General features: G+C 63.8%; 37 protein-coding genes (1 of these 37 cut by a window edge). 22 read left to right on the forward strand and 15 right to left on the reverse strand.

The genetic code is table 11. From position 1 onward, the window contains the following. The 3 genes in view from tssC to tssA are tightly spaced (at most 6 nt apart) and all read right to left on the reverse strand, a layout consistent with a single transcriptional unit that may run on beyond the window. A protein-coding gene (gene tssC, locus FJW07_RS03130) for a type VI secretion system contractile sheath large subunit (protein WP_140643158.1) crosses the window boundary here: on the reverse strand, window positions 1-973 show its 5' portion. The gene continues 533 nt to the left of window position 1, outside the view; the window shows 973 of its 1,506 coding nt (coding positions 1-973); it begins with the start codon at window positions 971-973; its stop codon lies beyond the left edge, outside the window. 3 nt (window positions 974-976) lie between these two features. After that, entirely contained in the window at window positions 977-1,513 is a 537-nt protein-coding gene (tssB, locus tag FJW07_RS03135; RefSeq protein WP_140643156.1) for a type VI secretion system contractile sheath small subunit, read from the reverse strand. A 6-nt stretch (window positions 1,514-1,519) separates the two neighbouring features. Then, complete coding sequence (tssA, locus tag FJW07_RS03140) at window positions 1,520-2,692, reverse strand: type VI secretion system protein TssA (RefSeq protein WP_140854351.1); 1,173 nt, start codon at window positions 2,690-2,692, stop codon at window positions 1,520-1,522. A 335-nt stretch (window positions 2,693-3,027) separates the two neighbouring features. Between tssA and tssH the strand changes: the two genes are divergently transcribed. Further along, window positions 3,028-5,877 (forward strand): type VI secretion system ATPase TssH, encoded by a 2,850-nt coding sequence (tssH, locus tag FJW07_RS03145; protein ID WP_140854353.1) that lies wholly within the window; start codon window positions 3,028-3,030, stop codon window positions 5,875-5,877. 25 nt (window positions 5,878-5,902) lie between these two features. Here the strand turns inward: tssH and FJW07_RS03150 are convergent, their stop codons facing one another. The 3 genes from FJW07_RS03150 to FJW07_RS03160 form a co-directional block, all read right to left on the reverse strand. Continuing rightward, window positions 5,903-6,637, reverse strand: coding sequence for an SDR family oxidoreductase (locus FJW07_RS03150; protein ID WP_140854355.1), 735 nt, complete (start codon window positions 6,635-6,637; stop codon window positions 5,903-5,905). A 25-nt stretch (window positions 6,638-6,662) separates the two neighbouring features. Beyond that, entirely contained in the window at window positions 6,663-7,433 is a 771-nt protein-coding gene (locus tag FJW07_RS03155; RefSeq protein WP_181182542.1) for a fumarylacetoacetate hydrolase family protein, read from the reverse strand. A 163-nt stretch (window positions 7,434-7,596) separates the two neighbouring features. Continuing rightward, entirely contained in the window at window positions 7,597-8,046 is a 450-nt protein-coding gene (locus FJW07_RS03160; protein WP_140674943.1) for an Lrp/AsnC family transcriptional regulator, read from the reverse strand. Between the two features lie 127 nt (window positions 8,047-8,173). On the opposite strand from FJW07_RS03160, the gene FJW07_RS03165 reads away from it, so the two are divergent. From FJW07_RS03165 to FJW07_RS03190, 6 genes are all read left to right on the forward strand, one after another. Then, window positions 8,174-8,494, forward strand: a complete 321-nt coding sequence (locus FJW07_RS03165; RefSeq protein ID WP_181182543.1) for a DUF1330 domain-containing protein — start codon at window positions 8,174-8,176, stop codon at window positions 8,492-8,494. A 669-nt stretch (window positions 8,495-9,163) separates the two neighbouring features. Further along, entirely contained in the window at window positions 9,164-10,417 is a 1,254-nt protein-coding gene (locus tag FJW07_RS03170) for a sarcosine oxidase subunit beta family protein (protein ID WP_140854360.1), read from the forward strand. 13 nt (window positions 10,418-10,430) lie between these two features. Continuing rightward, window positions 10,431-10,700, forward strand: coding sequence for a sarcosine oxidase subunit delta (locus FJW07_RS03175; protein ID WP_140854362.1), 270 nt, complete (start codon window positions 10,431-10,433; stop codon window positions 10,698-10,700). Continuing rightward, window positions 10,697-13,576, forward strand: a complete 2,880-nt coding sequence (locus FJW07_RS03180) for a sarcosine oxidase subunit alpha family protein (RefSeq protein WP_140854364.1) — start codon at window positions 10,697-10,699, stop codon at window positions 13,574-13,576. The genes FJW07_RS03175 and FJW07_RS03180 overlap by 4 nt, the downstream gene beginning before the upstream one ends. Beyond that, on the forward strand, window positions 13,569-14,093 hold the full coding sequence (locus FJW07_RS03185; protein WP_140854366.1) for a hypothetical protein: 525 nt from the start codon (window positions 13,569-13,571) through the stop codon (window positions 14,091-14,093). The genes FJW07_RS03180 and FJW07_RS03185 overlap by 8 nt, the downstream gene beginning before the upstream one ends. Window positions 14,094-14,144: 51 nt before the next feature. After that, a complete protein-coding gene (locus FJW07_RS03190; protein ID WP_140854367.1) occupies window positions 14,145-14,807 on the forward strand; it encodes a TetR/AcrR family transcriptional regulator in 663 nt (220 codons plus the stop codon). Window positions 14,808-14,831: 24 nt separating this feature from the next. Here FJW07_RS03190 and FJW07_RS03195 read toward each other — a convergent pair whose 3' ends face one another. The 7 genes from FJW07_RS03195 to FJW07_RS03225 all read right to left on the reverse strand — a co-directional run bounded on the left by FJW07_RS03195 (window position 14,832) and on the right by FJW07_RS03225 (window position 23,453). After that, a complete protein-coding gene (locus FJW07_RS03195; RefSeq protein ID WP_140854369.1) occupies window positions 14,832-16,859 on the reverse strand; it encodes a CocE/NonD family hydrolase in 2,028 nt (675 codons plus the stop codon). Window positions 16,860-16,873: 14 nt separating this feature from the next. Continuing rightward, complete coding sequence (locus FJW07_RS03200) at window positions 16,874-17,884, reverse strand: ABC transporter ATP-binding protein (RefSeq protein ID WP_140854371.1); 1,011 nt, start codon at window positions 17,882-17,884, stop codon at window positions 16,874-16,876. Further along, the gene (locus FJW07_RS03205) at window positions 17,881-18,861 is read right to left on the reverse strand and encodes an ABC transporter ATP-binding protein (protein WP_140854373.1); all 981 of its coding nucleotides are present in this window, start codon (window positions 18,859-18,861) and stop codon (window positions 17,881-17,883) included. Before FJW07_RS03205 ends, FJW07_RS03200 begins: the two co-directional genes overlap by 4 nt. After that, entirely contained in the window at window positions 18,858-19,685 is an 828-nt protein-coding gene (locus FJW07_RS03210) for an ABC transporter permease (protein WP_226892000.1), read from the reverse strand. Before FJW07_RS03210 ends, FJW07_RS03205 begins: the two co-directional genes overlap by 4 nt. Before the next feature lie 37 nt (window positions 19,686-19,722). Continuing rightward, a complete protein-coding gene (locus tag FJW07_RS03215) occupies window positions 19,723-20,670 on the reverse strand; it encodes an ABC transporter permease (RefSeq protein ID WP_140643122.1) in 948 nt (315 codons plus the stop codon). 47 nt (window positions 20,671-20,717) lie between these two features. Further along, window positions 20,718-22,277, reverse strand: a complete 1,560-nt coding sequence (locus tag FJW07_RS03220; protein ID WP_140854375.1) for an ABC transporter substrate-binding protein — start codon at window positions 22,275-22,277, stop codon at window positions 20,718-20,720. Between the two features lie 183 nt (window positions 22,278-22,460). Beyond that, on the reverse strand, window positions 22,461-23,453 hold the full coding sequence (locus FJW07_RS03225; RefSeq protein ID WP_140854377.1) for a membrane dipeptidase: 993 nt from the start codon (window positions 23,451-23,453) through the stop codon (window positions 22,461-22,463). A 202-nt stretch (window positions 23,454-23,655) separates the two neighbouring features. On the opposite strand from FJW07_RS03225, the gene FJW07_RS03230 reads away from it, so the two are divergent. Together FJW07_RS03230 and FJW07_RS03235 are read left to right on the forward strand one after the other, a co-directional pair. Next, window positions 23,656-25,686 (forward strand): prolyl oligopeptidase family serine peptidase, encoded by a 2,031-nt coding sequence (locus FJW07_RS03230; RefSeq protein WP_140854378.1) that lies wholly within the window; start codon window positions 23,656-23,658, stop codon window positions 25,684-25,686. Between the two features lie 12 nt (window positions 25,687-25,698). Next, a complete protein-coding gene (locus FJW07_RS03235; protein WP_140854380.1) occupies window positions 25,699-26,958 on the forward strand; it encodes an FAD-binding oxidoreductase in 1,260 nt (419 codons plus the stop codon). Between the two features lie 13 nt (window positions 26,959-26,971). Here FJW07_RS03235 and FJW07_RS03240 read toward each other — a convergent pair whose 3' ends face one another. After that, a complete protein-coding gene (locus FJW07_RS03240) occupies window positions 26,972-27,865 on the reverse strand; it encodes a LysR family transcriptional regulator (RefSeq protein ID WP_140854382.1) in 894 nt (297 codons plus the stop codon). A gap of 118 nt (window positions 27,866-27,983) precedes the next feature. Here FJW07_RS03240 and FJW07_RS03245 point away from each other — a divergent pair, with 118 nt between their 5' ends. Both FJW07_RS03245 and FJW07_RS03250 read left to right on the forward strand, forming a co-directional pair. Next, the gene (locus FJW07_RS03245; RefSeq protein ID WP_140854384.1) at window positions 27,984-29,336 is read left to right on the forward strand and encodes an aromatic ring-hydroxylating dioxygenase subunit alpha; all 1,353 of its coding nucleotides are present in this window, start codon (window positions 27,984-27,986) and stop codon (window positions 29,334-29,336) included. A 134-nt stretch (window positions 29,337-29,470) separates the two neighbouring features. Next, window positions 29,471-29,989: a hypothetical protein gene (locus FJW07_RS03250; RefSeq protein WP_140854386.1), complete on the forward strand. Its 519-nt coding sequence runs from the start codon at window positions 29,471-29,473 to the stop codon at window positions 29,987-29,989. Window positions 29,990-30,429: 440 nt separating this feature from the next. Here FJW07_RS03250 and FJW07_RS03255 read toward each other — a convergent pair whose 3' ends face one another. Continuing rightward, window positions 30,430-30,648: a hypothetical protein gene (locus FJW07_RS03255; RefSeq protein WP_140854388.1), complete on the reverse strand. Its 219-nt coding sequence runs from the start codon at window positions 30,646-30,648 to the stop codon at window positions 30,430-30,432. A 213-nt stretch (window positions 30,649-30,861) separates the two neighbouring features. Between FJW07_RS03255 and FJW07_RS03260 the strand changes: the two genes are divergently transcribed. The 11 genes from FJW07_RS03260 (at window position 30,862) to FJW07_RS03310 (ending at window position 42,919) form a co-directional block, all read left to right on the forward strand. Then, a complete protein-coding gene (locus FJW07_RS03260) occupies window positions 30,862-31,206 on the forward strand; it encodes a non-heme iron oxygenase ferredoxin subunit (RefSeq protein WP_210239853.1) in 345 nt (114 codons plus the stop codon). Window positions 31,207-31,262: 56 nt separating this feature from the next. Beyond that, window positions 31,263-32,561, forward strand: a complete 1,299-nt coding sequence (locus FJW07_RS03265; protein WP_181182544.1) for a sugar ABC transporter substrate-binding protein — start codon at window positions 31,263-31,265, stop codon at window positions 32,559-32,561. Between the two features lie 77 nt (window positions 32,562-32,638). Beyond that, on the forward strand, window positions 32,639-33,628 hold the full coding sequence (locus tag FJW07_RS03270) for an ABC transporter permease (protein WP_140854390.1): 990 nt from the start codon (window positions 32,639-32,641) through the stop codon (window positions 33,626-33,628). Then, a complete protein-coding gene (locus FJW07_RS03275; RefSeq protein WP_140854391.1) occupies window positions 33,625-34,644 on the forward strand; it encodes an ABC transporter permease in 1,020 nt (339 codons plus the stop codon). Before FJW07_RS03270 ends, FJW07_RS03275 begins: the two co-directional genes overlap by 4 nt. Window positions 34,645-34,665: 21 nt before the next feature. Continuing rightward, window positions 34,666-36,216, forward strand: coding sequence for an FGGY family carbohydrate kinase (locus FJW07_RS03280; protein ID WP_140854393.1), 1,551 nt, complete (start codon window positions 34,666-34,668; stop codon window positions 36,214-36,216). A 5-nt stretch (window positions 36,217-36,221) separates the two neighbouring features. Beyond that, window positions 36,222-37,706, forward strand: a complete 1,485-nt coding sequence (locus FJW07_RS03285; RefSeq protein WP_140854395.1) for a sugar ABC transporter ATP-binding protein — start codon at window positions 36,222-36,224, stop codon at window positions 37,704-37,706. 97 nt (window positions 37,707-37,803) lie between these two features. Beyond that, window positions 37,804-38,799 carry a fatty acid desaturase gene (locus tag FJW07_RS03290; protein ID WP_140854397.1) on the forward strand — a complete coding sequence of 332 codons (996 nt, stop codon included), beginning with the start codon at window positions 37,804-37,806 and terminating at the stop codon, window positions 38,797-38,799. Between the two features lie 35 nt (window positions 38,800-38,834). Further along, complete coding sequence (locus FJW07_RS03295; RefSeq protein ID WP_181182545.1) at window positions 38,835-40,052, forward strand: FAD-dependent oxidoreductase; 1,218 nt, start codon at window positions 38,835-38,837, stop codon at window positions 40,050-40,052. Then, complete coding sequence (locus FJW07_RS03300; RefSeq protein WP_181182557.1) at window positions 40,052-41,158, forward strand: zinc-binding dehydrogenase; 1,107 nt, start codon at window positions 40,052-40,054, stop codon at window positions 41,156-41,158. Before FJW07_RS03295 ends, FJW07_RS03300 begins: the two co-directional genes overlap by 1 nt. Continuing rightward, the gene (locus tag FJW07_RS03305) at window positions 41,155-42,000 is read left to right on the forward strand and encodes an alpha/beta hydrolase (protein WP_140854402.1); all 846 of its coding nucleotides are present in this window, start codon (window positions 41,155-41,157) and stop codon (window positions 41,998-42,000) included. The genes FJW07_RS03300 and FJW07_RS03305 overlap by 4 nt, the downstream gene beginning before the upstream one ends. Then, window positions 41,987-42,919 carry a LysR substrate-binding domain-containing protein gene (locus tag FJW07_RS03310; RefSeq protein ID WP_181182202.1) on the forward strand — a complete coding sequence of 311 codons (933 nt, stop codon included), beginning with the start codon at window positions 41,987-41,989 and terminating at the stop codon, window positions 42,917-42,919. The genes FJW07_RS03305 and FJW07_RS03310 overlap by 14 nt, the downstream gene beginning before the upstream one ends. The last annotated feature ends 547 nt before the right edge of the window (window positions 42,920-43,466 follow it).

A 43,466-nucleotide genomic window follows, 5' to 3' on the forward strand; every position in this document is an offset into this window, starting at 1 on the left:
CGTCGTCGGTCGGGAAGGCGTGCACCGGCAGATTGAGCACCGTGCCGCCGTTCTCGACGCCGCGGATCTGCGTTCCCCAGCCATAGAGCTTGTGGCTGCGGTTGATGTTCACGCCCATCGGGAAGGCGGCATTCATCCAGACATATTTGTTGTGGTCGCCGCCCACCTCTTCCTCGAAGGTGAAGCCCTTCACCGGAACCGTCTCGGAGCCGTAGGGCAGGCGCGCCAGCACGCGCGGCATGGTAAGGCCGATATAGCGTGCGTCCTCGCTTTCGCGCAGCGATTGCCATGAGGCATAGGCCGGGTTGTTCACGATCATCTGCAGGTCCTGCGGGTTCGGCAGTTCCTGCCAGCTGTCCATGCGGAACAGCCGTGGCGAGGCGGCAGCGATGAACGGGGTGTGCGCCGAGGCGCAGACGCCGGAAATGTTGCGCAGCAGCCCGACGTCGCGCGGATGGTTGGAGAATTCATAGGCGCCGATGATGCAGCCGATCGGCTCGCCGCCCAGCATCGAATACTCGTCCGTGTAGACCTTCTTGAAGATCGGGCTCTGGTCCCACATCTGGCCTTCATAATCTTCGAGCGTGTCGGCCAGCTGCTCCTTGGAGATGTTCATCACCCGGATCTTCAGCTTGGTGTCCGTCTCGGTGTTGTTGATCAGGTACCAGAGGCCGCGCCACGTGCCTTCCATCTCGCGCACTTCCGGCGCGTGCAGGATCTCGTTGACCTGCGTCGTCAGCATCTTGTCGATGCCGGCGATCAGCGACTTGATCGACTTGATCGCATTGGACGAGATGGTCGTGCTCTCGGAGCGCGATTGCGCGGCAAGCGCCAGGTTGCGCACCAATTGCTGCAGCTTCTCGCTGTCGTCCTTCTTGACCTTGAAATCCTTTTCAAGGAGGCCGCTGAATTCGCCAAGATCGATGGCTTCCGCCTCGGCGGTGGCGGCTGCGGTCTTTTGCTGTTCGGCCATGACTTACTCCTCGCCCTTGCCGTCATCCATCGCCTGGCTGGCGATCTTGCTCAGCAGCGGCTCGTTGTTCAGAAGCTGCGCTATGCGCTTTTCCGCGTCGACGCGGCCGTCCATGAAGCCAAGCAACTCCTCGAGCTGACGGCGCATCTTCAGGATTTCGGCCAGTTGCGGGACCTGCTCGGCGACCTTGTCCGGCGCGAAGTCGCCCATCTTGGAGAAGGTGAGATCGACCATGAGCTCTTCGTCCCGCTCCTGGCCCTCGGCCTGTGGCAGGGTGTTCTTCACCCGCGCCTTCACCCGCGGCCCCATCGCTTCCATGAATTTCGGGAAGCGGTTGGCGTCGGTTTCGACGAAGTTGCGGTCAAGCACCGACTTCGACGCTTCCTTGGTCTGCGAAGCGCCCGAAAGGTCGGCCATCACGGCCATGACGAACGGCAGTTCGATCGTCGTCGGGCTGCCGTAGGTTTCAACATCGTAGGCGATCTGCACGCGCGGCGCGCGGTTTCTTTCGATGACCTTCGCTTTGCTCTCTGCTGGCATGCTTTTCTACCTTTCATCCTTCTGGGCCGGCTTCTTGGGATCGGGGACGCCGGCAAGCTGCCGGAACTCCTTCAGCCCCGACGGGGCGAGATCTTCCATCAGTTCCACGAAATCCATGTGCACCATCCGGCGCACGCGCCGGGCGAGATGCGGGATGGGGCTGGACGGTTCGGTGCGGTCGTAGAAGGCGACCACGAGGTCGAGGCATTTGACGACCTCGTCGCGCGAGTTGATCCGGTCCGGCAGACCGGCGCTCGCGTCCACAGGGCTTGCCACACTTGCCATCGTCTCGGCTCCATGACCGTTGCGGGCGGGCATCGCTGATTCCGCCGCCGCCTGCGGAGCGGGCTTCGCGGCGCCGTTCGCCGTGGCGCCGCCACTGGAATTCCGCTCCAGCGTCGTCAGCAAACGCTGCAGGAACTTCTTCAATTCCGGGACGGTGGCGCCATGGCCTTCGATGCGGGCGTTGAGTGCGGTGTCCACCGCCTCGAGCGCGGCGATCGCGGCACGCGCGTCGGCCAGCAGCGACGTCATTACATCCGCTGCTTGATCGATTTGCGCCGCGCATCCGGTGCGCACGCGGTTCAACAGCTGGTTGTGGCCGCTCGTCAGCGCCGCCTTTTCGGCGGTCCCGAGGCCAGAGGCTGCTTCCTGGAGCATGACGCGTTCGTCGAGCGCAGCCTGTTCCAGGTCCCGGCCGCTGATCGGCCCGATCGCGCGCGGGGAGAAGAAGGCCACCTGCCTGAGGTTCGCCAGCAAGCCTTCTTGGCCGTTTTGCAGATCGAGCAGCGCGTTGATGCGGCGTAAGGCAGCTTCGCGTGGCGCGCCCGTCCGCAGCGAAGGGTGCATCGTGTCCCAGTACTGCTCGAAGGCTCGCGCAATCAACGTCAGCCCTTGGGCGAGGCCGGCCAGCCCTTCCTCGTTGGCCAAGGCCCGCGCGACGATGACCAGCAGGCGCAGGTCCCGGCCGCGGGTGCGCAACTCTTCGGCTCTTTCGAGCACCGCCGCCCAGTCGACTGGGCTGGACTGCGACGCGGGCTTGCTGTTGCCGTCATGCACAACTTTGAGCTGAGGCTCGGTCAAGCGCTCCAGCTCATGAAAGGCCGGGTCGTTGCGCAAGTCCTCTCCCGACGGATTCTCACCGTTCAGAGGATTCAGCCAGAGTGCGAGATCAATCACACCAACCCCCAGCCAGCGGCCCTGAGACCCCTATGTGACGCAACGTTATCACCGGCCTCACGCGACGACAATTGAGCACCTGCGCAAAAACTAACGGAAGCTAAACGCGACCGTTCTTTCTTTGGCCAAACCCATTGCGCGATTGTCGGACCCGGTATGTGAAATGGCTCGCATAGCCCGGGCAGCAATCCGGTGTTTGTTGCAGCGAGTTTGCAAGGCTTGTGTAACCGGGCGGTGCCGCCCGGATAGATTCAAAAACCTTATCCGCCACGCGGCTTTGTCAAGCAGCAGCTTATATGGCAGGGTACGGTCGGCAGGTTGCGGGAGCAGGTTCGATGGAACAGCGCCGGTCATCGCAGAGTTTCAAGCGTAAGGAACTGGTTGCCAAGCTCAACGCCACGGGGGTGCGCGCCTTCAAGGCCGCGGCCGACACGGCCAAGCTGCGCGGCAATCCTTATGTCGAGCTTGTCCATTTCATCCAGCAACTGGTGCTGTCCGAGCGCTCGGATGTGCAGATGATCGTCGCCGACGCCGGTATCGATGCCAGCCGGCTGACGGCCGACATGACCCGTGCGATCGACAAGCTGCCCTACGGCGCCACCTCGGTGGAGGAATTCTCCGACCACATCTTCCACGCCATCCAGGAAGGCTGGAACCTGGCGACGCTGGAGTTCGGCGTGGAAGAGGTGCGCAGCGCCCATATCCTGCTTGCCTGCCTGAAGACGCCGGTGCTGGAAGGCCTGGTGTCCAAGATCAGCGCCGAATTCGACAAGATCGACGCCGACGGTGTCGTTTCCCGCTTCGCCGACGTCACCGAAGGCTCTCTCGAAGCCGGCTCACCGCCCGCCGCGGCCGCTACCGAGACGCCGATGAAGCGCGGTCCGGGCGGGGATTCGGCGCTGGCGAAATACGCAACCGACCTCACCCAACGCGCCCGCGACGGCAAGATCGACCCTGTCGTCGGCCGCGATCCGGAGATCAGGCAGATCGTCGATATCCTGATGCGACGCCGGCAAAACAACCCGATCCTGACCGGCGAGGCGGGCGTCGGCAAAACAGCGGCGGTCGAGGGTTTTGCACTGCGCATCGCCCAGGGCGACGTGCCGCCGACATTGCAGTACGTCAGCGTGCGCATGCTCGATGTCGGGCTGATGCAGGCGGGCGCCAGCGTCAAGGGCGAGTTCGAAAAGCGGCTGAAGGCGGTCATCGACGAGGTCCAGGCCTCCGAGGTGCCGATCATCCTGTTCATCGACGAGGCGCACACGCTGATCGGCGCCGGCGGCGCGGCCGGCACCGGCGACGCCGCCAATCTGTTGAAACCGGCATTGGCGCGCGGCGAGCTTCGTACCATCGCCGCCACGACCTGGGCCGAATACAAGCAGCACATCGAGAAGGACCCGGCGCTGACCCGCCGTTTCCAGGTGGTCAAGATCGACGAGCCCTCGGAAGCCGTGGCCGTGCTGATGCTGCGCGGCGTTGCCGGCGTCCTGGAGCAGCACCACAAGGTGCAGATCCTGGACGAGGCGATCGAGGCGGCCGTCTCGCTTTCGCATCGCTATATCCCGGCAAGGCAATTGCCGGACAAGGCGGTCAGCCTGCTCGACACCGCCTGCGCCCGCGTCGCGGTCTCGCAGCATGCGACGCCGGCCGAGGTCGAGGACATCCTGCGCCGCCGCCAGGCGCTCGAGGTCGAGAGCGGCATCATCGGCCGCGAGGCGGCGATCGGCATCGATGTCGCCGACCGGCAGGCTCGTGTCGAAGCCGGACTGGCCGAAACCGAGACCAGTCTGGCCGCTGCCCAGGCGCGCTGGGACCGGGAAAAGGCGTTGGTGAGCGAAATCCTCGACCTGCGCGCCAAGCTGCGCGGCGAGGGCGTGCCGCTCGACGAGGCTGCGGTTGAAGAGGCCGCCGCGGAGACGGGGAGCGCCGAGGGCGCGGCAAAGGCGCCCGAGCAAAAGGCTCCCGAGAGCAAGGCGCCCGAGAGCAAGACTGGCGAGAGCAAGGCCGGCGACGGCAAGGCTGCCGGTTCGAAGAAGGCAAAGTCCTCGAAAGCCAAGGCTGCAAAGGCCGAAACAGCTTCCGCCGAGCCGGCTGATGAAGCCGCCGATCTCGCGCGGCTGCGCGAACTGATGGCCGAGCTTGCCGACGCGCAGGGCGAGACGCCGCTGATCCTGCCGTCGGTCGACCGCAATGCGGTTGCCGCCGTGGTGCAGGATTGGACCGGCATCCCGACCGGACGCATGCTATCCAGCCAGACCGAGAAGGCGCTGAAGCTCGCAGCGACCCTGTCCGAGCGCGTGGTTGGCCAGGACCATGCTATGGAAATGATCGCCAAGCGCGTCCAGACCAGCCGCGCCGGCCTTGGCGCGCCGGAGAAACCGGTCGGCGTGTTCCTGCTTTGCGGCCCCTCCGGCGTCGGCAAGACCGAAACCGCGCTGGCGCTGGCCGAGACGCTTTACGGCGGCGAGCAGAACCTGATCTCGATCAACATGTCCGAATTCCAGGAAGCGCACACCGTCTCGACGCTGAAGGGCGCGCCGCCCGGCTACGTCGGCTACGGCAAGGGCGGCATCCTGACCGAGGCGGTGCGCAGGAAACCCTATTCGGTGATCCTGCTCGACGAGGTCGAGAAGGCGCATCCGGACGTGCACGAGATCTTCTTCCAGGTCTTCGACAAGGGCATGATGGACGACAGCGAGGGCCGGCGCATCGACTTCAAGAACACGCTGATCCTGCTGACCTCGAATGTCGGCTCCGACGTCATCATGGACCGCACCAGGAATGGCACAGTGCGCACCGGCATCGACGATCTCGACACCGCGCTGCGCGCCCCGCTGCTGAAGGTCTTCCCGGCCGCCTTCCTCGGCCGGGTGGTGACCATTCCCTACTATCCGCTCTCGGATGCGATGATCGAGGCGATCGCCAGGCACCAGTTCGGCAAGATCGCCAAGCGCCTCAAGGCAACCAACGATGCCGAGCTGGTCATCGGCGACGGCGTGATGGACTTGGTCAAGGCGCGCTGCACCGAGATCGAATCCGGCGGGCGCATGATCGACGCCATCCTCACCAACACGCTGCTGCCGGAACTCAGCCGCGGCGTGCTCAACCGCTCGCTCGAGGGCAAGAAGATGGCGAAAGTCACCGTCGGCGCGTCGGCGGAAGGATTTACCTACTCGTTCGAATAGGCCTCCACGGTGAGTGAAGCCGCCCTCAGATGGACCAGAGCGCGCCGCCGTCGCAGGCGACGGCCTGGCCGGTGATGTAGGAGGCGCGGTCGGAGGCGAGGAAGGCTGCCAGCGCCGCGAACTCTTCGGGACGGCCGATGCGCTTGGCGGGTATGGCCTGGCTCACCTTTTCCAGGTCGAGCTTCGCGTCCGCCAGTCTCTCGGTCAGCGTATAGCCCGGCATCAGCGCGTTGAAGGTGATGCCGTTGGCGCCCTCTTCCTTGCTCAGCGTGTTGATCAGTCCGTGGATGCCGGCGCGCAGCGAGTTGGAGAGCGCGAAGCGGTTGATCGGCTCCTTCGCGGCGATGGAGGTCACGAACAGCACGCGGCCCCATTTCTTCTCGCGCATCGAAGGCAGCACCGCCCGCACGATCTCCACCGCGCTCATGAACAGGTTGTCGAAGGCGGCGCGCCATTGCTCGATCGTGATCTCGTCGAAGGGCGCGGTGGGCGGGCCGCCGGTGTTGACCACCACGATGTCCGGCGCGCCCAGCGTCGCCTTGGCCCGCTCTACAAGTTCCGTCGCCGCGCCCGGCTTCGCGAGGTCGCAGACGAGCGCCGTCGCGCCGATCTCGCGGGCGGTCTGCTCCAGCGCCGCCACGGTGCGGGCGCAGATCGCCACGCGCGCGCCTTCGTCCAGCAATTCCTTGGCCACGGCGCGGCCTAATCCTTTCGAAGCGCCCAGCACGAGCGCGTTCCTGCCCTTCAATCCAAGATCCATCCGTCCTCTCCGATGATGCCGCGCCTCAGGCGCCGCTGACCTCGACGCTGCCAAGACCGGCAATGTCGAACCGATAGGAAAAAGCCTTGTCGGGGAAACGCGTGTGCACGATGCTGCCCGTCATGACGATATCGCCCGCCTTCATGCCCCTGCCGGAGGCGCCCAGATGGTCGGCCAGCCAGGCCAGCGGCTCATAGGGGTGACCGAGCGCATCGGCGCCGACCCCTCTGCCGATCTCGGCGCCGTCCTGGTAGACGATCGCCTCGACTTTCTCCAGCGCTGCGGGCGGGGCGACGAAATTACCCAGCACCACGCCGGCATTCCAGGAATTGTCGGCGACCAGCGAGCGCACGTCCAGCACCGAATAATCGGCATGGCGATCGTCCACCACCTCGACCGCCGGGCAGACGCCGTCGACCGCCGCGGCGACCTCGTCGCGCGTATAGGGCGCGGCACGCGGCGCGAGATCGCGGCCGAGCCGGGCGCAGATCTCGAATTCCAGGCCGAGATGGCCGTAGCCTCTCAGCGAGAGCTTTGCTCCGCTATGCATCATCCGTCGCCCGAAAACGGCGCCGGCAACAGGGTGGTCGATCCCGCACATGCTCTGCATGCTGTGCGAGGTCAGGCCGATCTTGTAGCCGGCTATGCGGTCGTCGCCGATGATCGCCCCGACATAGGCATCCTGCACCTTGTAGGCGGAGACGAGATCCGACAATCCCTCGATCGTTGCGAACTGCGTGTTGTCCTGATGGCCGCGCACCAGCGCTTGTGCGGCACCAACAATATCGAACGCCATATCAAATCTCTCCATTCCCGTCCGACAATTCGCTCGCCGATTGCCGGACAAATTCGTCGTAAACCCCAGACCACCTAAGGGGTTTTCGGCATCGGGATTTCCCGACTTCGTTCCGATGCATGTCGTTATCCCGGAACCGCTGCACATTTCTGGGCGACATGCATCAGAGATTGGTCTCGTCGGGGTTGAGCACCACCATAGTCGACGTCTCGGCCACCGATGGGATCGATTGCAGCACGTTGCTGATGAATTCGCGAAGCGCCGCGATGTCCTTCACCCATACCCGCAGCAGGTAGTCGATATTTCCCGTCACGAGCAGGCATTCGGTAATCTCCGGGTGTTTCGCCACTTCGTTGAGAAACAAGCCGGCTCCTTCCGGGCCTTGCTGCCCCAGGCGCACGGAAACCATCACGCAGACGCCGAGGCCCAGCGCCGCCGGATCGATCCGCGCCGCATACCCCTGGATCACGCCCGTCTCTTCGAGCCTCTTCAGCCGGCGCGCGCAGGGCGTGGGCGAAAGGCCGACGCGCTCGGCCAGCTCCACCGTCGAGATGCGGCCGTCCTGCCGCAACTCGCGCAGGATGCGATGGTCGATGCCGTCCAGTTCGATCATGACGCTTTCAGCTAAAATTTCCGCCAACCTTGGTGACTATGCGCGAAAAGTTGGCGATGACAAACGAAATTTATCGTGAATGCGCTTTGATAAAGCGATAAGCTCGATCGAAAATAAGGAGGAGGCCATGGCCGCTTATATGATCTGCACGATGAGGGTCCACGACCCCGAAACCTACAAGAAGTACACGGCGCTCACCCCTGCCACGTTGAAGAAGTATGGCGGGAAGTTCCTGACGCGCGGCGATCCGGTGACCACATGCGAGGGCGAGACCTTCACCGACCGGATGGTCATCCTCGAATTTCCGGACGAGGCCACGGCCCAGCAATGGTACAACGACACCGACTATCAGGCGGCGTCGAAATTCCGCCGCGCCTCTTCCGATCGCGGACGGATGATCCTGCAGCAGGGACGCGGCGAAAGCGCCGCTCCCGACCCGCTCGTCTGAGCGGGCCAAGCCGTTGAGCCGGCAAAGTGCGTCCTTGATGCATGTCGCTCAGAAGTGTGCAGCGGTTCTGGGACAACGACATGCATAAAAACAAAAACTTAGAGCGCGGCCGGGGGAACGCATCTTGCGATCCCCGGAAAAGTTCATGCTACAAACGTGAGCGGGACAGTGCGAGTTTTCCTTGAAACGCCGACCCGCTTCAGGTCGAACTTGCGAGGCAGAATTTGACTCGTTGGAGGCCGGTCATGAGGGCCGAGGATTTGCAGGTCGCGCGGGAAGCGTATGAGAATTATGCGGAATTCTACCGCAAATCTTCCTACTCCGCCTTTCCCCAGCAGCATCGCACCATCCAGGGCACCGTGAGTGTCGGGGCGCCAAGTTAAAGCGGTCCAGCTTGCAGGGAACACTGCTTACGAAGGCTTTCGGCGCTTATCGGTCTCGGTGGACCAATGCCCAAAATCTGTGAAACGCGCGAAAAGCGAGCTCATAGCTTTGAATGGACACAGGTGTACATTCACGCTAAGTGTGTGCTTGGCGCTGCTTTGCGGTGTTTGGCACCAACGGCAGGTATCTTAAGAGGCGATCGATGCACATGTTCGAGCTGGGGGCCCGGCGACCAAGCCCTTGCGGTGGAGCGACGTCACTGGCCTCTGACGGCGGTTTGGGCGCATGACGAGGCAGTACTCGGCGCTTTCGCTCTTCAAGGAGGGCATCGCCGGTCAGACCGGTTGGGAAAAGGCCTGGCGCTCTCCTGATCCGAAACCGCGCTACGACGCGATCATAGTCGGCGGCGGCGGGCACGGCCTCGCCACCGCCTACTATCTCGCCAAAAATCACGGCGTCACCAACATCGCGCTCTTGGAGAAGGGCTGGATCGGAGGCGGCAATACCGGCCGCAACACGACGGTGGTTCGTTCGAACTACTTCTACCCGGAAAGCGCGGCGATCTACGGGCTGGCCCACAGCCTCTACAAAAGCCTTTCGACAGACCTGAACTACAATGTGATGTTTTCCGCGCGCGGCATCCTCACGCTCGCGCACAGCGAATCCGCAATGGAAACCGCCGCGCGGTCGGTCAACGCCATTCAGGTCAATGGCATCGATTGCGAGTTGTTCTCGGTCGAGGACGTGCGTCGCGTCGTGCCGATCTACAATTTCAGCCCGCACACACGCTTCCCCGTCTATGGCGGCACCTGGCAGCCAAGCGGCGGCACCGCCCGCCATGACGCTGTCGCCTGGGGCTATGCCCGCGCGGCGAGCCGTCTCGGTGTCGACATCATCCAGAATTGCGAGATTTCCGATTTCATCATCGAGAATGGGCGCTGCCGCGGCGTCGTCACCTCGCGCGGCGCAATCCGGGCCGAGCGTACAGGCATGGCGGTGGCCGGCCATTCGTCGGTGCTGGCGGCGAAGGCGGGCTTCCGGCTGCCGGTCAATTCCTATGCGCTGCAGGCCTGCGTGTCCGAACCGGTCAAGCCGATCATCGACACGGTGGTGATCTCGCCCGACACCGGCGTCTATGTCAGCCAGTCGGACAAGGGCGAACTGGTGATCGGCGGCGCGCTCGACCGCATCCCGTCCTATGGCCAGCGCGGCAATCTGCCGGTGCTGGAAAGCGTGATCGCCGGCATGCTCGAAATGTATCCGATCTTCGGCCAGTTGAAGATGATGCGGCAATGGGCCGGCATCGTCGACGTCGTCCCCGATTCCTCGCCCATCATCGGCGAGTCGCCGCTGCCCGGCCTTTTCCTCAATTGCGGCTGGGGCACGGGCGGCTTCAAGGCTATTCCCGCAGGCGGCACCCTGCTTGCCCATCTGCTTGCCACCGGCAGGCATCACGACATCAGCCGGCCCTTCGATCTCGACCGCTTCGCCCGCGGCCGCCTGATCGACGAAGCGGCCGGCTCCGGCATTGCCCATTGAAGGTGTAGAAAAGATGCAGCTCTTTCCCTGTCCGTTCTGCGGGCCGCGCGAAGAAAGCGAATTCCACTATGGCGGCGAGGCCGGCAATCTCCGGCCCGACGGCAGCGACGTGACCGCGGAGCGCTGGGCCGGTTATCTCCACATGCGCGACAATCCGAACGGGCGGACGCGAGAGATCTGGGTGCATATAACATGCGGCGAGTTCTTCGCGATGAGCCGCGACAGCGTCAATCACAAGGTGTCGGGCTCTTCCGTGCTCGGCGAAGCGGAGCACGGCGCATGAGCGCTTCCCGTCTCACCACCGACGGCAGCGACATCGACCGCGACCGCCCGTTGAGCTTCACCTTCGATGGCAGGCGTGTCGAGGGTTTTGTAGGCGACACAATCGCCTCCGCCTTGCTCGCGAGCGGCCAGGCCGTGGTCGGCCGCAGCTTCAAATATCATAGGCCGCGCGGCATCTGGGGCTCCGGCGTCGAGGAGCCCAACGCGCTGGTCGATGTCGAGAGCGCGATCGGCCGCGTGCCGAATGCGCGCGCGACGACCGTGCAGGCCGTCGACGGCATCAAGGTCAAGAGCGTCAACGCTTCGCCGACGGCCGAGGCCGACCGCAACGCCGTTCTGGATCGCTTCGCCCGCTTCCTGCCGGCTGCCTTCTACTACAAGACCTTCATGTGGCCGGACTGGCACCTGTTCGAGCCGCGCATCCGCGCCATGGCCGGACTTGGCGTCGTCGATCCGGACTGGAAGCCGCGTCAGGTCTCGGACCAGATCAACCATCATTGCGACGTCCTGGTGGTCGGCGCCGGGCCCGCAGGCCTTGCCGCGGCAGCCAGCGCGGCGGCGGCCGGGCACTCGGTCGTCCTGGTCGACGACAAGACGCATCCCGGCGGGTCGCTGCGTCATCGCGCCGGCGAAGTCGATGGCGTCGAGGGCAGGGCGTGGGTCGACGCCACAGTTGCCAGGCTGAAGAGCGATGGCCAGTTCGTGCTCAGCGATACGACCGCTTTCGGCCTTTACGACCACAATCTGGTCGCGCTCAACCAGCGCCACTCCGACGGCAGGCCGGACACGCTTTGGCGCGTGCGGCCCCGCCGCATCGTGCTGGCGACAGGCGCGATCGAACGGCCCGTGCCGTTCGCCAACAACGACCTTCCGGGAATCCTCTCCGCCGACGCGGCGCTCAGCTATCTGCGCCGGCATGGCGTGCTTGTCGGCCGGGAAATCGTGGTCGCGACCAACAACGACAGCGCCTATGAACCTGCCTCCGCGCTCGCCGCCGCCGGCGCTTCGGTGACGGTGGTCGACTGCCGGCGCGATGGCGGCGCGCAAGGACGAGCCGATATCCGAGTCGTGGCTGGGCGCACGATCACGGCGGCGCGCGGGCGCAACGCCGTCCGGGGTGTCCTGCTGGACGATGGCACGACGCTTGCCGCCGATTGCGTTCTCGTCTCCGGCGGCTGGACACCCACAGTGCACCTGTTCTCGCAGGCGAAAGGCAAGCTCGCCTGGAGCGACCAACTTGCGGCCTTCATTCCCGGCGAAGCCATCGACGGGATTGGCGTCGCCGGCGCCGTGGCCGGCACGGTCTCGCTTTCGGATGCCTTGGCCAGCGGCGCCGCGGCGCCCGGCGACTTCGGTTCGTCGACGCCGGCGCCTCGCGGCACGGGGGCGGAAGCATCGCTCGGCGTCGCCAGCCTGTGGCCGAAACCCAAGGCCAAGGGTCGCGTCTGGATCGACTATCAGAGCGACGTCACCGCAAAGGATGTCGAGCTCGCGGCGCGGGAGAACTTCGTCTCCGTCGAGCACCTGAAGCGCTACACCACGCTCGGCATGGCGACTGACCAGGGCAAGACCTCGAACCTGAACGGTCTTGCGCTGCTGGCTGACATCACCGGGCGCGGCATCGCGGAAGTCGGCACCACGACCTACCGGCCGCCATTCACGCCTGTCCCCTTCGCCAGCCTTGCGGGAGCGCGCCGGGGCAGCATGCACGCTCCGGTCCGCCGTCTGCCGCTGGAGGCAAACCATCGCGCCGCCGGCGGGGTGTTCCAGGAATATGGCGGCTGGCTGAGGCCTGCCTATTATGGCGGCGGTGAAGCCGGCGCCTCGATCCAGGAGGAGGCGCGGCGAGCCCGGCAATCCGTAGCGCTCTTCGACGGTTCGACGCTGGGCAAGATCGAGGTGATCGGCCCGCGCGCGGCCGAGTTCGTCGACTTCATCTATTACAACACCATGTCGACCCTGAAGCCGGGCCATTGCCGCTATGGCTTCATGCTGTCGGAAAATGGCGTCGTCTTCGATGACGGCGTCCTGGTCCGCCTGGACGAGCATCGCTTCATCGTGTCCTGCTCGTCCTCGCATGTCACCGCGGTCCACGCGCGCCTCGAGGAATGGCGGCAGGACCGCTTCGGCCGCGACGCGCTCTATATCCACAATGCCACCGCGCACTACGCCACCTTGACCGTTTCGGGTCCGAATGCGCGCCAGGTCGTGGAAGCGCTCGATCTGGGCGTAGCACTTGACGATGCCAGCCTGCCGCATATGGCCGTCGCCGCCGGCCGCTTTGCCGGCAACGAGGTGCGCATTGCCCGGGTCTCCTTCACCGGCGACCGCAGCTACGAGATCTCCATCCGCGCCGACCGGGCGGAGGCGCTGTGGGCGAGGATGCAGCAGGAGGGCCGCGCCTTCGACACCGTTCTGCTGGGACTTGAATCGCTGATGATCCTGCGCGCCGAGAAGGGGTACATCGTCATCGGCAAGGACACCGACGGAACCACCATGCCGCACGATCTGGGCGTCGCCGGACCGCGGACCAAACGCGCCAACGAGTTCGTCGGCCGCCGCTCGCTTTTCACGGAGGCGGGGAACAGCATGGACCGCAACCAGCTCGTCGGCCTTGCGCTGCGCCAAGGCGAGGCGCCGCTGGCGACCGGCGCGCATGGCGTGGAGAAGCGCGACGGGCGCCTCAGGAGCATCGGTTTCGTCACCTCCAGCTATCAGAGCCCGACCCTGGGACGCCCTGTCGCCCTGGCGCTCATCGAACGGGGCGCGGCGCGGCACGGCGAAACGATCGACGTTCAACATCTGGGTGTCGTGCGGCAGGCGACGATCGTCGCGCCTTGCGCCTTCGATCCGGAAGGGAGCCGGCTCCATGCGTAACCTTGCCGAAAAGTGGCCGGCGGCGCCCGACTGGGCTGCCGCTACGCTCAGCAAAGGCGGCGTCAGCGTGCGGACGCTTGGCGGGCTGAACCAGCTTCTGGTCAGCGGCGACCTCGCCGCCTGGTCGAAGGCTTCGGGGCTTGCTGGCGAGGGCGTCGGCGCCGGCGCAATTGCCAGTGGCGACAGATACATGGCGCGGATCGCGCGCGACCGCGTTCTTGCGGTCGCGGAGCAGCCGTTCCCCATTGCGGCCGGCTGGCACGCGGCCGGTTTCGCGGTGACGGTCATGGATGCCGGACTGCATGTCTTCGAGATCGAGGGGCCGGACCTGGATCGCCTGATCGCCAGGGGCACGGCGCTCGATCAAGGGGCGGCAAGCCGCTCGGCTTCGATCCTTTTTGCCGGCGTCGGCGCTCTCTTCTACCGGTTCGGCAATTCCCATCGGGCGCGTCTCCACGTCGACCGGGGCCTTGCCCCATATCTTTGGGAGTGGCTTGAACAAGTGCAAGTATTGTAGCGCGGTGGTTTCAGGTCTATCTAGCCGGCGTTCAAACTTGGCCGGTCCGCTATGTTCTCTGATTCCAGTGCTGATGAAGTCGTGCGGCGGTCCGGTCTGATCGGCAACACCAAAGTGACGCGCGAGGACTGGATGAACCTCGCGCTGGAGACGTTGATCTCCGAGGGCGTGGAGGCGGTGCGCGTGCTGGCGCTCGGGCAGAAGCTCAACGTCTCACGTTCCAGTTTCTACTGGTACTTCAAGAGCCGCCAGGACCTGCTCGACCAGCTGCTGGATTACTGGCGCAACAACAACACCCGTTTCATCGTCGAGCAGGCCGGCCGGCCGGCCGCGTCGATCACGCAAGCCGTGCTCAATGTCTTCGAGTGCTGGCTGGACGAAACGCTCTTCAATCCGCGACTGGACTTCGCCGTGCGCGCCTGGTCGCGCCAGTCGGCCGACGTGCACCGGGTCGTGAACGAGGAGGACGACGCGCGCGTCGAAGCCATCCGGGCGATGTTTTCACGGCATGGTTATGAAGCCACCGAAGCGTTCGTGCGGGCGCGCGTGCTGTATTTCACGCAGATCGGCTATTACTCGCTCGAGATCGTCGAACCGGTAAGCAACCGTCTCTTCCTGACGCCGGCCTACCTGCTCACGCACACGGGCGAGGCTCCTCGCGAAGGAGAGGTGGAGGCCTTCGCCAAAAAGATGCTGCCGAGACGTCCCGGCTGAGCAGTCCCGCCATCCGCGATCGCATCAATTCAGATCGCGTGGAAACTCCTTGACCTCTTCGCGGTCGACCACGACCTCATCGCCGGCACGTGCGATGAGATGCGTTTCCATGCGCCAGACATCGTGCAGCGCGCGCACCGTGGCGGAGACCGAAACGCCGGCGTTCCAGTCGCCGCGCGAATAGGTCTTGTCCCACGTCACGGTCCCGCGCGCCGAGTTCGGATCGTCCGGATGGACGACGAAAATCTCGGTCTGTCTCTGCGACAGGGTCATGCCGGTGTGCGGATGGCGCACCGTTCCGGCGTCGATGACGACCGTATAGCTCGTCTCGCCGGTGATCTGGTCCGTCGTCACCTCGCGCCGGAAAGGCTCGCCAGCCTTGATCGCTTCCTGCGCCATCGGCGTGGCGCTTTCCGGTCCTTCGAATTCCGGGAGTGTCTTGTCGAGCGGCTGCGGCTTGCGCACCGGCAGGACCAGCCTGCTGCCGGCGCAATGGATCGACAGCGTCGCCTTCTCCGGTCCCGGAAAGACGATCGGCCAATGCGCCGTTGCAACGGCAAGCCGGATGCGCTGGCCCTTCTCGAAGCGCTGGCCGCAGCAGCGCAATTTGAAGCGCACCGTTTCGGCCTTGCCTGGCGTCATCGGTGCCAATTCGAGATCGCCATGCCGATGCGTGAGGTTGAGGATGCCGTAGCTGACGCGCGAGGCCGCGCCATCTTCAAGCACGAGCGACAGCGTGGCCGAGATCAGCGCGACCGGCTTGTCCGAGGCGAGCTTCACCTCGAATTCCGGGAAGCCGAGGATCTCCACGGCTTCCTCAAGAGGATCGGTTTCGAAGACGAGCGCGTTGCCGGCTTCCATGCGCTGGTCGACCGGCAAGGTCGGCAGGACGCCGTAGCCGCACCACGCGCCGGACGAGAGCCCCGCCGTCGAGGGCGAGCGGATCGTCAGCACGTCGTCGCTGCCCGCGCCCTCGGCAAGACGGCCGGGTGACAAGGCGAGCGCGCGCTCGCCGATGCCGGGTCCCGGCCATGACGGCTCGGCAACCCAGCGGCCTGGGCGCTCCTCATAGATGGCGGCCGGCGGCGCCGGCTCCTGCATCCAGGCGCGCAGCATGGGTTCGTCGGCGATGCCGGTGTCGATGCCCTTGAGATACTGGTCCCACCAGCGCAGGCATTCCTGGAGGAAGCCCATGCGCGGGCCCGGCATGGCGAAGTGCGGGTATTTGTGGCCCCAGGGGCCGATCAGTCCCTTGCGGACACCCGGCAAGTTTTCAAGCATGCGGAAGATCGGGTTCGGATAGCCGTCCGCCCAACCGCCGACGGCGTAGACCGGGATTTCGACGTCGGAATAATCCTCGCAGATCGAGCCGTGCTTGTAGAAGTCGTCGCGGCGCTGGTGCTCGAACCAGTCCTGCATCCAGATGCCGTTGCCGTCGAGGCGACCCTCCCACATCTCACGCCAGCGGTCGCCGACGATCAGCGGATCGGGAGGCGTCATGGCGATCGCCCAGGCCGTGGTGCCCCATATCAGATTGTCGCACATCTGCGCGCCGCCGAGATAATGGACGTCATCGTTGTAACGGTCGTCGGTGGAGCAGAGCGAGATGACCGCCTTCAGCGCCGGCGGGCGGCGGGCGGCGACCTGAAGTCCGTTGAAGCCGCCCCAGCTGATGCCGATCATGCCGGCCGCGCCCGAGCACCAGGGCTGCTTCCCCAGCCATTCGATGACGACGAGACAATCGTCCTGTTCCTGCTTCAGATATTCGCCCCTGCAGACGCCTTCGCTGTCGCCGGTGCCGCGCATGTCGACACGCACGCCGGCATAGCCGTGACCGGCGAAATAGGGATGGGTGAGCGCGTCGCGCTCCACGGTTCCGTCGCGTTTTCGATAGGGCAGGTATTCGAGGATGGCCGGCACCGGATCGGCTTCGGCGTCTTCCGGAAGCCAGATGCGCGCGGCGAGCTTCACGCCGTCTGGCATCGGGATCCACAGGTTCTCGATCTCGCGGACCTTGCGCGGGAATTCGGTGACCACGCGGATATCTTTCATCGGACGGACCTTCTTTAACTTGCGGCGATTGCCTCGACGGCGCTTGGGCCGGCATTGAGCGGGAAGTGACAGGTGAGCCGGCTCGAGCCGACTGCGGACGGGGCAGGCGCCTGCGTTGTGCAGATGTCTTGCGCGAACGGGCAGCGTGTGTGGAACTCACAGCCCGAAGGCCTGTCGAGCAGTGACGGCACTTCGGCCGGCAGCGCGATGCGGTTGTGCACCTTGTCGGGATCGGGCTCGGGGTTCGCGGACAGCAGCGCGGCCGTGTAGGGATGATGCGGCGCCCGGAAAATCGCCTCGGTCTCGCCTTCCTCGACAAAGCGCCCGAGATACATCACCGCCATCCGGTCGGCGATCTGGCGCACGACATGCAGATTGTGCGTGATGATGAGCATCGACAGGCCCATGCGGTCGCGCAGGTCGTTGAGCAGGTTGAGCACCTCGCCCTGGATCGATACGTCGAGCCCGGCTGTCGGTTCGTCGGCGATGATCAGCACCGGGTCGAGCGCGACGGCCCTTGCGACGCCGACCCGGCGCGCCTGGCCGCCGGAGAGCTGGTGCGGATAGCGCTCGGCGAAATCGCGCGGAAGCCCGACCAGGGCGAGCAGGCGTTCCACCTCGGCTTCGAGGCTGCGGCCGGACAGGCCGTGGATGGCGAACGGCTCCGCCAGCAGCGAACGGACGCTGAGGCGCGGCGACAGCGAGCCGACCGGGTCCTGGAACATCATCGACATCTTGCGCCGCAGCGGCTTCCATTCCGCCTTGGTCAGTTCGTTCAGCTCTCGGCCCTCGAAGCGGACCGAACCGCCGGCCACCGCCTGCAGGCCGTTCACGGCGCGCGCGAGCGTGGTCTTGCCCGATCCGGACTCGCCGACCAGCGCAAGCGTCTGGCCGCGCTCCAGCGTGAAGCCGACACCGGCGACGGCCTCGATTTCCGTCCGCCGGCCGGCCAACGCGCTCATCATGCCGCCGATGCGGAAGCGCACGCGAAGATCGGAAACGGAAAGCAGAGGTTCTGTCGTCATGCGGCCGCTCCGGCCGTCTCATCGGTGTGCCAGCATCGCGCGACGTGCGACGCGCTCAGCGCGGTATCGGGCGGCATCGCGGAGCAGACATCGTCCGCGAGCTCGCAGCGTGCCTGGAAAACGCAACCCTTGGGGCGGTTACGCAGGTCCGGCAGCGTGCCGGGAATGGTGGGCAGCCGCGGCTCGCGCCGCGAGAGCCTTGCCGGATCGCAGGCGAGCAGCTTCTTCGTGTAGGGATGTCGCGGGTTGTGGAAGATGTCGCGGGTCGAGCCGCGTTCGACCACTTCGCCGGCATACATGACGATCATCTCGTCGCACAGTTCCGCGATGACGCCGAGATGATGCGAGATGAACAGAACTGAGCAGCCGATCTGCTTCTGCAGGTCCTTGAGCAACTCGATGATGGCGACTTCGAGCGTGGCGTCGAGAGCCGTTGTCGGCTCGTCGGTGATCAGCAGCGAGGGTTGCATCAGCAGCGCCATGGCGATCGCGATGCGCTGCTTCATGCCGCCCGAGAATTCGTGCGGAAACTGCGCCAGCCGGCGCTCAGGATCGGGAATCCGGACCTTGCGCAGCATCGCGATGGAGAGCGCGTCCTTCGCCTTGCGCGACAGTCCGGAGCGGTACTGGATGTCGCGCATCTGCTTGCCCACGGAAAGCACCGGGTTCAGCGCCCCCATCGGGTCCTGGAAGACGGTTGCGATCTTCTGGCCGCGCAACGCCCGCATGCCTGTGCCGTCGAGACGGACGAGATCGCTTTTGCCCTCGAACAGAATCCGGCCCGACGTGACCCTGCCGTTGTCTGCGAGCAGGCCGAGAATGGCGTTGATCAATGTCGATTTTCCGCAACCCGACTCGCCGACGACGCCGACGATCCGGTTCGTCGGCACCTCCAGGCTCACCTTGCGCAGCGCCTGCAACGTGCCGGCTTCGGTGGCGAAGTCGACGCTGAGATCCTTGACGTCGAGGACGGTCATCCGCGCCTCTTCAGCCGGGGGTCGAAAACGTCGCGCAGGGTCTCGCCGAGGAAGGTGAAGCCGAGCGTTGTGAGGATGATCGGCAGGCCGCCCGCGACCACGATCCAGTATGAATCGCGGATGTTGACGAAGCCGTCGTTCAGGATCGCGCCCCAGCTTGGCAGAGGCGGTCTGACGCCGAGGCCGAGGAAGCTCAGACCGGCCTCGATCGCCACGACGACCGGGATGTCCATCGACGCGAGGATGAGGATGGGGCCGATGACGTTGGGCAATATGTGGACGGTGAGAATGCGCGCGGTGCTTGCGCCCATCGAGCGCGCCGCCATCACATGTTCAGCGGACTTCAGCACGAGCGTCTGTGTCCTGATGATGCGGGCATAGCCGGGCACGTTGACCAGCACGACCACGATCAGCACCGCAAGCAGCGAAGGTCCGGTCAGCGTGACCAGCGTAAGCGCCAGCATCACGGTCGGGAAGCTCTTGATGGCATCGAAGAGCAGGAGCATCAGATTGTCGAGCCAGCGCGGCCCGTAGCCTGCGATGAGCCCAAGCGCGATGCCGCCGATGAGCGACAGTCCGGTCGCGCCAAGCGCAATGGCCAGCGCGATGCGGCCGCCATGGAGCACACGCGAGAACAGGTCGCGTCCCAGATGGTCCGTGCCGAGCAGGTGATGCAGGCTTGCGGGCGCGAAGCGCTCGGCCGGGGCGAGTTTCGTCGGTGGGTAGCTGCTGAGCACGTCGGCGAAGAGAGCCGAGAGAACGACGATCACGACCAGGGTGAGACCGAACGCGCCGAGCGGCTCGCGAACGATGCGCCGAAGCACGCGGCCGATCTTGGCGACGCGCTGCCGTGATGGCCGGTCAATTAAGACTTGTTCTGACACGGGGGTCCAACGCACCAATGAGGATGTCGGCGAGAGCGTTCACGACGACGAAGAAAACGGTCGTCACCAGAACGGCGCCGGTGACGACCGGATAATTGCGTACCGAGATCGCCTCGTAGACCAGCTTGCCGATGCCGGGGCGGGCGAAGACGATCTCGGCGAAGACGGCCGAAGACACCATATTGCCGATGCCGACGCCGAGCAGCGTGACGGTCGGCAGGATGGCGATACGCAAGGCATAGGAATAGGTGATGCGCCGATCCGTCAGGCCGAAAGCGCGCGCGGTGCGGATGTGGCTGGCTTCCAGCGTTTCCAGCATGGAAGCGCGCACCATGCGCGCGATGTAGCCGACCCAGCCGACGCCGATTGCGAGCGAGGGCAGGGCAAGGTGCTTCAGCTGGCTGGCGAGATTGCCGGGCTCGCCGGCGCCGATGGCCGGCAGCCACTGCAGGGCCACGGCGAAGATCAGCAGGGAATAGATCGCGATGACGAAGGATGGCACCGCGATGACCGCGACCGACAGGATGCCGATGACGCGGTCGACAAAGCCGCCGCGCCGCACCGCCGCGATGCAGCCCAGCGGAATGCCGAGCAGCACCGACCATGAGATCGCGCCCGCGATCAGCGCCAGTGTGTACGGCAACTGCTCGAACACGACGTCCAGCACCGGCCGCCCGGACAGCACCTCGGTGCCGAGGTCGCCGCGCAACGCGGACAAATAGAACCGGAGGAACTGGATCCAGATCGGCTGGTCCAGCCCCATGCGGCTGCGCAACGCCTGAACCATCTCGGGCGTGGCGCGCGGTCCGAGCGCCACGGATGCCGGGTCGCCCGGGATCACATAGATCATGGCGAACAGCATCACCATCGCGACGCTCACGATGATGATGCCCAGGCCCAGCCGTTTCAGCGCATAGCGGAGCATCTCAGGAGCCGGCCATTCCGCCCCATGCCGTGCCGTTGTCCATCACGTCAGGCAGGTTTGAAGTCCGCGAAGCAAGGCTCGCCATTCGGCTTGAGCCCGGCGGCAACGCTCTTGCGGTACATCACGCCGGTGACTTCATGGGTGAGGAAGACGTAGCAGCCGCTCTCCTCCATCAGGTCCTGCATCTTCTTGTACATGACGTCGCGCTTGGCCGGGTCGAGCTCGATCTTGCCTTCGGTGACCAGCTTGTCGAATTCAGCGTTGCTGAACTGCTCCCAATTCCACTCACCGATCTGGCTGGTCGTGTACCACTCCGTCGCCCAGCTCGGATCAGGCTGCATCGAGAAGCGCGACAGCACCATCTGGAGCTTCTTGTAATAAGGGTTTTGCTTCGACCCCAGCGTCCAGAACGTGCCGCTGTCATTCTGCTTGATTTCGACGTTGATGCCGATGTCCTGCAGGTTCGCCTGCACGACCTGCGCCGCCGACAGGCGTTCCGCCTTGTTGAGGATGTCGAGCGTGACGGTGACGCCGCTGGCGCCGGCCTTGTTGACCAGCTCGCGAGCCTTGTCGGGATCGTATTCGTAGAGATTCTTCTCGCGATGGCCGACCAGGCCGGGCGCGATGATGCCGGTGGAGGTGGCGGCGGCGCCGAAATAGGCCGCGTCCACCACGGCCTTGCGGTCGACGCCATACTGCACGGCGCGGCGCAGGTCCGGATTGTCGAAGGGCGCCGCGATCTGGTTCATGCCGAGCCAGACGAAGGCCAGCGATGGCTTCTCGACCACGACGGTGTCCGCCGGCGGCGTTTCCTTCAGCCGCTTGATCGAGGACACGGCCGTCCAGGTGTAGTCGAGGTCGCCTGCCTCATAGCCAAGCTCGGCGGTCTTTTCGTCCTCGATCGGATGGACGTGGATCTCGTCGTAGCCGCCCTGCTCGTATTTCCAGTCCGGGTTGCGCACGAGCACGGTGCGCTGCTTGGGCGTCCATTCCTTGAGCAGATAGGGGCCTGACTGCGCCACGGGTTTCACGCCGAGCTTACCGCCAGCCTCAGTCACGGCGCGCTTGGACAGGATCGTGCTCGACGGCGTCGGCAAGGTCGAGGTCCACAACGGCGCGAACGCCTTGTTCAGATGGATGATGCCCGAAAGCTTGTCCTTGACCTCGACTTCCTTGAGCGTCGCCCAGTCGCCCGCATAAGGGGACTTGTTGGCGGGATCGGCGATGCGCTCGATCGAGAACTTCACGTCCTCTGCGGTCAGCTGACCGAAACCGTCGGTGAAGCCGATATTGTCGCGCAGCTTGAAGGCGATCGTGAGTGGGTCGAGCTGGTCGATCTTCTCCACCGCCATCGGCTTCCAGCCCCAGCTGTCACCGGGCGTGGCGACAACCAGGCCGGCGAAAATGACGTTGGTGATGTCGCCTTCGGGCGCGGCCAGGCGAAAGGCCGGATCCAGCGTCTGGATATCGCCGTATGAGCGCACCTTGAGGATGGAACCCGCCGCTTGCGAGCGTTTCGTCGAATAGATCAGCGAGGCAAGGCTGAGCGCGCCGGCGCCGGCCAGCACGCCGCGGCGCGTCATGTTGATGTTTGCGGTTTCGATCATGCTCTGCCCCTCTTGTTTATATTGTCCGCCGGCATCGGCCCGGCTTCGGGAGATCCTTCCAAAGGCCCCCGTTTCGATCAGCCTGCCCCGGCTATACACATATGTCTAGTGAAAAAAATGCATCCTGTGCCGTCGGACCGGACGCCTTTTATCCGCGACCGACGCGATTGCCATTTCGATCGGCTATTTCCAGATCTCGCGCGCCAGCCGCATGAAGTTGCCGCCCATGACGTCGCGAACAGTGCGTTCCGGATGGCCGCGGCGCAGCAGCACCTCGATAAGCTCCTTCGTCTGGCCCGGGCTCGAATAGGTCGTCTTGCCTTCGGGATATTCGTTCTTCGGCCAGAAATGCGGATTGCTGGAGATGATGTCCTCGATGCCTTCGACCTCGACCGGGAAAGCATAGTCGAGCCCGATGCCGACATGGCGCGGGCCGGCAAGGTCGATCAGATATTCGACGTGGTCGGCCAGCCGCTCGGAATCGGTGCGGCCCTCGCCGAGGAAGCGGTTGAGGCCCACGACGCCGATGATGCCGCCGGTACGGGCGCAAGCCTTGATCTGGTCATCGGTGATGTTGCGCCCGTGAGCGCAGAGCGCCTTCGGGTTGGAGTGCGAGAAGATCACCGGCCGGTCCGTATATTCCATCACGTCCATCGTGGTGCGATAGCCCGTATGGGTCACGTCCACGAACATGCCGAGGCGGTTCATTTCGTCGATCACCTGCCGGCCGAATGCGGTCAGACCTGTGTCCTCGTCGTGGCACCCGCCGCCGGCGAGATTGTTGCGGTTGTAGGCGAACAGCATCTGTCGCACGCCCAGGCGATGGTAGAACTCGACCATTTCGACCCGGCCGTTCAGCGCATTCATGCCTTCGATGTCGAAAGTGACCGCCAGCTTGCCTTGCGTCTTCGCGGCGAGGACTTCGTCGGCCGACGAGACGAGCGCGTAGTCGGCCGGACGCGCCAGGATCCAGTGCCGGAAACAGGCAAGCGTGGCGACTGTCTTTTCCCAGGGCAGGAGATCGAAGCCGACATCGATGGAAAGATAGTCGACGCCTGCGTCGCGCCAGATCCGCAGATTGTTCAGGTCCGCGGCCGGGTCGGGCATGAAGCCGGAATGCGCATCCCAGATGACTTCGCTCTTCAGGATCGACTGGACTTTGTCGTCAAGGTTCATCGCGTCTTTGTCCGGTTGTTACGTCGCTTCGAAATCTGCGCGTTCCAATCATGGCGGGTCAACCGCCCATCGTGCCGTCAAGGCCGCTGGTCCAATCTAATGTACACCGGTGTCTAGACAATGCTCCGACTGTCGTTATGGTTGGGTGCGTGAGCTTGCCGTGGCGATAGCGCCAGGTTGAGCGCGGTGTTGGGAAGTCGAGATGAGCAGCGTGCGGAACTCCGGATCGATGATCGCGCCGATTGCCGGCCGGATGTCGGGGGATTTCCGCTCCGCCGCGGAATTCGCCGAGGCAGCGGGTTTGTATGCCGCTCTCTTCGGGCTGGACGGGCACGTCTTCGCGGCTCGCTCTCTTTGCGGTCACGCCTCCAGCGATGCGATGTTTTTCATCGGCCAGAGCTTCGAGGGCGGCCTCGATGGCGCGCCGGTCAGCCGTCTCTATCAGGTGGGGCGCGGCGGTGAATCGCCTCAACGGCTCAATGATGCGGAGACCAGGCAAATCAGTCTTGCGCCGGACGGAGAGAGCCTGGCGGTCGCTTACGCCGGTGGAGAGGCGGGCGTCGACCGCATCGAGATCTGGTCTGGCGGCGAAGGCACCGCGGTGGCGGATGTGCCCGGCCGGATCGAGCTGATGGACTGGGCGCCCGACGGCCAAAGGTTGCTGCTCGTCGTTGCCGGCGTCGGCGCGGATCTGGCTGGAATTCACGGCGGCTACGCGCAGAAGCAGAAGACGGATGCGCCCGCATGGCTGCCCGAAGTCGGTTGGGGCGAAGGCGAGGACCTTTGGCGCCGGGTTTGGATCTGGGATATGAAGGCCAAACCCGCGCCGCTCACATCGGCGCCGGTCAATGTATGGGAAGCGAGCTGGTGCGGCGCCGACAAGATCGCCGCCGTGACCAGCGATGACCATGGCGAGGGCAGCTGGTATGCGGCGAAGCTTTCGCTGATCGACGCGAAGTCGGGATCGGCCACCCTTCTTCACACGCCGCGCGACCAGATCGGCGTTCCTCGCGGCTCGCCCGACGGCGCCCGCATCGCCTTCATCCAGGCCTTCTGCAGCGATCGCGGCCTTGTTGCCGGGCAGCTGTCGATCCTAGATCCGTTCGGCGGCGAGGTTGCAGTCGTGCCGACCAATTCGATCGACGTCACCTCGATCGAATGGCGCTCCGCCTCCAGCTTGCATATGGCGGGCATCCGCGGCCACGAGACGGTGCTGGCCGATTGCGATGTCTCCAGCGCAGGGGTGACCGAACGCTGGTCGTCGACCGAATTGACCTGCGGCGAGTGGGCGCCCTCCAGCGTGCCGGTCGGGGCCGCGGGCTCGCTCTTCATCGCGGAGGCTTATGACCGGGCTCCATTCCTGGCCGAAGTCGCCGACGGCGGACTGCGCGAGATCGCGTCGCTCATGGCGTCCGATGCGCAATCCGCAATGGCCGGCCGCGGCAAGGCCGAGCCGTTTTCCTGGCGTGCCCGCGACGGACTCGAAATCCAGGGCTGGCTTGTCCGCCCGCTGGCGGCGGCCGGGCCGACGCCGCTGCTGGTCGATATCCATGGCGGGCCGATCTCGTCCCATCGCAACCGCTGGATGGCGCGAACGCGTTCCGCTCCACTGCTCGTCTCGCGCGGCTGGATGATTTTCTTTCCCAACCCCAGGGGCAGCACGGGACGCGGGGAAGCCTTCGCCCGCGCCGTGCAGGGCGACATGGGCGGCGCCGATGCCGACGACATTTTGAGCGGCATAGATGCCCTGGTGGAGAAAGGCCTGGTCGACCCGGATCGCGTCGCCGTCACCGGCACCAGCTATGGCGGCTTCATGTCCGCATGGCTGCCGACGCGCAGCGGCCGCTTCGCCGCCGCCATTCCGATCTCGCCTGTCGGCGACTGGTATAGTCAGCACCGCACGACGCAGATACCGGAATTCGACGCGCTGATGCTGGAGTCCTCGCCATGGGAAGAAGGCGGCGCCTATTTTACCCGCAGCCCCGCCTTTTACCGGCAGCTCAGCAAGGTCCCGACACTGGTCATGGCCGGCGGCATCGACAAGAGCACGCCGCCCGGCCAGGCGCTGGAGTGCCATTTCGCGGCCTTGCGCTCGGGTTCGCCAAGCGCGCTCGCGACCTATCCGAGCGCCGGCCATAGCCTGCGCGGCTATCCGGAATATATCGACACCGCCGCCCGCATCGTCTGGTGGCTTGACACCTATGTTGGCGGTTCTTCGACCGCGAAGATCTAAGGAGGAAGAGAAATGCCGGCAGCAAGCAACAGCAAGCATATCGTGGTCGTGGGCGGCGGCATCATCGGCTGCTGCACCGCCTACCATCTGCTGAAGTCGGGTGTGAAGAACGTGACGCTCGTGGAGGCAACCGAGCCGGGCGCGGCAACGACCAGCGCCGGCGCCGGCTTCGTCTCGCATTGGTCCGCCGGCATGATCCCGGCCGGCGAGGAAGGCCTTCGCCTGCAACAATACGGTCTCGACTTCTACCGCATGTTGCATGAACTGGGCACCGAGATCGGCTACCGGCCGAACGGCACGCTGATCATGGCGCTCACGCCGCAGGGGCGCGAGGATTTCGTCATGCCGGTGCTCAGCTCACCCTATGCGCCGAAGGAGATGCAGGATCTGAACGCTGCGCAGATCGGCGAGAAGATGGGCGGGCTGGTCGATCCGGCGAAAGTTCATTCCGGCGCCTACAACCCGCATGGCATACAGGTCGATACCAAGCTCGCGCTCGGCGTGCTGGTCAACGAGATCAAGAAGCTCGGCGGCGTGGTTCGGGACAGGACCAGGGTCCTGAAGATCGAGGACGCCGGCGGCAAGGTGACGCTGAAAACCGGGAGCGGCGCAATCGAGGCCGATGGCGTGGTCGTGGCGGCGGGCGCCTGGAACAACGAGGTCCTCGCCAGCCTCGACTGGCATCTGCCGCTGCTGCGGGTGCTGGCCACGCGCGTGGTCACCGACGATCGAGGCCTGCCCTCGACGCTGCCGACCATCCAGTGCCGCGAGTTGCGGCTTTGGCTGCGCGAGACCTTTGGCGCGATCATGTGGGGCACGGGCAGCCACTACACGCCGATGCATCGCCTGGAGGAGAGCGACCTCGAACCCGGCCAGCCGCATAATCGCGAGCTGATGCAGTCCATGGTCGATCACCAGATGGGCAAGCTGCAGGAAGTCTTCCCGCCGCTCCGCGGCTCGAAGGTCGCGAACTGGTCGCAGGGCATCCCCTGCTACACGCCGGACGTTGGCTTGATGGTCGGGCATGTGCCGGGCCACGCGAACATCGTCGTCGCGGGTGGCGACAACGAGACCGGCGTCAGCCATGGACCGGGCCTCGGCAGGCTGGCCACCGAGATCCTGCTGGACACGCCTCGCTTGGTCGATCCGGCGCGCTTCAGGGTCGACCGCTACGCGCGCGATGCCTTCCCGAGCGAGGAAGATGTCGAGGCCTCGATGCCCGCATGGAGCGCGCGCCACGGCGCCAGGCGTTTCGCCACCGCCGCGGAATGAGACCGGCGGCAGGTCAGCGGGCTGTCGCGCTGTCGAGCAGGGCTTGCGCCACCATCTGTTCGGTTGGCGTCGTCTTCCTGCGGGTGACGATGTAGAACGCATCGGCATGGCGGCGCGGAGTCCCGGTCAACCGCACCAATTGCCCGAGCCTGAGTTGCTCTTCGACGAAGCCGGCCCAGGCGAGCGCCGCGCCGCGGCCGGCTATTGCCTCATGCATCATCGACAGATAGCTGGAGAATGTCGGGCCGGGCAGGCTCCGCGTAGTGCCGATCCAGGATCTCCAATTGTCGATCGCATCTTCGGGAGCTGCGAGATGCAGCAGCGGCACGTCGAGGAAGGATGCCGGATCCTCCGAGGCCAGAGCAGGGTGCCGTTCGAGGAAGCCCGGCGAGCAGACAGGAAACCACTCCCCGTCGAACAGCTTGCGGGCGGCGAGGCCAGGCCAAAGCTCGGGACGTCCGAAGCGTATCGAAATCCCGACTTCCGGCCGGCCGAAATCGTCGGGATTGCTGGAGGTCAGCAGCGTGACACGGCCATGCGTGACGAGCGAGGTCACAAGGTCGAAGCGCGGCATCAGCCAAGCCTGGACGAGGTCGTAGCCGCTGGCGATGACGAGGGAATCGCGATCGGCCTCCTGCAGGCGCGCGACGGCATCGCGGATCGTGCCCAGCCCGTCTCGTATCGCCTCGGCCAGCGCGGCGCCGTTTTCGGTCAGCGAGACGCGATTGCCCTTGCGGGCCAAAAGGTCCAGCGCGAGCCGCTTTTCCAGATTGGCGATGTGGCGCGACACGGCCGATTGCGCGATGGCAAGCTCCTCGGCAGCGGCCGTCAGGTTGCCGCGTCGCGCGGTCGCTTCGAATGCGACCATGGCGTTGAGCAAGGGGAGCGAGGCTTTGAGCGTCTTCATCGAGGATAAGAGTATTCCATGACTTTTCGAGATGGAAGCCTGCCAAATCCATGGTTGATGAGTGCAGCAATTCGCTGCAACCCTGATCAAAAGGCATTAGCCAGCCCCGGAGCCCGCCATGTATCCAAACGATAAGATGTTGTCCGGCCTCGATCGCGCGCGCGTGGTCAGGCTGATTGACGAGCATCGCAAGGACTGGTCGCTGCAGCAGGCCTTCTACCTCGACCCGGACATTTTCGCGATCGAGCGCGAATTGTGGTTCCCTCGCCAATGGGTCATCGTCGCCCATTTGAGCGAAGTGCCGGAGAAGGGCAGTTACGTCATCCGTAAGTTGTTCGACGAGGAGATCATCGTCGCCCGTCATGGCGATGGCGAGGATGATATTGCCGCCTACTACAATGTCTGCACCCATCGCGGCTCGCGCCTGTGCGTCAAGGATGGCCGCGGCAAGCTGCTGGTCTGCCCCTATCATGCCTGGTCCTTCCGGCTGACCGGTGAGTTGCAGACCCGGCGCGACCTGCCCGAAGGCGTCGATGGCGACAGCCTCGGACTGCACAAGGTGCCGACGAAGGTGATGGGTGGTCTGGTGATATGTGGCCTCGATGCCTCCAGCCTGCCTGACATCGAACCGGCGGCGGCCGGGCTGACGGATCTTCTGCGCGAGAACGGGGTCGCCAACGCACGCATCGTCGCGCGCAAGAATTACCTGACCAAGGCGAACTGGAAGCTTGTGCTGGAGAATTTCCTCGAGTGCTACCACTGCCGCCCGGCTCATCCCGAATATTTCCGCGTCAACGGCCATGTGAAGGTGACCGCCATGCGCGACGACTACAACGCCGCCGAATGGAGGCAGGAGATCGACGCCTGGCACAGCGTCATCGGCGACGCCGAGTTCCACAAGGGCGTGTGGGAGCCAGGCGACCTGGACACGATGCCCTACGCCATGCATCGCAAGCCGATCGGCTCGGGCCGCCTCACGCTTTCCGACGATGGCCAGCCGGTCTCGTGCCTGATGGGCGGGCGCGGCAAGTATGACGGCGGCGAGAATGGGTTCCGGATCGGCCGGCTTTCGTTCCTAAGCGCGCCCAACGACTATCTGACGATGTTCCAGATGATTCCGCGCAACGCCAACGAGACCGACGTGATCCTGACCTGGCTCGTCGACAAGGATGCCGATCCGGCCGCGGACGCCGACAAGATTTCATGGATGTGGGACGTGACGACCGTCCAGGACAAGAAGATCACGGAAGACAACGCCGAAGGGATTGCCTCGCGCGCCTATCGCCCCGGGCCTTATACGCCGCTGGAGTCGCAGACCGCCTCTTTCATAGAGACCTATCTATCGCAGATGCGCACCCTGGTCACCGGCGAACGTAGGGAAGGGGACGAGGCTTGGGCTGCGCCGTCACAGCTCTATGCCTCGCCGCAAGCAGCCTGCAGGGCGCAAAAAAATGGCCAGGCCGCATCATAGATGTTGTGACCACGATCCAAATGTAGGTTGTCGCCTCGCGATAATCGCTCGCTGGCGGCAGGCCGACACGCGCGAACAATGGTCAGGAGCAGCCCTGTCGCCTGTATAGGCGTTTTCAGCCTGATCGTCGTTCCGTGATCCCTGCCGCACGTCTGCAAGCCACCCTCGATCTTATGCACGAAGTCGATAGCGTCGCGCGTCCCGCGGATGCAGCCGTCCCGGCCTGGTTTGGCGCCCGACGCTATATCGGCGACAAGGACCGTGGTCAGATTTTAGAGTCGCTCTATGCGCTCCGGCATCAAGGACGGCTTGGCTGGTGGCTGGTCAAGCATGGGCGCGAGGATATGCCCCGCACCCGGCTGCTGGCATGGTTCACGCTGAAGGAAGGCAGGACGCCCGAACAGACCAAACGCCTGTTCAATGGGGTGAAATTCGCGCCTGCCATCCTGATGGATCATGAGCACGCGCTGCTGGTCAAATTGCAGGGATGCACAATCGACCATCCCGGCATGCCGGAAGAGGTGCGCCTCGAATGCCCTTCCTGGGCGGCCGATCCCCTACCGCGCCGTTTCAAGGAAGCGCATTCGTTCCAACCGAGCGCCGTCATCTCGGCGCGGTTCATCGACAGGAACGGCGCTGCCCGTCCGGCATGAGGCCGGTGGCCGGTGGCGGAACGATTTCTTTTTGGGCGCTGGCTAGGGTTTCCATTGGCAACGTAGAGGACGCCGCCAAAGTGGATTGGTTCGGTTCCCGAATATTACTCGCAGCTCCGGCCCGGCGCAGCTTGACTGCCGCCGGTCGGGATACGTCGTTGCAGCAGTCCGAGTCGCCAATGCCATGGCACAGGTCGACCACAAAGTTCTGAATGACTGCTTTGCGACCGTCGGTGTCGACTTTCTGGTCCTCAGAGGTCGATTCTGGGAGCGGCTGGCAGTAAATATCGGGATAGTTCGTGTGTTTGCCGCTTTTTATCTTCTATTCCTTCGCCGTAGGTAGACCAGACGCGCTCTGATCGCGGGCCGGAAAGGTCAGCTCATGACGCAACGGCGACTGACGTCTGCCGACGCGTGGACGACCGGTTTGCGCCTCAATCTCAGTCGTAGAGATCGACTTCGTAGGTTTCTGAAAGCAGTTCTTGCCGGCAATTACTACGTGTCGTGGCAGCGCAAAACAGCCGGCCTCCTGACGCGGCGGTCAGGTTTTCGGCCCCCAACGCGCCGCTCGCCTCTGTGAACGGGGTCGATTTCGCAGCTGGCTGCGACTGTGCTGCTAGCGCCGACTCGCGCCACGCGATGATGGCAGGCTTTTTCAACGTCTGGCTCGCGCCGGCTCAGTGTACCGCGATCCGCTGAAGCTGCAATCCAGTCGCCGATCACCTACGGGCTTCTTCCGGCCGTCGCTGTGACGAGCGGGTCCGCCCGGCAACTCTTATCGGAGTCATCAATACCGGCATTCTTACAATGAATTGGCTGCATAAGGAAAGACAACGAAAATAAACGAAAAGAATGACGACTGCGAGGAATGAATGGCGGCGGAAACGACAACAAAGGACATGCAATGGATACAGGCGATCCGCGTTGACAGCCTGCCCGTCGGCGACGCGACGCGCATAGAGCACGCCGGGGCTTGCATCGCAATCTTCAATCTCGGCGGCATATTTTACGCGACAGCCGGCGTCTGCACCCATGCACACGCATTTCTTTCCGAGGGCTACATCGATGGCCAGACGATTGAGTGCCCGCTGCATCAGGGACTGTTCCATATCCCGACCGGCATGCCGCTTTCGCCGCCCGTCACCGAGCGACTGAAGACTTACGAAACCAAGGTGGCGGACGGCTACGTCCACATCCTGGTGGGAGGAGGAGACTAGCACTGACTTCTTCGGGACATATCCCGAGCTGAAACCAAAATATGGGAGGAAACCTAATGCTGAAACTATCACGCCGTTATCTCTTGAAGACGGCTGCGACACTGACCGTGCTTGCTGCCGCCCCGCTGGCAATCGCTCCGGCGGCCGCTGAGGAGTCGGTCCATTCCATCATCAACGCGCTTATCAAAAAGTATTCCGGCGAGGCGAAGGCCGGAATGTCGAATGGTGACGTGAGAGCGCTGTTCGAGAAAGATGGCTTTCGCGACTACCTCGACGTCTACCCTGTGGGCGAGCTCGCCGGCGGGTTCGTATGGAAGCCGGGCATGGGTGCGAGTTTTGTTGGCCCCTACAGCAAGCTTCAAATCAAGTCGCCTTTCACCGACTATCTGCCGCTTGCGGAAGGTCCGGTGCTGGATCACAACAAGAAGTACCGCATAGGGCTGGTCTTTCACGGCTTCAACCACCCTTGGCTGATCAGCCTCGCGGACACCGCCGCTTGGGAGGCCAAACGCCATCCCAACATCGAGCTCGAGGTGATTGACGCCGAGTTCGACGACAACAAGATGGGCCAGGTCATCGATACCTGGATCGCCAAGCAGTATGACGGCATCGTGCTTTGGCCTAACCGCGAAGCACCGATGGGGCCACCGGTCGATCGCGCCATCGCGGCTGGCATCCCGGTGGTGAGCCTCGATCGCCGCACTTCGTCCGAGCAGATCAGCTCGGAGGTGCTTGGCAACTTCTATGCCAACGGTCTGCAGCAAGGTCTCTATCTCAAGCATGCTGCACCCGAGGGCAACATCATCTTCAATCGAAAGGATCTCGGCAGCACGGCGGACTCCATCCGCACCGGCGCCTTCCTGGAGGCGATCGGCAACACACCTGGCTACAAGGTGCTCGCCAACTATCACACCAACAGCCAGCGCACGCTGGCCTTCAAGTCGACGGCGGATGCGCTGCAGGCCTTCCAAGACATCTCGGTGTCGTTCAACACCGGCGGCGAGGAAGCCATGGGTGCACTCGACGCGATCCGCGAGGCAAACCGGCTGAACAGCGCCCCGGGCGGGAAGAAGATGATGATCCTCGCCAATGACGATGCCCGTGAGGTGCTGAAGGAAATCAAGGCCGGCAACATCGAGATGGTGTCGCCCTACACACCGCTGATCGGCGACATCGGCATCCGCGCCGTTGTCATGCATATCGGCGCCAAGGCAGGCCTCAACGAAGCGCCGCCGAAGCTCATCATGACGCCCAACCTGCCGATGATCACCAAGGAGAAGATGAACATTGAGGGCATCGAGACGCTGACACCGGACGAGTGGCCTTATGCCTACGGTCCGGCAGTCGCGGGCTGATCGCCAGCCCCCATGCGCCTGCCGGATTCTCTGGTGAGGACCGGCAGGCGTTGACCGAACAGGCAGGCGAGCACGTCATGACCATGAGTACTCTTGAAACCAAGGTTGCCTCACAGGCGCGGCCTTCCGACGCCTTGCGGCACCTAGGCGTTGGCGAGATGAGCCGCGTCGCGGTGTTGATCGCCCTGCTTATTGCGGGGCAGGCGATCACACCGTCCTTTCTGTCCCTCGCCAACATCCATGTCATACTTCTCGCCGTGGCCGCGATCGGCATCATGGCCTACGGAATGACACTAGTGGTGATCACCGGAGAGATCGACTTGTCTATCGCCGGGGTCGCAATACTATCCTGCGTCGCCGGCGGGCTACTGATCCCGACCGGCTCCGCAGTGCTCGTCATCGGCACCACTTTGTTGACGGGGCTGGCCATCGGCCTGGTCAACGGCATTCTCGTCGCAGCATTGGGCATTCCTTCGCTGATAACCACGCTCGGCATGCTCGGCATCACCCGCGCGCTCGCCAACATCTTCTCAGGCGGTCAGGCGCTCTATCCCGAACCGATCGCCGCCTATCTCTGGCTCGGCCGCGGCGACCTTGTCGGCGTTCCGCTGCCGATCGTGCTGCTCGTAGTGCTTGGCGCAGCTGCGATCGCGCTCACCAAATATTCGATCTTCGGCCGTGCGCTCTACGCAACCGGCGGCAACGTCAAAGCAGCCGCTTTGTCCGGCATCAATGTCATCGGCGTGCGCACCGCCGTGTTCGCGATTTCCGGCATCTGTGCTGCGCTTGCCGGCATGCTTGAAAGCGCTAGGCTGTCCTACATCAATCCGGCCGGCTTCGAAGGCATGGAGCTTTCGGTTTTGGCGGTTACCGTGCTTGGAGGCGCGGCGCTGTCCGGCGGCTCGGGCTCGATCACCGGTACGGTTGTGGCTGCCCTGATCATCGGCATCGTCAACAACCTTCTCAATCAGCTCGGTGTCAGCATCTATCTGCAGCAGGTCGTGACCGCGGCAGTCATCCTCGCCGTCGTGATGCCTGGCATGTGGCAGCGGGGGATCGCGAAATGAGCGTCCTGGAATTTTCAGCCCCGCGCGTCACGCCCTTCCTGCAGGGATTGCTGCGCGATCCCATCATCTGGCTGATCCTGCTGATCTTCGCTGTCGGCGCGCTAACCTCCGAGTATTACCTCACCGCGCTCAACATCGAGAACCTCATGCGCAGCATCGCTGTCATCGGCCTGTTGTCGCTCGGCATGACGGTGGTGCTGCTTACCGGCCGCATCGATCTGTCGGTCGCGGCGCTGATGATCTTTTCGGTCATTGTCGGCGTGGTCGTCATGGCCGAGATCGGCCCAATGCTGGGAAGCCGTTGGCTGGTGCGCGGCAACACCTATGCCGGCCCGATCGTCCCGGTCATTTTGATCGCGCTGGCGACGGGCATCGCGGTCGGCGCGCTCAACGGCATTGGCGTGGCGTATTTCAAGGTCGCGTCCTTCATCATGACGCTGGTGTCGCTGACGGCCTTGCGCGGCTTCAATTACGTACTCACCAATGGCCACCCCTATTATCTCAAGGCACCGCTCTACAGCTGGATCGGCGATAGCAAGATAGTCGGCATCCCGATCAGTTTCGTTATCTTCCTTCTCGTTCTTCTTGCTCTCATGGGCTTCGTAAATGGCAGCATGCGGGGCGGCCGCTTCTACGCTATAGGCGGCAACGAAAAAGCCGCGCTCTATGCCGGCGTCAAGACGCAGCGCTACGTGGTCCTGGCCTATGCCATCAGCGGATTGTGCGCCGCCCTTGCCGGCATCATCTTCACCGCACGGCTGAAGTCGGTCGATGCGCCGCTCGCTGCCGGTTATGAATTGACTGCCATTGCCATTGCTGTCATCGGCGGCACGGCGCTGGCTGGAGGCATCGGATCGCCTTGGCGTACGCTGCTGGGCAGCATTGCGTTTGCCGCCGGCCTCAACCTGCTCGCCATCTGGGGCGTCGGGACCTGGTACCAGAACCTCGCCATTGGCGTTGTTCTCATCCTATCGGTCGGCTTGTCGAAGATGAGCCGCAAGAAAACACAAGCATAGGCACTCTGGGAGGAGCGATTTATGGGCGGACATCTCACGCTCGGCATCGATATCGGCACGACCAACGTGAAGGCCGCGGTTCTGGACACCAATACCGGCAAGGTGGTGGCATCAGGCTCGCAGGAACATCCTCTGTTTCACCCGTTTCCCGGCTGGGCCGAACAGGATGCGTCGAATTACTGGGGCGCCGTGGTCTCGTCCGTAAGGCAATGTCTGGAGCAGGGCCGCTTCGCCGACGATATCGCGGCCGTGGCGCTTTCGGGCCTTGTCGGCGTAACGCTGCCCGTCAGCGATCAGGGTAAGCCGTTGCGTCAGGCCATGATCTGGATGGACTCCCGCTCCGAGGAAGAGTGCGAAGACATCCGCCGCAGCGTCGGCGAGGCGACCATCAACAAGAACAACGGCAACCGTATCGCGCCCTGGTTCATCGATCCCAAGGCGCTGTGGATCAAAAAGCACGAGCCGCACATCTTCAATGCCACGCACAAGTTCCTGTCGCCTTCCGGCTATTGCACCTACCGGATGTGCGGCAACTTCACGATGAACACCGGCGATGCCGGGCTCGCTTACGCTTACGAATATCGCGAGGAGCGCTGGAACGAGTCGGTCGCCAAGGCGATCGGCATTCCGCTGGAGAAGCTGCCGCGGCTCTACCAGTCCCATGAAGCGGTGGGCGAGGTGACCAGGCAGGCGGCCGAGGAGACGGGACTGCGTCCCGGCACCATAGTCGCGGCAGGCGGCACCGACATCAGTTCGGCAGCCCTTGGCGTTGGCGTCACCAAAGCCGGTGAGGCCTACTACTCCATGGGCACGGGTTCCAACCTCGGCATCATGATCCCGACCGGGCAGAGCGTCGAGGAATACCGCATCCTGAAATGGCCGCACGTGCTGCCCGGCCTGACCATGTTCGATGGCCCGATGGCCTTTACCGGCGCGTCGTTGAAATGGTTCCGCGATCAGTTCGGCGATGCCGAATTCCGCCTGGCCGAGCGCATGGGCCACAATGTCTTCGACCTTTTCACCGAGCAGGCGAAGCGCGTGCCGGCTTGTTCCGACGGCCTGCTTTATCTGCCATACCTCGGCAACACACTATCGCCCAACTGGAACAGCAATGCCTGTGGCAACTTCTTCGGCGTGCGTCCAACGACGACACGGGCGCATTTCATCCGGGCGCTGATCGAGGGCGTCGCCTTCGACCTTTATTCCAACGTCCGCACCGCCAACGCAGCCGGCGTCAAGGTCGATGGTTTGATCCTGAACGGAGGTCCGACGAAGAGCCGGTTCTGGAACCAGATCACCGCCAGCGTGGTGAACCTGCCGTTGAAGACGCCAGACATCGGCGAGGCCGCTCCGATCGGTGATGCTGTCCTGGCCGGCGTCGCAGCCGGGATCTACAAATCGCCAACCGAGCCTCTTGAAAGCATCGTCCGCATCAAGGAGACGATCGACCCCGATCCGAAACTGCACGAGCGTTACCAGGATTTCTTCGAAGTCTGGTCGTCGGTCTATCAGAACCTGCGCGGAGACATGGATCGCCATCGCGCGCTTCTCAACAAGTATCATTCGGCTTGATCGCAATGAGCGCCCCACTGCTCGAGGTCCAATCGATCCGCAAGACATATCCTGGTGTCATTGCACTCTCCGACGTGACCTTCGATCTGAAGGCCGGCGAAGTTCATGCCCTGGTCGGCGAGAACGGCGCCGGCAAGTCGACGCTGCTGTCGGTCATGAATGGCCTCGTCGCGCCCGACAGCGGCGAAATCAGGATCGATGGCCAGCCCGTGGTCCTCAACGATCCCACGGTGGCGCTCGCCAACCGGCTGGCGCTGGTCCACCAGGAACTGGTGCTATGTCCGAACCTGAGCGTCGCCGAGAACATCTTTCTCGGCCGTGAACCGGCCGGTCGTCTCGGCAAGACACGCGCCTTGCTCAACCGCATGGCGAAGGACCTGCTCGATGAAATTCATGTCAACCTTGATCCTTCGCGGGCGGTCGGCGAACTCAGCCTCAACGAGCAGCAGATCGTCGAGATATGCCGCGCCTTGGCGAGCCGTCCGCGTGTCCTCGTCTTCGACGAGCCGACCGCCTCGCTGAACGATGACCAAGTCGTGCATCTGCTTGCCATCATTCGCAAGCTGAAGGCCAACGGTCTGGGCATCGTTTACGTCTCGCACCGGTTGAGCGAGGTGGTGCAGATTTCGGATCGCGTCACCGTGCTCCGCGACGGCCATGTCGTCGCCACCCGGGACATAGCCGGCTTGAACGAGGCTGCTCTTGTCACGTTGATGGTCGGGCGTGAACACAAGCCGGGCCAGTCCGCCTACAAGGAGAGGCGCTGTGGCGACGTCGCGCTGGAGGCGAAGGGGATCGGCAAGGCCGGGGTCTTCGAGGATATTTGCCTGCAGGTGCGGGCCGGCGAGATCGTCGGCATCGCCGGATTGCTGGGCTGCCAGCGCGAGGCTGTCGTGCGCGCGATCTTCGGCGACCAGTCTATCGATCGCGGCGAGATCCGCGTTCAGGGACGCAAGGTGCAACTGCGCTCTCCGCGTGACGCCATCGCCTTCGGCATCGGCTTCATGCCCGCCGATCGCAAAGGTGAGGGCCTCGTCCTGCCGATGAGCGTCGGCGACAATATCGCAATGACGATCCTGCGCCGACTCGGCCGCCTCGGCTTCATGAAACGCCGGCAAAGAAACGCGACGGCCAACGGCCTGGTGCGCACATTGGCAATCAAGACCAACGGCCTGGCGCAACTGGCGTCGCAACTCTCTGGCGGGAACCAGCAGAAGATCGTCATCGGCAAATGGATCGCACGCGGCGGCGACATCGTGATCGCCGAGGACCCGACCCGCGGCGTCGATGTGGGCGCCAAGTTCGAGATATGGCGCGCAATCCAGGACCTGGCAGAACAGGGCAAGGCAATCCTGCTGCTGACCACTGAGCTGCAGGAGATGATGGATGCCTGCGACCGCATCCTCGTCATGAGCCGCGGTCGAGTGACCGGACATTTTCACCGCAAGGACTTCTCCGCGGAAGCAATCGCGCATTGCTTCGTGGCCTAGCGCCGAAGCGATAACGCCATAGGAACAATGAATTTTTCTTCGATGTCGCGACCCGTTAGACCTGTCGCGACAATGCGCAATCTGAAGGAGGATCGGCATGCAAGGCGATAATTCCGCGAGCTATGCTGGGATCGGTGGCATCGGCAGCAAGATATGGCCGCTGACGGGACCGGAGATCATTTCACGCGACAAGCTGAAGACGCTTCGCACGCGGTCCAATGGACCGGGGCTGATCAGATTGGCAGTCCATCTTACGGCCCTGGCCCTCGGCGTGCTCGCCGTCTACCTCTCGGGTGGAACACCGTGGCTGCTGATACCTTCGATGCTCGCTTACGGCATCGTCGTCGTGCTGCTGTTCGCGCCCTTGCATGAATGCTCGCACGGCACCGCTTTCCATTCGCGATGGATCAACCACGCCGTCGGTTTTGCGGTCGCAGCCTTCACCTTCCGTCCCTTTCTCTACTTCAAATACAGGCATGCCGCCCACCATACGTTCACCCAGCACGAGGACCATGATCCGGATATCGTGCCGTTCCCGACATCGCTTCGCGACTATTTCGGGCAGATAGTCGGCCTCTCCTTCTGGCCGAAGCTGGTCGGTACGCTGTGGCGCGGCACGACCGGGCGCTTCACCGAGGAAGAGCGTGAGTTCCTGCCGGAATCGGTCTGGAAGCAGGTGATGCTGGAGATTCGGCTGCTCGTCCTCTTCTATGTCGCCGTCGCCGCCGTCTCGATCTATTTCGGCAGCACGATCGCGCTGGCCTATTGGCTGCTGCCCCGGGTGATGGGCGAGCCGGTGCTGCGCGCCATCCGCATGGCCGAGCACACCGGCGCCGAGGAAAGTCCGAACCTGCTTGCCAATACCAGGACCACGCTCGCGAACCCGTTGCTCAGGATGCTCTACTGGAACATGCCGTTCCATGCGGAGCACCACCTCGCTTCCTCTGTGCCGTTTCATGCGCTGGGCCGGCTTCATGACGAGGTCTCGCCGCATCTTCAATGTGTCAGCAAGAGCTACTTCCAGGTGCATCGCGAGATCATCCGCGAGGTGCTGCGCAGTGGCCGCGCCACGCATGCCGGGCAGGGGGCCTGAACGGCGTGGCAGGCCCAGGGAGGACGACCGGGGTTGTGATCGTCGGCGCAGGACACGCCGGCGGTCGCGTCGCAGAAAGGTTGCGGCACGGCGGCTTTGTCGGGCCGATCGACGTGGCCGGGGTCGAAACGGAGCTGCCCTACGAGCGGCCGCCTTTGTCCAAGGGCGTGCTGACGTCGGCGGGCGTCCCGGCAAATGCCTATCTGCTATCGCCGGCACGGTGGAACGAGATCGGCGTCCGGTTCCATCTGGGCGCTGAGGCGATCGGCATCGACCGGCGAGAGAAGATCGTGGCTCTCTCTAACGGCCGCAGCCTCTCCTACCGGAAACTGGTTTTGGCCACGGGATTGTCGCCCCGCAGGATCCGATCGCTTGAGGCTGTCGCGGCACGCACCTTCTATCTTCGCTCGTTCTCGGATGCGCTCGCGCTACGCAGCCGCATCGTGGCTGGCGCTCGGTTAGTGCTTGTCGGGGCGGGGCTGATCGGCCTGGAGGTCGCCGCAAGCGCGGCCAAACTCGGCGCGGCGGTGACGGTTCTGGAAGCCGCCGGGCGCCCGTTGAGCCGACTGCTTCCGCCTTATCTTTCACAATGGCTCGCCGATCTCCATGAACGGGCAGGCGTACGCATTCTCTGTGATCGGCAAGTCGTTTCGTCCGAGACGCTGGACGCCGCAGGGCACCTCCATCTCGATGACGGATCGATGCTGGAGGCCGACCTTGTCGTTGTGGGCATCGGCGGCACGCCGAACGACCGGATTGCCGGCGAAGCAGACCTGCATGTCGACAATGGCATTGTCGTCAATGAATTTGGGCAGACCAGCGATCCCGACATATTCGCAGCGGGCGATGTCGCGGCTCATGAGAACCATTTCTTCGGTCAGCGCTGGCGGTTGGAGTCGTGGAAGAATGCGGAAGACCAAGCGGCCGTCGTTGCGTCATATCTGTGCGGCAGTCCATCCCCTTACAGCGAGGTGCCCTGGTTTTGGACGGATCAATACGACCTCAACTTACAAGTGGCAGGGATGCCAGGCATCGGAGAGCCGGCGTATGAACGCGGCAAACCGGGCGATCGTGCCTATCTCGCATATTTTACGGCGGGCGATCGGCTGGTCGGCGCGGTCGGGGTCGGATGCGGCCGCGACATCCGCATCGCGCGCGAGATGATCAAGGCCGCCGCAAGGCCAGACGACGCCGAACTCATTCACAAGGGCTTTGCGCGCTTCGGCGATGAACTCGGCAGGCAGGCGTCATGATCCGTTCACGCGCCGCGATCTGCTTCGAGATCCACAAGCCGCTAGCGATAGCAGAAGTGCAGGTTGCGCCGCCCGGTCACGGCGAAGCGCTCGTCGAGATCGTCGCCTCGGGCCTTTGTCACACGGACCTCACCGCGCTCGATGGCGTCAACGCGACTAGCGTCTATCCTCTCATTCCCGGACATGAGGGCGCAGGGCGAGTGGTCGAGGTGGGCGATGGAGTCTACGATCTCAAGCCGGGCGACCATGTCATTCCGCTCTATGGCCCGGAATGCAGGCATTGCCGCATGTGCAGGAGCGGGCGGACCAATCTTTGCTGGACCATCAAGCCGACGCGCGACAAGGGCGTCATGCCGGACGGAACTTCGCGCTTCTCGATCGGATCGCGGCCGGTGCACCATTTCATGGGCACCTCGACGCTTTCCCGCTATACGGTCGTCCCTGAAATTGCACTGGCGAAGATCCGCAAGGATGCGCCGCTGGACAAGGTCTGCCTGTTCGGCTGCGGCGTCACCACGGGCGTCGGCGCGGCGCTGGCCGAGGTCCGCGAGGGCGACGCCGTTGCCGTCTTCGGGCTGGGCGGCATTGGCATAAATGTTGTGCAGGGAGCGCGGCTTGCCGGCGCCGGAAGGATCATAGGCATCGACGTGACGGATGGCAAAACCGGAATCGCCCGCTCCTACGGCATGACCGACTTTGTCGATGCGTCACGCGAGGACGCCAAAGTCGTGCAGGCGGTTCGCGATCTCACTGACGGCGGCGTCGATGTTGCATTCGAATGTACGGGCATCGTGCCGGTCATGCGGCAGGCCTTTGATTGCTGCCAGCCGGCCTGGGGCGCCGCTGTGTTGCTCGGTGTCGAGCCGCCCGGCGCCGAAATGGGGTTCCCGCCGGTTGGCGTCCGCTATGGCCGCACGATCCGCGGCAGCTATTTCGGTGGCGTCAAAGGACGCAGCGGGCTGACCAAGCTGATTGACTATTACATGGACGGCCGGCTCGATCTCGATCGGCAGATCACACACAGGTTGGGCCTCGATGGTGTCAATCGCGGCTTCGATCTCATGCGAGCGGGAGAGTCGGTGCGCAGCATCGTTCTCTTCGAATGAATGGCGCGAATTCCAGCAAGGAACATGGCTATGTCTTCCGCGACCGTCATCCGGAAAGAACGGACGTCTATAGACGTTTCGACGAGACGAGCGCCGCTGCCCGCAGCTCACTGACATGCCGGCGCAACGTCGCCTATGGCGCGCATCCGCGTGAAGTGTTCGACCTGTTTGCGGCTGGCGCGGGTGCGCCGCTGGTGGTTTTCGTACATGGCGGCTACTGGCAGAGCCTCGACAAGGACCGTTATTCCTTTGTCGCCTCGGCGCTCGTTCGCCGCGGCTTCTCCGTGGCGCTGCCAAACTATCCGCTGGCGCCTGAGACCCGTATCGACGCGATCGTTGCACGCGTCGGGGCCTGCGTGCGGGCGATTTTGCGAACCCTTGCAGCGCCCCCGGCTTTCTGGATCGCGAGCGGCCATTCCGCCGGCGGTCATCTTGCTGCCACACTCGCGATGAGAAGCCTCACGGCAGGCGCGCCGCTGGCGGGCTGCGTTCCGATCAGCGGCATCTTCGATGTCGAGCCGCTGGCAGAGACGTCACTCAACGCGGCGCTTGGGCTCGATCGCGAGCGGGCCGCAAGGATCAGCCCGATCCGCTGGCCGGTGCCGCGTTGTCGGCTCGCGGCCATCGTCGGCACAGACGAGACCCAGGAGTTCCGCGAGCAGTCGCGGCAGTTCTCTTCCTATTGGAGCGGCTCGGGCCAGCACGCCGAACTGGTTCCGATGCGCGGAAAAAACCACTATACGATATTGTGCGATCTGTTGGAGGAACGCTCGGAAATCGCTGAACAAATCGTGCGGATGGCTGAAGCCTTTCGCAGGGAGACAGGCCGTGGGCGGCACTAACAAGCTTCATTTCGTCAATTTCAGCCAGCTGCGCTCCTTCTATGCGGTGGGTCGTGAGCTTAGCTTCACAAAGGCCGCCGATCTGCTCTGCATCGGCCAGCCGACCGTGACCACCCAGGTCAAAGCGCTTGAAGAGACTTATGACGTTCAGCTCTTCTTGCGATCGCCGCGCGGCCTGAAGCTGACGGACGCGGGAGAAGCTCTTCTGACAGTGGCGCGCCAGATCTTCTCGCTGGAGGAGCAGGCGGTCGGCATACTGCGCGCCGAGGGCAATCAGATTTCGGGCAAGTTGCGCGTCGGCACGGTGGGTCCGTTCTTCGTCATGGAACTTCTCTCCGCGTTCCATGCTCAATACCCCTTAGTGCAGGTCTCGCTCGAAAGCGGCAATTCCGACGTCGTCTATAACAAGCTCATGAATTACGAGGTGGACGTCGCCATCATCGGCCGGGACTATGACGATCCGCGTCTCGATCTCGTTCAGCTCGGCCGCCATGAGGTCATTATCTTCGTCCACCGCAACCATCCGTGGGCAGGCCGGCAGCAGATCGATCTTGAGGAACTCGACGGGCAGCGGATGATTTTTCGCGAACCCGGTTCGATGACGCGTCGCGCGTTGGAGGAGATGCTGGAATTGCATCGGATCCGACCAAACGTGGTCATGGAGATCCCGCGCGATGGCGTTCGGGAAGCGGTCGCGGCAGGCTTGGGTGCCGGCATTGTGTCAAAGACCGAGTTCCAGCTCGATGACCGGTTGACGCCATTGTCGATCGCAGATCACAAGCCATTCACCGAATCTTTCGCAACGTGCCTGAAGGCACGTCAAGAACTTCGTCCAATCGGGGCCTTCATGAAGCTTGTGACGGAAGTTTCAAATCTGAAGTTCAACCAGATGGCTGCCGCCGTCCTCTGCAAGGAATGACCCTCAACCAGAGGCGCTAGGATCACAGATCCTTCAGGCTATAGGCGGAAGTGGCGACGTGGCTGGAAGGCCAAGTCCACAATGGATCGGGTCGCGGAATTAGTCGCCCGGATGTGCCGAATGGGTTCTGTCGCAACTCGAGACTGGGGTCACATGGGAGCTTTGTACGCCCCGCTCAAGCGGCGAGGATGTTCGAATTGCTCAGTGATTGATGGGCTTGGATTGAAGGCAAATTCGCGCGTCGTTTACGCATCATGTGAACCGCCTCGATATGGGAAAGAATGGCCTCGGCGCTTATATCTGACATCTCGCGCACCTCGGAAAGCCCAGCCTGCTTTCCGATGGTGACACAGGATCGCAGGCCGGACCATACACTATTTGAGGGACCATTGCGGTTGGGATAGTGCTTCCGCAGGGCGTGAACCGCAAGGTCGCGTCAAAGCTGGTTCTAACCGTACACAAAGTCCGCCTAGGGCTTGTTGAGATTCATCGTGAGTTTATGACGGCGGCAGCGAGATGGATGATGGCACTGAAACTCTGGTCGGTT

The organism is Mesorhizobium sp. B3-1-9 (assembly GCF_006439595.1).
Taxonomy (GTDB): domain Bacteria; phylum Pseudomonadota; class Alphaproteobacteria; order Rhizobiales; family Rhizobiaceae; genus Mesorhizobium.

Excerpts from the sequence above, each read along its gene's own strand:
- tssB (WP_140643156.1), bottom strand. The coding sequence starts at position 1,513 with ATGCCAGCAGAGAGCAAAGCGAAGGTCATCGAAAGAAACCGCGCGCCG.
- tssH (WP_140854353.1), top strand. The coding sequence starts at position 3,028 with ATGGAACAGCGCCGGTCATCGCAGAGTTTCAAGCGTAAGGAACTGGTT.
- FJW07_RS03150 (WP_140854355.1), bottom strand. The coding sequence starts at position 6,637 with ATGGATCTTGGATTGAAGGGCAGGAACGCGCTCGTGCTGGGCGCTTCG.
- FJW07_RS03155 (WP_181182542.1), bottom strand. The coding sequence starts at position 7,433 with ATGGCGTTCGATATTGTTGGTGCCGCACAAGCGCTGGTGCGCGGCCAT.
- FJW07_RS03160 (WP_140674943.1), bottom strand. The coding sequence starts at position 8,046 with ATGATCGAACTGGACGGCATCGACCATCGCATCCTGCGCGAGTTGCGG.
- FJW07_RS03165 (WP_181182543.1), top strand. The coding sequence starts at position 8,174 with ATGGCCGCTTATATGATCTGCACGATGAGGGTCCACGACCCCGAAACC.
- FJW07_RS03170 (WP_140854360.1), top strand. The coding sequence starts at position 9,164 with ATGACGAGGCAGTACTCGGCGCTTTCGCTCTTCAAGGAGGGCATCGCC.
- FJW07_RS03175 (WP_140854362.1), top strand. The coding sequence starts at position 10,431 with ATGCAGCTCTTTCCCTGTCCGTTCTGCGGGCCGCGCGAAGAAAGCGAA.
- FJW07_RS03180 (WP_140854364.1), top strand. The coding sequence starts at position 10,697 with ATGAGCGCTTCCCGTCTCACCACCGACGGCAGCGACATCGACCGCGAC.
- FJW07_RS03185 (WP_140854366.1), top strand. The coding sequence starts at position 13,569 with ATGCGTAACCTTGCCGAAAAGTGGCCGGCGGCGCCCGACTGGGCTGCC.
- FJW07_RS03190 (WP_140854367.1), top strand. The coding sequence starts at position 14,145 with ATGTTCTCTGATTCCAGTGCTGATGAAGTCGTGCGGCGGTCCGGTCTG.
- FJW07_RS03195 (WP_140854369.1), bottom strand. The coding sequence starts at position 16,859 with ATGAAAGATATCCGCGTGGTCACCGAATTCCCGCGCAAGGTCCGCGAG.
- FJW07_RS03200 (WP_140854371.1), bottom strand. The coding sequence starts at position 17,884 with ATGACGACAGAACCTCTGCTTTCCGTTTCCGATCTTCGCGTGCGCTTC.
- FJW07_RS03205 (WP_140854373.1), bottom strand. The coding sequence starts at position 18,861 with ATGACCGTCCTCGACGTCAAGGATCTCAGCGTCGACTTCGCCACCGAA.
- FJW07_RS03215 (WP_140643122.1), bottom strand. The coding sequence starts at position 20,670 with ATGCTCCGCTATGCGCTGAAACGGCTGGGCCTGGGCATCATCATCGTG.
- FJW07_RS03220 (WP_140854375.1), bottom strand. The coding sequence starts at position 22,277 with ATGATCGAAACCGCAAACATCAACATGACGCGCCGCGGCGTGCTGGCC.
- FJW07_RS03225 (WP_140854377.1), bottom strand. The coding sequence starts at position 23,453 with ATGAACCTTGACGACAAAGTCCAGTCGATCCTGAAGAGCGAAGTCATC.
- FJW07_RS03230 (WP_140854378.1), top strand. The coding sequence starts at position 23,656 with ATGAGCAGCGTGCGGAACTCCGGATCGATGATCGCGCCGATTGCCGGC.
- FJW07_RS03235 (WP_140854380.1), top strand. The coding sequence starts at position 25,699 with ATGCCGGCAGCAAGCAACAGCAAGCATATCGTGGTCGTGGGCGGCGGC.
- FJW07_RS03240 (WP_140854382.1), bottom strand. The coding sequence starts at position 27,865 with ATGAAGACGCTCAAAGCCTCGCTCCCCTTGCTCAACGCCATGGTCGCA.
- FJW07_RS03245 (WP_140854384.1), top strand. The coding sequence starts at position 27,984 with ATGTATCCAAACGATAAGATGTTGTCCGGCCTCGATCGCGCGCGCGTG.
- FJW07_RS03260 (WP_210239853.1), top strand. The coding sequence starts at position 30,862 with ATGGCGGCGGAAACGACAACAAAGGACATGCAATGGATACAGGCGATC.
- FJW07_RS03265 (WP_181182544.1), top strand. The coding sequence starts at position 31,263 with ATGCTGAAACTATCACGCCGTTATCTCTTGAAGACGGCTGCGACACTG.
- FJW07_RS03270 (WP_140854390.1), top strand. The coding sequence starts at position 32,639 with ATGACCATGAGTACTCTTGAAACCAAGGTTGCCTCACAGGCGCGGCCT.
- FJW07_RS03275 (WP_140854391.1), top strand. The coding sequence starts at position 33,625 with ATGAGCGTCCTGGAATTTTCAGCCCCGCGCGTCACGCCCTTCCTGCAG.
- FJW07_RS03280 (WP_140854393.1), top strand. The coding sequence starts at position 34,666 with ATGGGCGGACATCTCACGCTCGGCATCGATATCGGCACGACCAACGTG.
- FJW07_RS03285 (WP_140854395.1), top strand. The coding sequence starts at position 36,222 with ATGAGCGCCCCACTGCTCGAGGTCCAATCGATCCGCAAGACATATCCT.
- FJW07_RS03290 (WP_140854397.1), top strand. The coding sequence starts at position 37,804 with ATGCAAGGCGATAATTCCGCGAGCTATGCTGGGATCGGTGGCATCGGC.
- FJW07_RS03305 (WP_140854402.1), top strand. The coding sequence starts at position 41,155 with ATGAATGGCGCGAATTCCAGCAAGGAACATGGCTATGTCTTCCGCGAC.